General features: G+C 71.4%; 51 protein-coding genes (2 of these 51 running past the window's edge). 32 read left to right on the top strand and 19 right to left on the bottom strand.

Translation table 11 applies throughout. The features are described from left to right. The 12 genes from DSC45_RS21410 to DSC45_RS21465 form a co-directional block, all read left to right on the top strand. A protein-coding gene (locus tag DSC45_RS21410) for a serine hydrolase (protein ID WP_119293402.1) crosses the window boundary here: on the top strand, nt 1-1,293 show its 3' portion. It extends 2,049 nt beyond the left edge of the window; the window shows 1,293 of its 3,342 coding nt (coding positions 2,050-3,342); the start codon falls outside the window, past its left edge; its stop codon occupies nt 1,291-1,293. Nucleotide 1,294: 1 nt separating this feature from the next. Further along, entirely contained in the window at nt 1,295-2,500 is a 1,206-nt protein-coding gene (locus DSC45_RS21415; protein WP_205571388.1) for a M20 family metallopeptidase, read from the top strand. Further along, nucleotides 2,497-3,411: a GNAT family N-acetyltransferase gene (locus tag DSC45_RS21420; protein WP_119293404.1), complete on the top strand. Its 915-nt coding sequence runs from the start codon at nt 2,497-2,499 to the stop codon at nt 3,409-3,411. Before DSC45_RS21415 ends, DSC45_RS21420 begins: the two co-directional genes overlap by 4 nt. After that, a complete protein-coding gene (menC, locus tag DSC45_RS21425) occupies nt 3,408-4,514 on the top strand; it encodes an o-succinylbenzoate synthase (protein ID WP_119293406.1) in 1,107 nt (368 codons plus the stop codon). Before DSC45_RS21420 ends, menC begins: the two co-directional genes overlap by 4 nt. 126 nt (nt 4,515-4,640) lie before the next feature. Next, entirely contained in the window at nt 4,641-6,290 is a 1,650-nt protein-coding gene (locus DSC45_RS21430) for a PucR family transcriptional regulator (protein ID WP_119293712.1), read from the top strand. A gap of 438 nt (nt 6,291-6,728) precedes the next feature. Further along, nucleotides 6,729-8,156 carry an amidase gene (locus DSC45_RS21435; RefSeq protein ID WP_119293408.1) on the top strand — a complete coding sequence of 476 codons (1,428 nt, stop codon included), beginning with the start codon at nt 6,729-6,731 and terminating at the stop codon, nt 8,154-8,156. Nucleotides 8,157-8,500: 344 nt separating this feature from the next. Then, nucleotides 8,501-9,085 (top strand): alpha/beta fold hydrolase, encoded by a 585-nt coding sequence (locus tag DSC45_RS21440; RefSeq protein ID WP_119293410.1) that lies wholly within the window; start codon nt 8,501-8,503, stop codon nt 9,083-9,085. Between the two features lie 130 nt (nt 9,086-9,215). Continuing rightward, on the top strand, nt 9,216-10,754 hold the full coding sequence (locus tag DSC45_RS21445; protein WP_119293412.1) for an acyl-CoA synthetase: 1,539 nt from the start codon (nt 9,216-9,218) through the stop codon (nt 10,752-10,754). Between the two features lie 202 nt (nt 10,755-10,956). Then, nucleotides 10,957-11,475, top strand: coding sequence for a hypothetical protein (locus DSC45_RS21450; RefSeq protein WP_119293414.1), 519 nt, complete (start codon nt 10,957-10,959; stop codon nt 11,473-11,475). 80 nt (nt 11,476-11,555) lie between these two features. Then, entirely contained in the window at nt 11,556-12,398 is an 843-nt protein-coding gene (locus DSC45_RS21455; RefSeq protein ID WP_119293416.1) for a DUF4097 family beta strand repeat-containing protein, read from the top strand. 283 nt (nt 12,399-12,681) lie between these two features. Beyond that, the gene (locus DSC45_RS21460) at nt 12,682-13,728 is read left to right on the top strand and encodes an ATP-binding cassette domain-containing protein (protein ID WP_119293418.1); all 1,047 of its coding nucleotides are present in this window, start codon (nt 12,682-12,684) and stop codon (nt 13,726-13,728) included. Beyond that, nucleotides 13,725-14,513, top strand: a complete 789-nt coding sequence (locus DSC45_RS21465) for an ABC transporter permease (protein ID WP_119293420.1) — start codon at nt 13,725-13,727, stop codon at nt 14,511-14,513. Before DSC45_RS21460 ends, DSC45_RS21465 begins: the two co-directional genes overlap by 4 nt. A gap of 42 nt (nt 14,514-14,555) precedes the next feature. Here the strand turns inward: DSC45_RS21465 and DSC45_RS21470 are convergent, their stop codons facing one another. After that, nucleotides 14,556-15,419 carry an acyl-CoA thioester hydrolase/BAAT C-terminal domain-containing protein gene (locus tag DSC45_RS21470; RefSeq protein WP_119293422.1) on the bottom strand — a complete coding sequence of 288 codons (864 nt, stop codon included), beginning with the start codon at nt 15,417-15,419 and terminating at the stop codon, nt 14,556-14,558. 56 nt (nt 15,420-15,475) lie between these two features. Here DSC45_RS21470 and DSC45_RS21475 point away from each other — a divergent pair, with 56 nt between their 5' ends. From DSC45_RS21475 to DSC45_RS21485, 3 genes are all read left to right on the top strand, one after another. Continuing rightward, nucleotides 15,476-16,447, top strand: a complete 972-nt coding sequence (locus DSC45_RS21475) for an LLM class F420-dependent oxidoreductase (protein WP_119293424.1) — start codon at nt 15,476-15,478, stop codon at nt 16,445-16,447. Continuing rightward, complete coding sequence (locus DSC45_RS21480) at nt 16,444-17,058, top strand: cysteine hydrolase family protein (RefSeq protein WP_119293713.1); 615 nt, start codon at nt 16,444-16,446, stop codon at nt 17,056-17,058. The genes DSC45_RS21475 and DSC45_RS21480 overlap by 4 nt, the downstream gene beginning before the upstream one ends. Nucleotides 17,059-17,215: 157 nt before the next feature. Continuing rightward, nucleotides 17,216-18,121 carry a PrsW family glutamic-type intramembrane protease gene (locus DSC45_RS21485; protein WP_119293426.1) on the top strand — a complete coding sequence of 302 codons (906 nt, stop codon included), beginning with the start codon at nt 17,216-17,218 and terminating at the stop codon, nt 18,119-18,121. An 18-nt stretch (nt 18,122-18,139) separates the two neighbouring features. Here DSC45_RS21485 and DSC45_RS21490 read toward each other — a convergent pair whose 3' ends face one another. Both DSC45_RS21490 and DSC45_RS21495 read right to left on the bottom strand, forming a co-directional pair. Beyond that, the gene (locus DSC45_RS21490; RefSeq protein ID WP_119293428.1) at nt 18,140-19,336 is read right to left on the bottom strand and encodes an ABC transporter substrate-binding protein; all 1,197 of its coding nucleotides are present in this window, start codon (nt 19,334-19,336) and stop codon (nt 18,140-18,142) included. 116 nt (nt 19,337-19,452) lie between these two features. Then, nucleotides 19,453-20,658: a hypothetical protein gene (locus DSC45_RS21495; protein WP_119293430.1), complete on the bottom strand. Its 1,206-nt coding sequence runs from the start codon at nt 20,656-20,658 to the stop codon at nt 19,453-19,455. A 352-nt stretch (nt 20,659-21,010) separates the two neighbouring features. Between DSC45_RS21495 and DSC45_RS21500 the strand changes: the two genes are divergently transcribed. The 5 genes from DSC45_RS21500 (at nt 21,011) to DSC45_RS36470 (ending at nt 26,170) form a co-directional block, all read left to right on the top strand. Continuing rightward, the gene (locus tag DSC45_RS21500) at nt 21,011-22,096 is read left to right on the top strand and encodes an S-(hydroxymethyl)mycothiol dehydrogenase (protein WP_119293432.1); all 1,086 of its coding nucleotides are present in this window, start codon (nt 21,011-21,013) and stop codon (nt 22,094-22,096) included. Next, on the top strand, nt 22,093-22,743 hold the full coding sequence (locus tag DSC45_RS21505) for an MBL fold metallo-hydrolase (RefSeq protein ID WP_119293434.1): 651 nt from the start codon (nt 22,093-22,095) through the stop codon (nt 22,741-22,743). Before DSC45_RS21500 ends, DSC45_RS21505 begins: the two co-directional genes overlap by 4 nt. 215 nt (nt 22,744-22,958) lie before the next feature. Then, entirely contained in the window at nt 22,959-24,485 is a 1,527-nt protein-coding gene (locus tag DSC45_RS21510) for an MFS transporter (protein WP_119293436.1), read from the top strand. A 26-nt stretch (nt 24,486-24,511) separates the two neighbouring features. After that, nucleotides 24,512-25,144, top strand: coding sequence for a TetR/AcrR family transcriptional regulator (locus DSC45_RS21515; RefSeq protein ID WP_240434768.1), 633 nt, complete (start codon nt 24,512-24,514; stop codon nt 25,142-25,144). Between the two features lie 159 nt (nt 25,145-25,303). Beyond that, nucleotides 25,304-26,170, top strand: coding sequence for a PH domain-containing protein (locus DSC45_RS36470; protein WP_240434769.1), 867 nt, complete (start codon nt 25,304-25,306; stop codon nt 26,168-26,170). Nucleotides 26,171-26,189: 19 nt separating this feature from the next. Here the strand turns inward: DSC45_RS36470 and DSC45_RS21530 are convergent, their stop codons facing one another. Beyond that, nucleotides 26,190-27,176, bottom strand: a complete 987-nt coding sequence (locus DSC45_RS21530; protein WP_119293442.1) for an ArsR/SmtB family transcription factor — start codon at nt 27,174-27,176, stop codon at nt 26,190-26,192. Between the two features lie 217 nt (nt 27,177-27,393). Between DSC45_RS21530 and DSC45_RS21535 the strand changes: the two genes are divergently transcribed. Further along, nucleotides 27,394-28,380, top strand: a complete 987-nt coding sequence (locus DSC45_RS21535; RefSeq protein ID WP_119293444.1) for an alpha/beta hydrolase — start codon at nt 27,394-27,396, stop codon at nt 28,378-28,380. 318 nt (nt 28,381-28,698) lie between these two features. Beyond that, nucleotides 28,699-29,643, top strand: a complete 945-nt coding sequence (locus DSC45_RS21540) for a choice-of-anchor P family protein (protein WP_119293446.1) — start codon at nt 28,699-28,701, stop codon at nt 29,641-29,643. A gap of 84 nt (nt 29,644-29,727) precedes the next feature. Here DSC45_RS21540 and DSC45_RS21545 read toward each other — a convergent pair whose 3' ends face one another. Next, the gene (locus DSC45_RS21545; protein WP_119293448.1) at nt 29,728-30,552 is read right to left on the bottom strand and encodes a L,D-transpeptidase; all 825 of its coding nucleotides are present in this window, start codon (nt 30,550-30,552) and stop codon (nt 29,728-29,730) included. 195 nt (nt 30,553-30,747) lie between these two features. Beyond that, nucleotides 30,748-31,476: an HNH endonuclease family protein gene (locus DSC45_RS21550; protein WP_119293450.1), complete on the bottom strand. Its 729-nt coding sequence runs from the start codon at nt 31,474-31,476 to the stop codon at nt 30,748-30,750. Between the two features lie 134 nt (nt 31,477-31,610). On the opposite strand from DSC45_RS21550, the gene DSC45_RS21555 reads away from it, so the two are divergent. The 3 genes from DSC45_RS21555 to DSC45_RS21565 all read left to right on the top strand — a co-directional run bounded on the left by DSC45_RS21555 (nt 31,611) and on the right by DSC45_RS21565 (nt 33,836). Then, nucleotides 31,611-32,156 (top strand): GNAT family N-acetyltransferase, encoded by a 546-nt coding sequence (locus DSC45_RS21555; RefSeq protein WP_119293452.1) that lies wholly within the window; start codon nt 31,611-31,613, stop codon nt 32,154-32,156. Between the two features lie 128 nt (nt 32,157-32,284). Continuing rightward, complete coding sequence (locus DSC45_RS21560; protein WP_119293454.1) at nt 32,285-33,061, top strand: class I SAM-dependent methyltransferase; 777 nt, start codon at nt 32,285-32,287, stop codon at nt 33,059-33,061. A 76-nt stretch (nt 33,062-33,137) separates the two neighbouring features. After that, entirely contained in the window at nt 33,138-33,836 is a 699-nt protein-coding gene (locus DSC45_RS21565; protein WP_119293456.1) for a ribonuclease H family protein, read from the top strand. A gap of 44 nt (nt 33,837-33,880) precedes the next feature. Here DSC45_RS21565 and DSC45_RS21570 read toward each other — a convergent pair whose 3' ends face one another. The 3 genes from DSC45_RS21570 to DSC45_RS21580 form a co-directional block, all read right to left on the bottom strand. Continuing rightward, nucleotides 33,881-35,407, bottom strand: a complete 1,527-nt coding sequence (locus tag DSC45_RS21570; RefSeq protein ID WP_119293458.1) for a potassium/proton antiporter — start codon at nt 35,405-35,407, stop codon at nt 33,881-33,883. Between the two features lie 76 nt (nt 35,408-35,483). Then, on the bottom strand, nt 35,484-35,771 hold the full coding sequence (locus DSC45_RS21575) for a DUF3040 domain-containing protein (RefSeq protein ID WP_119293460.1): 288 nt from the start codon (nt 35,769-35,771) through the stop codon (nt 35,484-35,486). A 38-nt stretch (nt 35,772-35,809) separates the two neighbouring features. Next, the gene (locus DSC45_RS21580) at nt 35,810-37,108 is read right to left on the bottom strand and encodes an ArsB/NhaD family transporter (protein ID WP_119293461.1); all 1,299 of its coding nucleotides are present in this window, start codon (nt 37,106-37,108) and stop codon (nt 35,810-35,812) included. A 346-nt stretch (nt 37,109-37,454) separates the two neighbouring features. Here DSC45_RS21580 and DSC45_RS21585 point away from each other — a divergent pair, with 346 nt between their 5' ends. Next, nucleotides 37,455-38,408 (top strand): sensor histidine kinase, encoded by a 954-nt coding sequence (locus tag DSC45_RS21585; protein ID WP_119293463.1) that lies wholly within the window; start codon nt 37,455-37,457, stop codon nt 38,406-38,408. Nucleotides 38,409-38,410: 2 nt separating this feature from the next. Further along, entirely contained in the window at nt 38,411-39,070 is a 660-nt protein-coding gene (locus tag DSC45_RS21590) for a response regulator (RefSeq protein ID WP_119293465.1), read from the top strand. Here DSC45_RS21590 and DSC45_RS21595 read toward each other — a convergent pair. From DSC45_RS21595 to DSC45_RS21630, 8 genes are all read right to left on the bottom strand, one after another. Continuing rightward, entirely contained in the window at nt 39,057-39,536 is a 480-nt protein-coding gene (locus DSC45_RS21595) for a protein-tyrosine phosphatase family protein (protein ID WP_119293467.1), read from the bottom strand. The genes DSC45_RS21590 and DSC45_RS21595 overlap by 14 nt on opposite strands. A gap of 78 nt (nt 39,537-39,614) precedes the next feature. Further along, on the bottom strand, nt 39,615-40,670 hold the full coding sequence (locus tag DSC45_RS21600) for a FecCD family ABC transporter permease (protein WP_346426669.1): 1,056 nt from the start codon (nt 40,668-40,670) through the stop codon (nt 39,615-39,617). After that, a complete protein-coding gene (locus tag DSC45_RS21605; protein ID WP_240434770.1) occupies nt 40,667-41,716 on the bottom strand; it encodes a FecCD family ABC transporter permease in 1,050 nt (349 codons plus the stop codon). Before DSC45_RS21605 ends, DSC45_RS21600 begins: the two co-directional genes overlap by 4 nt. Further along, nucleotides 41,713-42,336 (bottom strand): dTDP-4-dehydrorhamnose 3,5-epimerase, encoded by a 624-nt coding sequence (rfbC, locus tag DSC45_RS21610; protein WP_119293469.1) that lies wholly within the window; start codon nt 42,334-42,336, stop codon nt 41,713-41,715. The genes DSC45_RS21605 and rfbC overlap by 4 nt, the downstream gene beginning before the upstream one ends. After that, entirely contained in the window at nt 42,324-43,223 is a 900-nt protein-coding gene (rfbD, locus tag DSC45_RS21615) for a dTDP-4-dehydrorhamnose reductase (RefSeq protein ID WP_119293471.1), read from the bottom strand. Before rfbD ends, rfbC begins: the two co-directional genes overlap by 13 nt. Further along, entirely contained in the window at nt 43,220-44,179 is a 960-nt protein-coding gene (rfbB, locus tag DSC45_RS21620) for a dTDP-glucose 4,6-dehydratase (RefSeq protein ID WP_119293473.1), read from the bottom strand. The genes rfbD and rfbB overlap by 4 nt, the downstream gene beginning before the upstream one ends. 65 nt (nt 44,180-44,244) lie before the next feature. After that, complete coding sequence (locus DSC45_RS21625; RefSeq protein WP_119293475.1) at nt 44,245-45,312, bottom strand: glucose-1-phosphate thymidylyltransferase; 1,068 nt, start codon at nt 45,310-45,312, stop codon at nt 44,245-44,247. 52 nt (nt 45,313-45,364) lie between these two features. Beyond that, the gene (locus DSC45_RS21630) at nt 45,365-49,102 is read right to left on the bottom strand and encodes an ABC transporter ATP-binding protein (RefSeq protein ID WP_119293477.1); all 3,738 of its coding nucleotides are present in this window, start codon (nt 49,100-49,102) and stop codon (nt 45,365-45,367) included. A gap of 186 nt (nt 49,103-49,288) precedes the next feature. Between DSC45_RS21630 and DSC45_RS21635 the strand changes: the two genes are divergently transcribed. From DSC45_RS21635 to DSC45_RS21645, 3 genes are all read left to right on the top strand, one after another. Next, the gene (locus tag DSC45_RS21635) at nt 49,289-50,437 is read left to right on the top strand and encodes a nucleotide disphospho-sugar-binding domain-containing protein (protein WP_119293479.1); all 1,149 of its coding nucleotides are present in this window, start codon (nt 49,289-49,291) and stop codon (nt 50,435-50,437) included. After that, nucleotides 50,434-51,747: an enterochelin esterase gene (fes, locus tag DSC45_RS21640; RefSeq protein ID WP_119293481.1), complete on the top strand. Its 1,314-nt coding sequence runs from the start codon at nt 50,434-50,436 to the stop codon at nt 51,745-51,747. Before DSC45_RS21635 ends, fes begins: the two co-directional genes overlap by 4 nt. Before the next feature lie 115 nt (nt 51,748-51,862). Further along, on the top strand, nt 51,863-52,837 hold the full coding sequence (locus DSC45_RS21645) for an ABC transporter substrate-binding protein (protein ID WP_119293483.1): 975 nt from the start codon (nt 51,863-51,865) through the stop codon (nt 52,835-52,837). Nucleotides 52,838-53,041: 204 nt separating this feature from the next. On the opposite strand, the gene DSC45_RS21650 is transcribed toward DSC45_RS21645, so the two are convergent. After that, nucleotides 53,042-53,584, bottom strand: coding sequence for a hypothetical protein (locus DSC45_RS21650; protein WP_119293485.1), 543 nt, complete (start codon nt 53,582-53,584; stop codon nt 53,042-53,044). A 226-nt stretch (nt 53,585-53,810) separates the two neighbouring features. On the opposite strand from DSC45_RS21650, the gene DSC45_RS21655 reads away from it, so the two are divergent. Beyond that, nucleotides 53,811-54,041, top strand: coding sequence for a hypothetical protein (locus DSC45_RS21655; RefSeq protein ID WP_119293487.1), 231 nt, complete (start codon nt 53,811-53,813; stop codon nt 54,039-54,041). Nucleotides 54,042-54,180: 139 nt separating this feature from the next. Here the strand turns inward: DSC45_RS21655 and DSC45_RS21660 are convergent, their stop codons facing one another. Next, complete coding sequence (locus tag DSC45_RS21660) at nt 54,181-56,415, bottom strand: MMPL family transporter (protein ID WP_119293489.1); 2,235 nt, start codon at nt 56,413-56,415, stop codon at nt 54,181-54,183. A 279-nt stretch (nt 56,416-56,694) separates the two neighbouring features. Here DSC45_RS21660 and DSC45_RS21665 point away from each other — a divergent pair, with 279 nt between their 5' ends. Beyond that, nucleotides 56,695-57,306, top strand: the 5' portion of a protein-coding gene (locus DSC45_RS21665) for a 2'-5' RNA ligase family protein (RefSeq protein ID WP_240434771.1). Its footprint extends 90 nt past the window's final position; 612 of the gene's 702 nt are visible here — the first part of the coding sequence; it begins with the start codon at nt 56,695-56,697; its stop codon lies off the right edge, out of view.

Genomic DNA, 57,306 nt, shown 5'->3' on the forward strand with positions numbered 1-57,306 from the left:
CTGGGCATCTCCCGCGGAGAGCACAGCGGCGTGGCCGCGCACGGAGTGCTCAACAGGGACACCGGAGTGACCACCACACCGGACTCCCTCTTCCAGATCGGGTCCATCACGAAGGTGTGGACGGCCACCCTGGCCATGCAACTCGTCGACGAGGGCAAGCTCGACCTGGACGCACCGGTCGCCGATGTTCTGCCGGAGCTGCGTCTGTCCGATCCAGAGGTCGCACGGCAGGTGACCATGCGGCATCTGCTGACGCACTCCAGCGGCATCGACGGGGACGTGTTCACGGACACCGGCCGCGGCGACGACTGCCTGGAACTGTTCACCGGCCGGCTGGACGAGGCCGCGCAGAATCATCCGCTGGGCGCCACCGTCTCGTACTGCAACTCCGGGTTCGTACTGGCCGGACGGGTCGTCGAGAAGCTGACCGGCATGAGCTGGGACCGTGCCCTGAGCGAGCGGCTGTGTGCACCGCTGGGGCTGGAGCGCACCGTCACACTGCCGGAGGAGGCGCTCCGTTTCCGCACCGCGATGGGCCATGCCTCCGAGGGCGATCAGCCGCCCCGTCCGGCTCCGGCCTGGGGTCTGCCGCGCTCCGCGGGGCCTGCGGGCCTGATCACCGCGACCGCCGGCGACGTCCTGGCCTTCGCGCGCCTGCATCTGGCCGGCGGCACCGCCCCGGACGGGACACGGCTGCTCTCCGAGCGCGCGGCGCGGGCGATGACGGCGAAGGAGGTGGACGTACCGGACGTCCACCTGCTCGGGGACTCCTGGGGCCTGGGCTGGATCCGCTTCGGCTGGGGCGGTGACCGGCTGATCGGCCACGACGGCAACACGATCGGCCAGTCGGCGTTCCTGCGTCTGCTGCCCGAGCAGGATCTCGCCGTCACCCTCCTGACCAACGGAGGAGCGGCGCAGGACCTGTACCGGGAGCTGTTCGGGGAGATCTTCGCGGAACTGGGCGGCGTGACCATGCCCGAGCCGCTGCGGCCGCCGGCCGTCCCGGTGCCGGTGGACGCCGGCCGCCTGGTCGGACACTACGAGCGGGCCGGGACGCGCATCGACGTCCTGGAGGGCGAGGACGGTCTGCTGCTGCGGTACACGACGACGGGCCCGCTCGCCGACCTCGTGCCGGACCCGGTCCGCGAGACCGCGCTGGTGCCCGTCTCGGACAGCCTGTTCCTCGTGCAGTACGCCGGCAGCCCGGCCTGGGTCCCGGTGACGTTCTACTCCCTGCCCACCGGCGAGCGCTATGTGCACCACGGTATGCGCGCGACCCCGAAGGTGTCCTGACATGCAGCCCTACGACAGTGACGGGTCCGGCGGTGCGGTGGAGGTCGCCCCGTTCGAGGCCGCACTGCCCGCCGTCGTCGAGGACATCGGGCGCCTGGTGCGCACCGAGTCGCCGTCGTCCGACCTGGAGTCGGTGGCGCGCAGCGCGGAAGTGGTCGCGGAGCTCGGGGCCCGCCATCTCGGCGTGCGGCCGGAGGTGATCGTCCTCGACGGCCGTACCCATCTGCGCTGGCGTCTGGGCGCGGGGCCGCGGCGGGTGCTGCTGCTCGGACACCACGACACGGTGTGGCCGCTCGGCTCGCTCGCCGCCCGGCCCTTCTCGGTGCGGGACGGTGTGCTGCGCGGGCCGGGCTGCTTCGACATGAAGACCGGCCTGGTGATGGCGTTCCACGCGCTGGGGGCGCTCGACTCGGTGGACGGGGTGACCCTGCTCGTCACCGGGGACGAGGAGCTCGGCTCGCCGTCCTCACGGGAGTTGATCGAGCGCGAAGCGGCCGGATGTGCTGCCGCGCTGGTCCTGGAGGCGGCCGCGGAGGGCGGGGCCCTCAAGACCGAGCGCAAGGGCGTCTCGCTGTACGAGGTACGGGTCGGCGGCCGGGCCGCGCACGCGGGCCTCGAACCGGAGGCCGGGGTGAACGCCGGTATCGAGACCGCCCACCAGCTCCTCGCCGTCGCCGCGCTCACCGACAGCACCTCGGGAACCACCGTCACCCCGACCGTCCTCTCCGCCGGTACGACCACCAACACCGTCCCCGCCGACGGCCGGTTCGCGGTGGACGTACGCGTACGGGAGGTTGCCGAACAGGCCCGGGTCGACGCGCAGTTGAGGGGGCTGCGGCCCGTCCTGGAAGGCGCGGGCGTGGAGGTGACCGGCGGCCCGAACCGCCCGCCGCTGTCGCGGGACGCGTCGGAGGAGCTGTACCGCACCGCCGGGCGTCTGGCGGACCGGCTCGGTCTGGCTCCGCCGGCTTCCGCCGCGGTGGGCGGGGCCTCGGACGGCAACTTCACCGCGGGCGTCGGGATCCGGACGCTCGACGGCCTCGGGGCGGTGGGAGGCGGCGCGCACGCCGAGCACGAGCATGTGCTCGTCGGTGAGATTCCGTCCCGTACCGCCTTGCTCGCGGCGCTGGTGCAGGACGTGCTCGAGGCCGACTCCGGTGCGGATCAAGGGAGTTCGGCGACAGCGATCGGGGAGAACACACGATGAGCGACATACCCGCCCCCGTGGCACTCGGCTCGCCGGCCGTCGACGAGCGGCTCGTGGCCGACGCGGAGGCCGCGGCGGACGCGGCGGCCCGCGCGGCGGGCTGCCGGGTGCGGCCGATCGGCGACCTGGCGGACCTGGAGGCGGCCTGCGGGCTCTTCGAGGGGATCTGGAAGCCGGACGGCGACAACGCCCTGGCAACGCCCGAGTTGCTTCGGGCGATGGACAAGGCCGGCAGTTATGTCGCGGCCGCCTTCGACGGGACCCGGGACGACGAACTGGTCGCCGCCTGCATCGGCTTCTTCGGTCCGCCGCCCGACGGCGCACTGCACAGCCACATCGCGGGGGTGTCGGCCCGGATCCGGGGCCGCAGCGTCGGATTCGCCCTCAAGGCGCACCAGCGCAGCTGGGCGCTGCGGCGCGGCACGACGCAGGTCTCCTGGACGTTCGATCCGCTGGTGCGGCGCAACGCCTACTTCAACATCGGCAAGCTGGCCGCGCTGCCGGCGCAGTATCTGCCGGACTTCTACGGCCGGATGAACGACGGCATCAACGGCGCCGACGCCACCGACCGGCTCCTGGTGGCGTGGGAGTTGGCGGCCCCTGACGTCGCCGCGGCCTGCCACGGCCTGCCGAGGAACGCCGAGCCCTGGGACCCCTCGGCCGGCGCCGCCCTGGACATCACGGCTGACGGACGGCCCGTCGTCGCGGGAGCCACCGGTGCGCGTACCCGCGTCGCCGTACCGGCCGACATCGAACAACTGCGCCGCACCGACCCGCATTGCGCCGCCGCGTGGCGGGCCGCGCTGCGGGACGCCCTCGGCGGACTGCTCGCGGACGGGTGGCAGGTGACGGGCTTCGACCGCACCGGCTGGTATCTGCTCGAACGACCCGACCGAAAGGACGCACAGTGAAGTTGACCGGGGTCGAGATCCGGGAGATCAGGCTGCCGCTGGTGGCCCCCTTCCGTACCTCCTTCGCCACCCAGACCGAGCGCTCCGCGCTGGTGCTGCGCGCGGTGAGCGACGAGGGCGAAGGGTGGGGCGAGTGCGTGGCGATGGCGGACCCGCTGTACTCGTCCGAGTACGTCGCCGCGTCCGCCGATGTGCTGCGCCGTTTCCTCGTCCCGGCTCTCGGCCGCCGCGAGCGTCTGGACGGTGCGGCGGTCGGCCGCGCCCTGGAGCCGTTCCGTGGCCACCGGATGGCGAAGGCCGCGCTCGAAATGGCGGTCCTCGACGCCGAGTTGCGGTCGAGGGGCGTGCCGCTGGCGCGTGAGCTGGGTGCCGTGCACGACCGGGTTCCGTGCGGGGTGTCGGTCGGCATCATGGACTCGGTGCCGCAACTCCTCGACGCGGTCGCCGGGTATCTCGACGAGGGCTACGTGCGTATCAAGCTCAAGATCGAGCCCGGCTGGGACGTGGAGCCCGTCCGGGCGGTACGCGAGCGGTTCGGCGACGACGTGCTGCTCCAGGTCGACGCCAACACCGCGTACACGCTCGCCGACACGCGGCATCTGGCCCGCCTCGATCCGTTCGACCTGCTGCTGATCGAGCAGCCGCTGGAGGAGGAGGACCTCCTCGGCCACGCGGAACTCTCCAAGGCCATCACCACGCCGGTCTGCCTGGACGAGTCGATCACCTCCGCGCGCTCCGCCGCGGCCGCGATCACGCTCGGCGCGTGCAGTGTCGTCAACGTCAAGCCCGGCCGGGTCGGCGGCTATCTGGAGGCACGTCGTATCCATGACGTGTGCGCGGCCCACGGAGTGCCCGTGTGGTGCGGCGGCATGCTGGAGACCGGGCTCGGGCGTGCGGCCAACGTCGCGCTGGCGGCGCTGCCCGGTTTCACGCTGCCGGGCGACACCTCGGCCTCGGACCGCTACTACCGGACCGACATCACCGCGCCGTTCGTCCTCGCCGACGGGCATCTGCCGGTTCCGGACGGTCCCGGGCTCGGTGTCACGCCCGACCCGGACGTCCTGAAGGAGGTCACGGTAGACACCCAGTGGGTGCCGGTGTGAACGGGCCTCTTGTCGCGGACGACGAACGGAGAACACAATTCCGGTACTGCCGACGAACGGTGGGCTGACCGCGCGCGGGCGGCTGGTGCGCAGGTCAGGGAGCGGAGGAGCCAGGTGACAGTGGGCTTGAACACCCAACCACGGGCCGGCCTGCGACGTGTCCTCGAGGACCTCGGCACCACGCTGCTCGACCTGGTCTGCGGGGATCCGGAGCGGGCGGACGCCATCGGCGGCGTGGTCATCCACGATCCGCTGGACGAACCCGCACTGCCGCGCCATGCCCTGGTCCTGGGAGTCAGTGTGCACGGGGCGTCGGACATCGCCGGACTGCTGACCTCGCTCGGCGAGGCCGGGGCGGCGGCGCTGGTGGTCCGCTCCCCCGCGCCGAGCGACGCGGCGGTCACTCAGGCCGCGGAGCGTTCCGGAGTCGCACTGCTCGCGCTCACCCGGGGTGCTTCCTGGGCGCAACTCGCCGCGTTGCTCCGCTCGTTGCTCGCGGACGGCGATGTGGGGGAAGCGGAGCCGCAGACGCTCGGCGGCACTCCGTCCGGCGATATGTTCGCCCTGGCCAACGCGGTCGCGGCGCTCCTCGACGCGCCCGTCACCATCGAGGACCGCAGCTCCCGGGTCCTGGCGTTCTCCGGCCGTCAGGACGAGGCCGACGCCTCCCGGGTGGAGACGGTCCTCGGCCGGCAGGTGCCCGAGCGTTTCACTCGGCTGCTCGAGGACCGCGGCGTCTTCCGCGACCTGTACCGCAGCGACCAGCCCGTCCTGGTCAGACCGGCGGACACGGAAGGGTTCGACATCCCCCGGGTCGCGATAGCGGTGCGCGCGGGGGACGAGATCCTCGGTTCCATCTGGGCCGTCGTGGACTCCGCACTGAGCCCGCAGCGCACCCAGGCCCTGCACGACGCGGCCAAACTGGTCGCTCTGCACATGCTGCGCCTGCGGGCCGGAGCGGACGTGGAACGCCGGCTCCGCGCCGACCTTTTGTCCACCGCGCTCGAGGGCGGGCCGGGCACGTCCGAGGCGCTCGGTCGCCTGGGGCTCTCCGACTACGCCGGGGTGGTCCTGGCCCTCGCCGTCCCCGATCCGCCCGCGCCGTCCGGCTCGACCGATCTGCATGCCCGGCACGCGGCGGAGCGCCAGCGTCTGACGGACGCGTTCGCGATGCACCTCTCCGCGCTCCATGCCCGCGCGGCCACGGCCCTGATCGGCGACGTGGCGTACGGCATCCTGCCGGTCCCGCAGCATCAGACGGACGCGGAGGAGAACGCGGTGCGGGTCGCCGCGGACTTCCTGACCCGGGTCGGCGACCGTATGACCCCGCTGATCGGTGTCGGCACCGTCGCCCGGGACCGCGGCGCTCTCGCCCGCTCCCGGGACGGCGCGGACCGGGCTCTGCGGGTGCTGCGGGCCGGCGGGAGCGCTCGTCGGCACGCCCATATCTCGGACGTCCACGTCGAGGCGCTGCTGCTCGACCTGGCGGACCTCGCGGCCGAGCGGGGCGACCCGCCGACCGGTCCTCTTGCGCGGCTGCTCGCCTACGACCGGCGGCACGACTCCACACTGGTGGAGACGTTGCGGAGTTGGCTGAACAGCTTCGGTGACGTCCCCGCCGCGGCCGAGGCGATGTACGTGCACCAGAACACCTTCCGGTACCGGCTGCGTCGCGTGACGGAGGTCGCCGAGACCGACCTGACCGACCCGGACACGCGTTTCGCGCTCATGCTGCAACTGCGCCTGTTGCAGCTGCCGGGCCCGTCCGGGCGATGACGTCGACGCCGCTTCGAAGGGCACCGTGGCCCGCCGCCGGGACCGGCCGGCGTGGCACCGTCCGCCGCCGGCCAGGCCGTGGTGGTCCACATGCCCGAGCGGTCCGGCAGCACGCAGGGGCGAGACGGCTCGTCGTCGCCACGGCCGCGGTCGTGAGTGTCGCCGCCGACTCCCATCGGCCCGATGTCCGCGGCCGGCCCGGCGGTCATCGGGCTGCCTCCGCACGGGACGCGGGCTGGTGCCCTCGCACGAACCACGCCATCCGGGTTCGGCGGGAGCGACGAAGCTGCGCCCGCGCCGCCTGCCCTACCTTGCGGACAGAACTGGTCCGGTGCCTCGGAGGGGGAATTCCCGTGTCGACATGTACGGAACTTCGAGGAGTGGATACGGGTGCGGTCGACCGCACCGATTCCTGCCGGCGGAAGAGGCGGTGCCCGGGTGAGTGACCTTCACGAGCTGTCCGCGGCACGGCAACTCGGCGCCCTGCGCACCGGCGAGGTCAGTTCCCGCGAACTGACCGAGCACTATCTGGCGCGTATCGACCGGCTCGACGCCGGGCTCGGCGCGTTCGTGACCGTGACACCCGATCTCGCGCGCGAGGACGCCGCCCGCGCGGACGAGCTGCTGGCCCGCGGCGAAGGCGGCCCCTTGTGCGGGCTCCCGCTCGGCATCAAGGATCTCTTCGCGACGGCCGGTACGCGGACGACGTTCGGCTCCGCCGCGCTCGCCGACTTCGTACCGACGCAGGACAGTTGGACCGTGGGACTGCTCCGGAAGGCCGGTTCCGTCTTCGTCGGCAAGACCAACTCCCCCGAGTTCGGGGCGACGTGCTACACCGAGAACGAGGTCACCGCGCGCCCGGCGGTGACGCCCTACGCACCGGGCCGCTACGCCAGCGGATCCAGTGGCGGGGCGGCCGCGGCCGTCGCCGCCGGACTGCTGCCCGCCGCGCACGGCAGCGACGGAGCAGGCTCGATCCGCACGCCCGCGTCGACCTGCCACCTCGTCGGGGTGAAGCCGAGCCGGGGCCGGGTGAGCCCGGCGCCGGGATCCTCGTTCTTCTCCACGACCACCGAGGGACCGATCGCCCGTACGGTCGAGGACGCCGCACTGCTCCTCGACGTGATGGCGCAGCCCTGGCCCGGCGACCTGTACGCCGCACCGGCCGAGGAGAGCTTCGCCGCCGCCGTGACGCGAGAGCCGGACCGTGCGCTGCGGATCGCGATGTGGACCGATACGGGGATCGGTTCCGCACCTGCCCACCCGGAGGCCGTCGCGGCGGCACAGCGCTCGGCGGCCCTGCTGCGCGAGCTCGGCCACGAGGTCCACGAGATCGCCGTCCCGGTGCCGTGCGGTGAGCAGGTGCAGCAGGCCGTCACGGCCTGGTTCGGCTTCTTGGTCCAGGCGGCGGCCGGCACGCTCGTACCGGCCGAACGGCAGGCGCTGCTCACGCCGTACACGCGCTATCTGCACTCCCTGGGCGAGCAGTTGACCGGCATCGACGTGGTGCGCACCCAGGCGGTGCTCGCCGGGTACGCGAGTGCGTTCCTCGCGGCGCTCGACGCCTTCGATGTCGCGCTGACACCGACCATCAACGGACCACCGGTTCCGATCGGCCACTATCTCACCGGGGGTGTCGAGGGTGTGCCCGGTCTGATGCTGGACTGGTCCTGCTACACGCCCTGGGTCAACCTCACCGGACAGCCCGCCGTCGCCGTACCGTCCCATCTCGACGAGGCCGGACTGCCGTACGGAGTACAGCTCGTGGGACGGCCGCGCGGTGACGCCGAGGTACTGACGCTCGCCGCGCAGCTCGAACGCGCGGCCCGGTGGGACCTGGACCGCCGCACCCTCACGCCCCAGTGAAAGGCCCACCTCGATGTCACGTGCCCGCACCTCACCGCCCGCACCGCCCGCCGGTCCAGGCTGGGGTTTGACGGAACGCCTCGTCGGCCTGCCCGACGGACGCGCGCTGCGTACCGTCGTCGCCGGCGAGGGCCCAGGGCCGCTGGTGGTGTTCGAGGCCGGCATGAGCGCACCGGCCGCCTGCTGGGTCCACACCCAACGCGAGATCAGTGAGCACGGCCGCACGTTGTCCTACGACCGTGCGGGCTACGGAGGCAGCGACGTCGATCCGGCCGGGCGCACCCTGGAACGCATCGTCGACGATCTGACCGCGCTGCTCGACGCGGTGGACGAGACCGCCCCCGGTGGTGCTCGTCGGTCACAGCTGGGGCGGGCCGATCATCCGGCTCTTCGCCGAACGCCACCCCGAGCGGGTGGCCGGGCTCGTGTTCGTCGACGCGTCGGTCGCGGAGACGATGCCGGCCAAGAACGCCTGGATGGTCGCCGGTTCGTTCCGGATCATGGCGCTCCTGGCACGGCTCGGCGGCGCCAGGATGCTCGAGCGACAGGCTCTGCCGCACGGCGCCTCGTCCGAGATCGACAGCACCGACATGGCGATCATGATGCGCGACTACGCGTGCGTCCGGGCGATGCGCGCGGGCACCCGCGAGGCCGAACACCTCGTCTCCTCAAGGCCGTTGGTGCGACGACTGCAGGAGGCCGGAACACCCGACGTGCCCACCGTCAGCCTGCAGGGCGGCCGCGTGGACCGCGGGATGGCCAAGGCACGGCCGTTGCTCAACGCGACGGCGGAGCGGCTGATGAAGGCCGCGCCGAACGGCCGCGCCGTCGTCGTCCCGGAGGCCGGCCACCTCGTCCCGCAGGAGTGCCCCGGGGTCGTTCGTGATGCCGTACTCGAAGTGGTCCTGGCGGCCCGCACGCCCGAGTGACGTCCCGTACGCCCGAGTGACGTCCCGGGTAGCGCACCTGAGCACCGGACCCCCGGCGGCCGCCCCGAGATCCGACCGCGGGCACTCCTCACCGCCGCTCTCACCCACATCCACCCGCGGAGACGTTTCCATGTACCTGACGCAAGCGTTGCACCGGCTCCTCCAGCGAAACCCGGACGTGCCCCTGACCGTCTGCGGCGACCGGGTGCGCACCGTGCGCGAGTCGGTCGAGCGGACCGCCCGGCTCGCCGGCGCACTGCGTGATCTCGGCATACGCCCCGGGGACCGGGTCGGGATCCTCGCGTTCAACTCCGACCGCTACCACGAGTATCTGATGGCCTGTTGGTGGATCGGCGCGGCGGTGAACCCGATCAACATCCGCTGGGCGCCGCCGGAGATCCGCTACTGCCTGGAACAGTCCGGCACTCGCTGCCTGTTCGTCGACGACGCCTTCCTGCCTGTGGTCGACGGGTTGCGGGACGTCCTGGACACCGTGGTGCACTGCGGCGAACAGCCCGCGCCCGACGGCCTGTTGCCGTACGAGACGCTGCTCGCCTCGACGGATCCGGTGGAGGACGGGCGCTTCGGCGGCGACACACTGGCCGGCGTCTTCTACACCGGCGGGACCACCGGCTTCCCCAAGGGAGTGATGCTCAGCCACGCCAACATGATGGTCTCCGCCCTCGGCAGCCAGGCCTGTGAGCCGATCGCGGTGGCGGGCGGCCGGATGCTGCACGCCGCACCCCTGTTCCACAGCGCGGCCCTGGTCGCCTGGAACATCCAGACGCTCGTCGGAGGCACTCATGTGTTCACTCCGTCGTTCGAGCCCGTAGCCGTGCTGAAGGCCGTCCAGGACCACGCGGTCTCCACCTCGATGCTGCCGCCGGTCATGATCCAGCTGCTGGTGGACCATCCGGACCGCGGCGCCTACGACCTGTCGAGCTTCCGCTCGTTCCTCTACGGCGCGTCCCCGATGCCGGAGGCACTGCTCAGGCGGGCCATGGCAGCCTTCCCCTCGGCGCGCTTCCTCCAGGCGTACGGCATGACCGAAGTGGCGCCCGTGGCCACACTCCTCACCGGCGCGGACCACATCGAAGGCACCCGGCTGCGTTCCGGTGGCCGGGCCGCGCCGCACAGCGAGATCAGGATCGTCGGCGCGGACGGTGCGGAGCTCCCCGCCGGCCAGGTCGGCGAGATCGCCGTCCGCGGTGGACATGTGATGAGCGGCTACTGGAACAAGCCGGACGAGACCGCCGAGGTGCTCCGCGACGGCTGGCTGCACACCGGTGACGGCGGATATCTGGACGCCGACGGCTACCTGTACATCGTCGACCGGATCAAGGACATGATCGTGACCGGCGGCGAGAACGTCTACTCGACCGAGGTCGAGAACGCCCTGGCCCAGCATCCCGCCGTGGCCTCCTGCGCCGTGATCGGCGTACCCGACGACATCTACGGGGAGCGGGTGCATGCCGTCGTCGTCCTGAAGCCCGGCGCGGACACCTCGGGCGGGGAGCTCAGGGACCACTGCAAGACGCTGATCGCCGGCTACAAGGCCCCGCGCACCACGGAGTTCGTCGCTCGACTCCCGCTCTCGCCCGCGGGCAAGATCCTCAAGCGTGAACTGCGCAAGCCGCACTGGAAGGGCAGGGAACGCTCCGTCGGCTGACCTGCGAGGTGACGCCCCGAGGCGGCACGGCACGGGGTAGCACGGCACGGGGTGGCACCTCCTGGCGCCATCTGTGGCGCCATCTTGGCCCACCTCAATATCGCCACATCAATGCAGCTCAGAGGCCTGAGATACGGGAGCACCTCGAGTGTGACGTCATTTTGGCTTGCCCGTGGCGCCACAATGGTGCCACTATTGCGCCATGGACCTCACGCCCTACGTCGACACCCTCCGCCGTGAACTCGCGGTGGCCGCCGAAGCCGGCGGAGAGGACGCCCGCGAGCTGGCCGAGCGGCTCACTGCGCCATTGGACTCCGCGGCCCGCCTGACGATGCTCAACGTCCTGTCCGCCGCGATGGCCGAGATCACCCGCGATCTCGCCCCCGGCTCCGTCGATGTACGGCTGCGGGGACTCGACCCCGACTTCGTGGTGACACCGCCCCCCACCGACACGGCGGACCGTGCGCAGACGGCTGCCGAACCCTTCACACCGGCCGCACCCGCCGACGGTGACGAGGGCGGCACCGCGCGCGTCAACCTCCGGCTGCCCGCCCACCTCAAGGCGCGCGCGGAGGACGCCGCGAGCCGCGAGGGGTTGTCGGTGAACGCCTGGCTGGTCCGGGCCGTATCGGCCGCGGTCGACGGCGGCGGCGGCGGCCGGCCACGGGCGCCCGAGAAGGCACACCACATCGGACAGAGCTTCACCGGCTGGGCGCGCTAGCCGCACCCGGCTCCGCGCACCACACACCCTTTACGTCCCACCAGCGGGGACGCCCGACGAGCCATGAGGACGGTACAGCCATGCCTGCTTTCGACAGCCCCGAACCGATCTCGGTGACCGCCCACGTGGACGCCGGATCGGTCCGCTTCTGCGCCGACGACCGCGACGACACCCATGTGGACGTGAGCCCGCGCGACCCCAAGAGGAACCAGGACGTGCGGGCCGCCGAGCAGACCCAAGTCACCTTCGCCAACGGTATGTTGACCGTCCGGATGCCTAGGCCGAGCCTGTTCGGCCGCAACGGCACCATCGACGTCACCGTCGAACTGCCCAGCGGCTCACAGGTCCACATGACCGGCGCCTGGGCCCAGGTCCTCGGCGAGGGCCGGCTCGGCGAGGTGCGCGTGAAGACCTCCGCGGGCGATGTGCGCCTCGACGCCACCGGACCCCTGCACATCGAGGCCGCACACGGCTCCATCTCCGTCGACCGGGTCGACGGCAAGGCCGAGATCTCCACCAGTTCGGGAAGCATCCGCGTCGGACACGTCGACGGACCCGCCGTCCTGAAGAACTCCCACGGCACCACGACCCTCGGCGTGGCGACCGGCGACCTGCGGGTGAACGGCTCCAACGGCGACATCGACATCACGCGCGCCGAGTCCTCGCTCGCCGCCACCACCGCCCACGGCACCCTGCGCGTCGCCGAAGTGGCCCGCGGCGCAGTCCAGTTGGAGACCGCGCACGGCGCCATCGAGGTCGGCATCCGCGAGGGTTCCGCCGCCTGGCTCGACGTCAGTTCGGGGCAGGGCCAAGTGCGTAACACCCTCGCCCCCGCCGAGGCTCCGGAGAAGCCGGCGGACACGGTCGAGGTCCGCGCCCGCACCCGCTTCGGCAACATCGACGTCCGCCGCGCCCGCGCCTGAGCCCGGACGCCCCGACCCACCTGTCGACACGGCCGCTTCAGGCGCACCGACCCAGCACCTAGCGGCGCGCCCCCTCCAGCTCCCGTGCCCCGATCCGCCAACTCGCCGATCCACTCGGCCGTTTCGGCCCCTCCGGCACCTCACCTCCCGCCGCGACGACACGTACGCCCGAGCGCGTCCGGTCACCGATCGGCTGTCGGCGCGGCCCCTTCACGTCGCCCACCGCGCGGCGCACTCCCACCCCTCAGCCTTCGAAACGGAGGACCCCATGCCTTCATCTGTCATGCCCACAACCAGTCCACACCGCGCCACTCGGCAACCCGCCGCCATCTCCGCGGTGGGCCTGCGCAAGGCGTACGGCGCCAAGGTCGTACTCGACGGCATCGATCTGCAGATCCCGGCCGGCTCCGTCTTCGCCCTGCTCGGACCGAACGGCGCCGGCAAGACCACCGCCGTGAAGATCCTCTCCACTCTCATCACCACCGACAGCGGCCAGGCACAGGTCGCGGGCCACGACCTCACCGCCGACCCGCAGGCCGTCCGCACCGCGATCGGCGTCACCGGCCAGTTCTCCGCGGTCGACGGCCTGATCACCGGCGAGGAGAACATGCTCCTGATGGCCGACCTGCACCACCTCCCCAAGACCGAGGGACGACGGGTCACAGCCGAACTGCTCGAGCGCTTCGACCTCGTGGACGCCGCGAAGAAACCCGCCTCCACCTACTCCGGCGGCATGAAACGACGCCTCGACATCGCCATGACCCTGGTCGGCGACCCCCGCATCATCTTCCTCGACGAACCCACCACCGGCCTCGACCCCCGCTCCCGCCACAGCATGTGGCAGATCATCCGCGACCTCGTCACCGACGGCGTCACCGTCTTCCTCACCACCCAGTACCTCGAGGAAGCAGACGAACTCGCCGACCGCATCGCAGTGTTGAACCACGGCCGCATCGCAGCCGAGGGCACCGCCGAGGAACTCAAGCGACTCGTCCCCGGCGGACACGTACGTCTCGGCTTCACCGACCCGGCGACGTACCGGCATGCCGCCTCCGCACTCCAGAAGGCGGGAATCCCGCACACGCTCGGCTCGGGCCGTGCGGGCGCCGGACCGGCCGACGAATCGCTCACCCTCCAGATCCCCAGCGACGGCAGCCAGCGCGCACTGCGCTCGATCCTCGATCTGCTGGACTCCACCCGGATCGAGGCAGACGAACTCACCGTGCACACCCCGGACCTGGACGACGTGTTCTTCGCTCTGACCGGCAGCAACGTGCCGGCGCCCACCCCGCCTGCCCACGCCTCCCGATCCGAGGAGACCGCCCGATGAGCACCCTCACCCTCGCCGCCCGCGACGCGCACACGATGCTGCGCCGCAACCTGCTGCACGCCCGGCGCTACCCCTCCCTCACCCTGAACCTCCTGCTCACCCCGGTCGTCCTCCTGCTGCTCTTCGTCTACGTCTTCGGTGACGTGATGAGCGCGGGCATGGGCGGCGGCGCCGACCGCTCGGCGTACATCGCCTACGTCGTACCCGGGATCCTGATGATGACGATCGGCGGCACCGTCGTCGGCACCGCGGTCTCCGTCTCCAACGACATGACCGAGGGCATCGTCGCCCGCTTCCGCACGATGGCCATCCACCGCGGATCCGTACTGATCGGACACGTCATCGGCAGCGTGCTGCAGGCGGTGACGAGCGTGGTCGTGGTGGGTGCCGTCGCCGTGGCCATCGGTTTCCGTTCCACGGACGCGACGGCCGTCGAATGGCTCGCAGCCCTCGGCCTCACCGCGCTCATCGCCCTCGCACTCACCTGGATCGCGGTAGGAATGGGCATGATCAGCCCGAACGCCGAGGCCGCCAGCAACAACGCGCTGCCGCTGATCGTCCTGCCGCTCATCTCGAGCGCCTTCGTGCCGGTCGACGCGATGCCGGGCTGGTTCCGCCCGATCGCCGAGTACCAGCCGTTCACCCCCGCCATCGAGACCCTGCGAGGCCTCCTCCTCGGCACCGAGATCGGCCACAACGGCTGGCTCGCCCTCGCCTGGTGCCTCGCCCTGGTGACCCTCGGCTACGTCTGGTCGAAGGCACTCTTCGACCGCGACCCGAACTGACCCGCGTACGACACCCGCCGGGCCGGCGGACTCGTGCGGCACTCAGGCCCCACGCACAGCGGCCAGCACCTCCGGCCACGCGACCGCACCGAGTGCGGCATCCGCCTCCGCCGTCCCACCGTGATCGAAGCGGGACGACGGAGGCGGGGGCACCTCTCCGGGAAAGACGATCCGGTGACCGGCGTCGGGGCTGGTGAGGAGTCGCACCCCGCGGCCGGCCGCTTCCCTCCGGTCCGCCAGTTCGCGCGCGAAGCGCACGGACGGCCACATGCGGTCCGCACCGCCCGCGATGACCACGAGATCCACGTCGGCACGCTCCACGGGGATGGCCGCGGCCGTCACCCCGTCCGGATCGGCCGCGAGGCTGCGCTCGTACCAGCCGACCAGGGCATGCGGCGAACCCGCGGGCTCCACGGGAACCCAGGAGGCGTCGTAGCCGACGAACGGCACCGCCCGGCCCCGCCAGGTCCAGCTGGACCTGAACGGACGGTCGCGGCCGTCGAGCCCGGGGCCCACACCGGCCCAGGCGACCGACGTCGGGGAGACGGCGATCACGGCATCGGCACAGGTGGAGAGCGCGGACACCAGCAGCGCCGCCTCCGCCCCCTTGGACACACCGAGCATGCTGACCCGCCGCGCGCCGCGCTCGCGCAACAGCCCGGCAGCGGCGACGAAGGTCTCCAGCGGGACCTCGCAGATGCCGGGCGCCATGCCCCGGCCGCCGAACCAGCGGACCGACGCCGCCATCACCCCGGCGCGGGCGAAGGCACGGCATCGTTCACGTTCGATCCGACCGCTCGAGCCGGACAGTACGAGGACACCCGCCCCGCCGTGGTCCGAGACGGGCTCGGCGATGAAGCCCTCCCACGGATCGGGGGCCGCGTGCTCGGCGATCGTGACAGCCATGGTGTCAATCTACGGAGACGCTGATTGGGCGGAGTGCGGTGGGGGACTCGGGAGCCATGGTGCAGATCGGGTACACGATGATGACCGAGCAGGCCGGGCCGCGGGAGTTGGTGCGGCATGTCGTGGGGGCGGAGGCGGTCGGGTTCGACTTCTCCGTGACCAGCGACCACTACTTCCCCTGGCTGCGCTCCCAAGGACATTCCCCGTACGCGTGGAGTGTGCTCGGGGCCGCAGCCCAGGCCACCTCGCGGATTCCGCTGATGACGTACGTCACCTGCCCCACCGTCCGCTACCACCCGGCGGTCGTCGCGCAGAAGGCGGCGACGCTGCAACTGCTGTCCGAGGGAAGGTTCCGCCTCGGGCTCGGGTCCGGAGAGAACCTCAACGAGCATGTGGTCGGCCGTGGTTGGCCCTCCGTGGCCGTACGGCTCGAGATGTTCGAGGAGGCGGTGACGATCATCCGGGAGCTCTTCGGCGGCGGGGACGTCACCCGGCACGGCAGGCACTACGACGTGGACGCGGCACGCCTGTGGGACCTGCCCGACCCGCTGCCGCCGGTCGGGATCGCCGTGTCGGGGCCGCGGTCCTGCGCCCTGGCGGGCAAGCTCGGCGACCTCGTGATCAGTACCGAGCCCAAGGCGGAACTGCTGACCGCCTTCGACCGGCACGGCGGCGCTGGAAAGCCGCGGGTGGGCCAGCTGCCAGTGTGCTTCGACACGGACCGCCGGGCCGCGGTGGAGCGTGCGCACGATCAGTTCCGGTGGTTCGCCGGCGGCTGGAAGGTGAACTCCGAACTGCCCGGTCCTGACTCCTTCGCCGGGGCCACCCAGTTCGTCACCCCCGAGGACGTCGCGGAATCCATCCCGTGCGGCGACGACCCGGACACCTTCGTGGAAGCCGTGCGCGCCTTCACGGACGCCGGTTTCACCGAGGTCGCGCTCGTGCAGATCGGCGGCGACACACAGGAGGCGTTCCTGGAGTGGTCGGCCCGCACGCTGCTGCCGGCTCTGCGTTCCGGCCTCGGATGACCGCGGGACAGCAGGCCGGCCGGGACACGGCCGGGCCCGCACACGGCCCGGGCGCGCTCGTCGTCATCGACATGATCAACACGTACGACCACGACGACGCGGAGCAGCTCGTGCCGTCCGCGCGGCCTGTCGTGCCGGTGGTCGCGGGGCTGATCCGCCGTGCGCGCGCGGCCGGAGCACCGGTGATCTACGTGAACGACAACTTCGGTCAATGGCGCTCGCACCACGGCGAGATCGTGGACAGCGCACTAGCGGGGCCGCACGCGGGCCTGGTGGAGCCGATCCTGCCGGACGACACCTCGCTGTTCGTGATCAAGGCGCGTCATTCGATCTTCTACGAGACCCCGCTGTCGTATCTGCTGTGGCAGCTGGGCGTACGGCATGTGGTCCTGTGCGGACAGGTCACCGAGCAGTGCGTGCTCTACTCCGCGCTCGATGCCCACATCCGGCACCTGCAGGTGTCCGTCCCGCGCGACGGCGTGGCACACATCCACCCCCGACTCGCGGACGCGGCCCTGGAGATGATGCGCCGCAACATGAACGCCGAGGTCGTGGACGCCGACCAGGTCTCATTCGGTGCGGGCGCGCGTCCGCCGTCGCCGGGGCCGTGACGTCAGGTGCGCGGGCCGTGGTGTGCACCGGCCGGGCGCCCTCGCCGTGCGGGGTCGCCCGATCCGAGATGGGATGGATGGTCGTAGCACGTAGCGCGGCCCACCGTGCAGACCGCGCCACAACCGCGGAGCGCACCCACCCGAAGGGGGCAAGGCCATGGCCCGCAAACCGGACGATCACCGATCCGAGTGGGAACCCCGACGGCCCCCGCGACCGGCATCCGCAGCACCGGACGAGTCACCTCGACGTCGCCGACCGTCCTTCCTGCGCAGTCGATGGTTCCACGTCTGGCTGCTCATGCTGCTGCTCTCCCTCGCGTTCGCCCTGGTGGCGAAGGGGACCGGGAACGTCGCGGTGGTCCCCGCGTCGTTCTTCTACGGGGCGGCGGCAGGGCCGGTCGCCCTTCTCGTCGCCACCCACCACCGCACCGGCATCGCCACCAGCGCCCCCGCCTTGACCCTGATGGGCGCAGGCCTGTTCGGCGGCGGCGTCGCCCTGCTGCTCGGCGGGTTCTACGACGCCCTGCTGATCGGTGTCGACGACAGCGTGGAGATCCTGCGGGTCGGCTTCATCGAGGAACCGGCGAAGCTCGTCCCCGTGCTCGTGATGGCCCTGACGGGCAAGGTGATCAGCAAGCGCGCCGGGGTCATGGCCGGCCTGATGGTGGCCACCGGCTTCGCCGTACTGGAATCCGTGTCGTACGCGTTCTCCAACATGCACCACGACAACGTCTTCGCCGCCGACGGCATCCTGCTGATGCGCGGTCTGACGACACCGTTCAGTCACCTGGTGTGGACCGGAGCGATCTGCGCGGCCGCGTTCGCGGTGTGGGAGCGCCGGGGCAAGGTGGTCGTGACGCCCGGGATCCTCGGCGTCTTCGTCCTCGTCTGCATCCTGCACTCGGCCAACGACGGCCTCCTGGTCATGCACGACGTCCCCGGGGTCGCACACCTGCTGTACCTGCTGGTGTCGGTGGTCAGTTACGTGCTCTACCGACGGCTCACCCGCGACCTGACACTCCCCGTCCTGCCGGCCGCGCCGCAGACGCGCACGCCGGCCTGACCGGACGGCCCGCGCCTCTCACACTCCGGCGATCCCGTTCCACCGCTCGGACAGTTCGGGACGTTCCTCGTCGGTGATGTCGCGGGCGATGGCGAGGCGGGCACGCATGGCGTCGTCGGGGAAGATCAGCGGGTCCTCCGCGAGGGCTGCGGTCTCCTCGTCCTTGCTGGAGGCGAGGACGTCGCGTGCGGCGGGTACCGGGCAGACGTAGTTGACCCAGGCGGCGAGGCCGGCTGCGACCTCGGGGTCGTAGTAGTGGTCCACGAGGCGCTCGGCGTTGCGCTTGTGGCTGGCGAGGTTGGGGATCATCAGGGATTCCGACCAGAGTTCGGCGCCCTCTTCGGGGACGAGGAACTCGATCTCGGGCTTGTCCGCCTGGAGTTGGATGACGTCGCCGCTGTAGGCCTGGCAGGCCAGTACGTCGCCGGTCTCCAGGTCCTTGATGTAGTCGTTGCCGGTGAAGCGGCGGATGTGCCGGGCGGCGACCAGCTTCTCCACGCGGTCGCAGATCCGGTGGAAGTCGTCGGTGTTCCAGCGGGTGATGTCCGCCCCTTCGCCCTGCATCAGGAGCGCGAAGGCTTCGTCGAGCCCGGAGAGCAGGGTGACCCGGCCGCGCAGGTCGTCGGCCCACAGGTCCGACACGCTGTGCAGTTCGCGGCCGATCTTCGCCTTGTTGTACGCGATGCCGGTGATCCCGGACTGCCAGGGCACGGTGGAGCGGCGTCCGCGGTCGAAGTGGGGTGAACGCAGCAGCGGGTCGAGGTACTTGGCGACGTTCGGCTGCCGGGACCGGTCCATCTCCTGGACCCACCCGAGGCGGACGAAGCGTGCGCACATCCAGTCGCTGACGACGATGAGGTCACGGCCGGTCGCCTGGCCGTTCATCAGGGCCGGGCTGATCTTCCCGAAGAACTCGTCGTTGTCGTTGATCTCCTCGGTGTACCGGACACCGATCCCGGTACGCCGGGTGAAGGCGTCCAGAGTCGGCCGGCGGGACGTGTCGTCGTCGTCCGTGTCGATGTACAACGGCCAGTTGGCGAAGGTGAGTTGCCGGTCGCGTGCGGAGAGGTCGGCGGCGGCCCGCTCGGATGCGGGGACGTACGCGGCGGGGACCCCGCATCCGGCGAGGGCGCCGAGCGCCGCTCCCCCGCCGAGTGCACGCAGCACGGATCGGCGGGACGGCGGGGACGGGCTGCTCCCGTGGTGGGCTCGCATCACCGCAGCATGCCCGGCCGGGCAACGCCGGACAATGGACGGTGCGTCGAGCCGCCGCGGGTTGCGCGGACACGTTGTCCAGCGCGGCCGCCGGAGTCGGGAGCGGCCGGCGCCGGTCAGCCGAGCGGCTCGAAGGGGGTCGGAGTCCTGCCGGTCCAGCGGTGCAGGCGGACCTCGCCGTGCTGCTTCTCGACGCCGTCCTCCTCGACGGCCCGGCCCTCGGCCACGTAGTAGCGGCCGTCACCCAGCGCGTCGAACCCGAGACTGCCGTGGAACTCCCAGCCGCGGATGCCGGTCGCCTCGTCGCGCAGACCTGCCTCGCGGAGCTCGAGCAGCTTGCCGGTCTCCGGCTCGGGCTGTCCGGTGATCTCGCCGCGCACCGGCCTCTCGGTCCCGTCGACGGTGAAGAACGAGTAGTTGGGGAAACCCTCCTTCTCGCCCTGGTAGACGGCCATGATCCAGTTCTCGGTGTACGGGTCGTACTGGAGGTTCTGCACGCCGTACGTGGTGTTGCCGGTGCGGACGAAGTACTTGCCGTCGTGGCGCTTCGGGCCGCTGTGATGCGGGGTGGACTGCGAGAGCGGCCGCTCGTACTTGCGCCAGTCGGCGGTGTCGTACGCCAGGATCACCTGGTGGTCGTTGTCGGTGCGGCCGGTGTGGGAGTAGACGCCGTAGGCGACCTTGAGCTGCTGCTCGCCGCCTCGCCTGCCGAACTCGGGGCCGAAGGAGACGCCGTCGATTCCGCTGCAGCCGTAGCGGTGGTCCGCGGTGTCCGCGACATCGCCGTCGAAGACCCCGTCGCCGTCCATGTCGGCGGTGAAGTCCTCGGCGACCTCGTTCAGATGGACCGCGGTCATCACACCGTCGGTCTCGGCGTTCATACCGACCCGGTCGATACGGTCGACGTCGAAGACGGCGATGTAGAACGATTCCTCGGCCTTGTACTCGAGCGAGCCGTAGACCCGGCCGTCGCGGTCGTTCCGGTCGATGTCGCCGAGGTGTCCGGTGAGTCCCTCGACCGTGCCGACGACTTTGCCGTCGAGATCCGTCTTGACCAGCATCTGCGTGAACGACCAGTACACGAAGCCGCGTTCCCTGTCGACGGTCACCCCCTGGACGTGGCTGGTGGGCCAGGCTCCGCCGTCGATACGAGCCGGGAGTTCGGGTCTCCCGCCCGCGCCGGCCGAGGCCGCGGCGGTGTCGGATGCCCCGGAATCGCCCGCGCCGGACGCGAGGCCGGGTGCGGAGGCGGCGGCGAGGAGTGCCAGGAGCGCGGTCCCGGCGACGGCGGTGGAGCGCAGCGAACGAAGTGTGGCGTGCACGCGGTGTCCTTTCCACGGTGACGATGTCGCGCGCCAGTGAACGCGTACGCGACGTGGACGGGATGAGCGGCGGGCGAACCGGCGGTGCCCGGACTGCGCGGATTCCTTCACAGGACGGCCAGACGGCGGGGCAGTTCACCGGCCGGCGCCGGCCGGGTGCAGGCACACGACGACAACCGGGCACGGAAGGGCGGAATCGGCCACGGCGTCAAGCGACTGACGTCGGCCATCGCGCGCCGACCGTCCCGCACGGAGTCGATGCGCCGCGCGCCGAGGTCAGGGAGGATGAAGCGGTACAACGGACACCCGGTGCGCGACGGTGCGTGCCGATCTAAGGGAAGGCCAGTACGCCATGGCACAGGAAGTACGCGGCGTCGTCTCGCGCGCGGTGAACGAACCGGTCCGGATCGAGACCATCGTGATCCCCGATCCGGGCCCGGGCGAGGCAGTGGTCAAGGTCCAGGCCTGCGGCGTCTGTCATACGGATCTGCACTACCGCGAGGGCGGGATCAACGACGAGTTCCCCTTCCTCCTCGGACACGAGGCCGCGGGCGTGGTGGAGTCCGTCGGCGAGGGTGTGGACGAGGTCGCGCCCGGTGACTACGTGATCCTCAACTGGCGTGCTGTGTGCGGCCAGTGCCGTGCCTGCAAGCGGGGCAGGCCGTGGTACTGCTTCGCCACTCACAACGCCTCGCAGCCGATGACGCTGGCGGACGGCACCAAGCTCTCCCCCGCGCTCGGCATCGGCGCGTTCGCGGAGAAGACGCTGGTGGCCGCGGGCCAGTGCACCAAGGTCGACCCCGAGGCCTCGCCGGCCGCCGCCGGACTGCTCGGCTGCGGCGTGATGGCCGGCCTCGGCGCCGCGATCAACACCGGCCATGTGGGCCGTGGCGACTCCGTCGCGGTCATCGGCTGCGGCGGCGTGGGCAACGCGGCGATCGCCGGCGCCCGCCTGGCCGGAGCCGCGAAGATCATCGCGGTCGACCTGGACGCGAAGAAGCTCACCCAGGCCGAGTCGCTCGGCGCCACCCACACGGTCGACGGCAGCAAGGCCGACGTGGTCGAGAGCATTCAGGCCCTCACCGACGGCTTCGGCGCCGATGTGGTGATCGACGCGGTCGGCCGCCCGGAGACGTACCGACAGGCCTTCTACGCCCGGGACTTGGCGGGCACGGTGGTCCTCGTCGGCGTGCCCACTCCGGAGATGAAGCTCGAACTTCCGCTCCTGGACGTGTTCGGCCGCGGCGGCTCGCTCAAGTCGTCCTGGTACGGCGACTGTCTGCCGTCGCGGGACTTCCCGATGCTCATCGACCTGTACCAGCAGGGACGGCTCGACCTGGACGCCTTCGTCTCGGAGACCATCGCCCTCGACGACGTCGAGGAGGCCTTCGCCCGTATGCAGCGCGGCGAGGTGCTGCGTTCGGTGGTGGTCCTGTGAGCACCGCACCGAACGCGGGCGGAGCCCGTGTCGACCATCTCGTCACCTCCGGCACCTTCTCGCTCGACGGCGGCACCTGGGAGGTGGACAACAACGTCTGGCTCGTCGGTGACGACCACGAGGTCTACGTGATCGACGCGGCGCACGACGCGGACGCGATCCTGCAGGCGGTGGGCGGACGCCGGCTGCTCGGCATCATCTCCACCCACGGGCACGACGACCACATCGACGCGGCACCCGACGTCGCCGAGCGCGCCGGTGCACCGGTCCTGCTGCACCCGGCGGACGACGACCTCTGGAAGCAGCGCCACCCGTCACTGCGGCCCGACGCGGCACTGACCGACGGCGAGTCGCTGCAGGTCGGGGGCGTCGAACTGCAGGTTCTGCACACCCCGGGCCACAGCCCGGGCGCGGTCTGCCTGTACGCGCCGGGGCTCGGCACGCTCTTCTCCGGCGACACCTTGTTCCAGGGCGGGCCGGGGGCGACGGGACGGTCCTTCTCCTCGTTCCCGACGATCATCGAGTCGATCCGGGAGCGGCTGCTGACTCTGCCGCCGGAGACCGTCGTCCGTACGGGCCACGGCGACTCGACGACGATCGGTGACGAGGCTCCGCACCTCGACGAGTGGATCGCACGCGGTCACTGAAGCGTTCACGAGGCAGCGTGTGACGAGGCTCGCACCGCGCGCTCGAGGCCGGGCTCAGCGGGACGAATTCCGAGGAGAGCCCGGCCTCCGGCGTGCGTGCGGCGGGGGGGGCGGTCCTGACAGGGCGGTCCGGTGGGACTATCTTGGACCGTTCAGCCTTGTCATCGTTCGATGACATCTGGCGATGACAAGATGCGATCGGAGGGCCCCGGCAGATGAGCGGCACAGGTGAGAGTCCGGCCACGGGCAAGAGCGGCCGCAGCCGCACACGTAGCCCCCGGACACTGCTCCCGTCGCTGATGTTCACGGCCCTTTCGGTGTCCGTGATCAGCACACTCGGCGCGCCGATGGTGCCGACCATCGCCCGCGAGCAGCACGTGCCCCTGGGCGCCTCCCAGTGGATCCTCACCGCCACGCTCCTGGCCGGCGCCATCTCCGGCCCCGTGCTCGGCCGGCTCGGCGACGGTCCGCGCAGACGTGGAGCCATCCAGGGTGCGCTGGCCGGCGTACTCCTCGGCAGTGTGCTGGCCGCCGTGGCGCCGGAGTTCTGGCTGCTGCTCGTCGGCCGTGCGCTGCAGGGGCTCGGCATGGGGCTGATGCCACTGGCCATCGCCGTCGCACGCGATCACCTGCCGGCCGACCGGATGCGTTCCGGGATCGCCTCCCTGTCCATCACCACCTCCGTGGGTGCCGGGCTCGGGTATCCGGTGACCGGCGTGATCGCCCAACACCTGGACTACCGGGCGGGGTTCTGGTTCGCGGCGCTGCTGACCGCGCTGGCGCTCGCCGTCGTGACGTGGGTGGTGCCGGCCGGATCGTCCGTCTCCGGGCGCCCGCTCGACACGACCGGCGCGGTCCTCCTGTGCACCGGGCTCGCCGCGATCCTGCTCGCGCTGAGCCAGGGCGCGGTCTGGGGCTGGTCGGCGCCGGCGACCCTCGGATGCCTGGCAGGCGGGGCCGCGGTGCTCGCGCTCTGGGTCGCCCAGGCGTTGCGCGCCAGGTATCCACTGGTCGACATCCGCCTCGTACGCAATCGCGCGGTCCTCGCCGCGAACGTGACAGCCCTGCTCATGGGCATAGGCATGTACGGGGTGCTGTCGCTCGTGAATCTGTACACGCAGGTGCCGAAGGAGGCCGGGTACGGCTTTCAGCTCTCCCTCACCGCCACCGGTCTGATCCTGATGCCGCTCTCCCTCGGCAGCATCACGGCGAATCGCGCCGCCTCCGCGCTGGTGTCCCGGATCGGGCTCAACCGTGTACTGCCGCTCGGCACTCTCCTGGTCTGTGTGGACCTCGTCGTGCTCTCCGTCTGGCGGGACCACCTGGGTGTCCTCGTCCTCGGCACCTTCCTGCTCGGCAACGGCGTGGGCGCTGCCTACGCCGTGATGCCGCTGCTCATCGTGCGTCACGTACCGCCGTCCGAGACGGGCAGTGCCACCAGCTTCAATCAGGTACTGCGGACGGTCGGCGGCTCGGTGGGCAGCGCCGCCATCTCGGCGATCATGCTGGCGCACACACCTGCGGGCGGCGAGATACCCAGCAGCAACGCGTACACCGTGGCGCTCCTGGTGACCGCCGGCGCCGCGTTCCTCGGGGTCGTCGCGGCCGTGGCGCTGCCACCGCGCCGCACCCGCACCACCGGACCGGAAGACCCGGAGGGCTTGGTCGCCGCATCGAGGCCGGTCACGGAGCCGTCACCGGTCGAATCGGGGTCGGGTATCGTCCGGCGTGACTCCACCTGATGATCTCTCAGGACGGCAGGCGGGTCATGAACGAGAAAGGACGGCCGATGGGTTCGGCTTCGGGAGCGGAACGCTCGCACCGCAGGAAGCGCGACGCGGACGCGACGCGCGCCGCGCTGCTCGCCGCCGCCCGCGACCTCTTCGGCCGGCACGGGTACGAGAAGGTGACGCTGCGGGAGATCGGCGAACGGGCCGGTGTAGACGCCTCGTTGATCGCCCGCTACTTCGGTAACAAGGCAGCCGTCTACCGTTCCGCGGTCGCCGAGGACAGCCGCGAGGTGGAGGCGCCGGTGCAGGCGGGTGACCTCGGCGCGTACACCGCGTACGCGCTGCACCGCACGGACCGCCGCGGCGCACCCGGACCGCTCGTCCAGGCACTCCTGTCGCAGAGCAGCGCCCCGGAGGTCCGCGCCTCAGCCGCCGGTGAACTGCGCACCCGTCTGATCACCCCGCTCGCCGAGCGGCTCGCGGACGAGGGGCACGAGGATCCGGTCGGCCGGGCCGAGGTGCTCATCTCCTGTCTCGTCGGTGTCATCGCGCTGCGCTCGAGCAACGTGTTCGAGGGCCTGGCGTCGATGAGCCCCGAGGCGATCGGCGCCGTACTCGAAGCGGCCGCGCAGGCCTCGGAGGAACGGCCGCCTTCCGGGTCCGGTACCTGACCGGCCGCCGTGCGCAGGATCGACGGCGGGCGGCCCTCTTGTCCGTGGGCGGGCAGCCGGTCCACGGCCCGGCCTTCCTCTCCCGTGCCGGGTCTGCGGCGGTGTGCTGGGTGCTGGGTGCTGGGTGCTGGGTGCTGGGTGCTGGGTGCTGGGTGCTGGGTGCTGGGTGCTGGGTGCTGGGTGCTGGTCACGGCGTACACGGTTCCGGCCGAACTGCCCGCCGCACAGGGCTTCGTGGCCGCGTACCGGATGCACTTCAGGGCCTGTGCCGTCCCGCCCCTCGCCGTGGAGGCGTACGACGCCGTGCACTTCGTCGCCCGCGGTATGCGGGAGACCGCCTCGACCGGCGCCGAGCAGGGCGGCACAGTGCGTTTCCTCGGGAAGTACGACGAGGTGGACGAGGACTCACCCGCGCGCGGCCGACCGGACCCAAGTGCAGCGGGGGGAACGGTGAACAGCGCCCCGCGATGTGCCAGGATCGGACCCATGCTGAACGCTGAGCGCTATCTGGCCGAGGACGAGCAGCTGGTGCATGCGACGCGCCAGCACTGGACCGAGATCGTGGGCGAGTTCGCCGTCCTGGTCGTCATCTGGGCGGTGGTGGGCGTCCTGTTGTGGGTCGTACCGTCCGACGACTGGGGCAGCACCGCGCGCAACATCGTCCTCGCACTCGGCGTGATCGCCTCCATCTGGTTCTGGCTGGTGCCCCTGCTGAAGTGGCGCAGCACGGTCTACGTGGTCAGTACGAAGCGGATCTACGTACGCAGCGGATTCCTCACCAAGACCGGCCACAGCATTCCGCTGGTGCGGGTGAACGACGTGGCGTTCCGCGCGACGCTGTGGGAGCGCATCCTGCGCGAGGGGACGCTGTCCATCCAGTCGGCCTCCGAGCAGGGGATGCTCACCCTCAAGCACGTGCCGGACCCCGAAGGCCTCAAGCAGCTGATCCACCGGGCGGTCGGCGAGGAGCAGCGGGGCCAGCAGCAGTGGGGCGGTCCCACGGGGCCCGTTCCGCCCGCCTACTGAAATCCTCCGCGCGGGCCGGTCAGCCGTCGAGGAGGTGGCGGCCCCGGGCCGTCACCCGGTGCACCACATGGACGCCGCTGCGCTCGCTGTGCACGAGACCGGAGTCGCGCAGCACGGTGAGATGGCCGCTGACGGTGGACGCGGACATGCCGAGGTGCAGGGCGAGCGCTCCGGTGGTGGACGCGGCGGGCAGGGCCCCGAGCACCCGGGAGCGTCCCGCTCCGAGCAACGCCGCGAGCGCCGCAGCCCGGCCGTCCGGTGCGGCGACGGATGCGCCGGTCGGACGGACCGGATAGACCACCACCGGGGGCAGCCGTGGATCGGCGATCGCGATCGGCGCGGTGTGGCAGAAGAACGACGGGATGAGCCGCACGCCGCGGCCTCGCAGCCACAGATCGGCGTCCACCGGGTAGGGCGCGCTCAGCACGGAGTCCCGCCGGACGAACGGGTCGAGGGTGTCGAGCACCGCGGTCATTCCGTCCTCGAGCCGTTCGAGCCGGCTCTCCCGGTCGGCGGCGACGGTGGCCTGCACCTCGCTCCAGTCGGGTGCGATGAGCTGGGTGTGGAAGTGCCGTACGGCATCGGCGATCCGGCCGAGCAGGTCCCGGTCCCCCGTGGCGAGCCGACGGGTCCAGCCCGGCAGCGGCCGGTACCTGGCCGCTTCCCGCAGTTCACGTTCGAGGCGGGAACCCGGGGTGGCACGCAGCGTCTGCAGCGCCGCGGTCATGCCCTCCGCCGACTCGGCAGGAGTCAGGAAGTCGGGGAAGTACGGGGTGTCCGCCGGTGCCAGGTCGTGCAGCAGGCGGCACGCGCCGCGCAGCTCCGGGTCCCGCAGACGCTCGGTGGCGCGCCGACGCCACGGGCGCAGGCGTACGGGGACCCTGGCCGGGGACGTGGTCAGCACGTGCAGCGCCAGGAACGCCTCCCACACCGGGTCCGCGGACCGCGCCAGTTGCAGGTGCCTGAAGTCCCGGTCGCTGAAGTGGATGCGTAGCACGCCGACCATGAAGGAAGCGTAACTGCCGCCGCCACAAGGGGAATTCGGCTGTGCCCGAACTCCTCGGCCCGCGCCCTCCGCGCGGCTCCCTAGCATCCGGTACGCGCACGCCGCACCCGGCCGTACCCGGCCCGCGGCGCGCGCGGACAGACCGGGATGCCCGGACACCGGCACATACCGACTCGCGCACCCGCGATCGACACAACCCCCCTACCTGGAGGTCGAGTTGAATCAGCCTCATGTCTCCCGCCGCCGCCTGCTCAGGACCGCGGGCGGTGCCACCGCGGCGCTCGCGCTCGGTGGCGCAGGCGCCCTCGCCTGGTCCCCGTCGGCCGCTGCGGCCGACGACGCCGCCGGTCTGCGGATCGTGGACAGCAACGAGAGCGATCCGCGGATGAAGTACTACCGCTTCGCCACCGACGCGATCGGCTGGGACCCCGCGGTCAACGTCCTGCTGCCCGACGACTACGGTTCCGGCCGCCGTTACCCCGTGGTCTACCTCTTCCACGGCGGCGGCCTCGACCAGGACTTCATGACGTTCGACAAGATGGGCATCCGCGAGCTGACGGCCGGACGTCCGGTCATCGTGGTGATGCCGGACGGCGGGCACGCCGGCTGGTACAGCAACCCGGTGTCGTCCAACTCCGGGCCGCGCGACTGGGAGACCTTCCACATCGAGCAGCTGGTGCCCTGGATCGACGCGAACTTCCGTACCTACGCCGAGTACGACGGTCGCGCCGTGGCGGGCTTCTCCATGGGCGGCTTCGGCGCACTGAAGTACGCGGCCAAGTACCACGGCGACTTCGCCTCGGTGAGTGCTCACTCGGGTCCGGCCAGCCTGCGCCGAGACGCGGGCCTGGTGGCGCACTGGGCGAACATCTCCGCCGGTGCGGCGGACCTGGCGGGCGGCACCGTCTACGGCGCTCCGCTGTGGGACGAGGCGCGGGTCAGTGCCGACAACCCGGTGGAGCGCATCCCGAGCTATCGCGACAAGCGCGTCTTCCTGGTGGCCGGCACCAGCCCCGATCCGGTGAACTGGGCCGACTGGGTCAATGAGACTCAAGTCCTCGCCGGACAGCGGGAGTTCCGAGCAAAGCTCGACGAGGCGGGCCTGCCGCACGAGTCGCACGAGGAGCCCGGCGGGCACGTGTTCCGTGCCGCGCTGTTCCGGCGCGACCTGGACGGGATCGTCGAACGGCTGCGCAAGGCGTAGGGCTTGCGGCGGTCGGTCGTATCGGCCGTACGAGTGCGGTGTCGTCCTGCGAGGGGGCGGCACCGCACGTCTGTGAGGGGACGTCACGCGCGTCCGATGCGACGGTCCCTGACGCGCGACCAGAACACAGGGCAGGTCCGGACGCAAGCGGTCCCACGGGCGCGTGGCCGCACAGGTGAACAAACCCTTCGTTCGGCTGCACATGTGTCCGAGTCCGACGTGTGCCGGGTACCTCTGGCCCAGGCCGGGCATGCCGCCCGGCTTTCAGGCAGGTGACCGGGCGACGGTGCCCGCGCTCCCCCTTCGGAAAGGAACCTCATGGCCTCAGTCAAGATGGGCGTGGCAGGTCGTGCCGCCCTCGGTGCCGTCTTCGCCGCGACCCTGGTCGCACAGGCAGCCGGCATGGCGCACGCTGCCGCTGGGTCGAGCTCGGCGTACGGAGTGAAGGCCACCCTCGGGCCGATCAACGTCGCGGAAGCAGCGCCCACCGCCTACCCCGGCGGGCCCGGGGAGGCCACCGTGGCAAACGTGAGCGTCGGCGGCGTCGGCTCCGTGCAGGGCGTCAGCACCACGTCGACCGGCAACGACCAGGCCGGCACCACCAAGTCCACGTCCAAGATCGCCGGCGCGGACCTCAACCTCACGGTCGCCCAACTGGCCACGGACGCCGTCACCACGACCTGCGATGCGAAGCCGGGCAGCACCCCGACCGGAGCGGTGAGCATCGTCAACGGCACGGCCAAGGCTGTCACGCCGGGCGCCGAGATCGCTCTCGACGCCAGCCCCGCGCCCAACACCAAGGTCACCCTGCCGGCCAACGCAGGCGAGGTCGTACTCAACGAGCAGACCAGGAACGCCGACGGCTCGCTCACCGTGAACGCCCTGCATGTGAAGGCCGCCGGGGGCCCGGTCACCGGCGACCTCGTCATCGGCTCCGCCACCTGCAAGGCCGGCACCGCCGACCAGCCGAAGACCGGCGCCATCACCGCCACCTCCGTGGACGAGGACGGCGACCGGGTCGCGGGCGTCGCCTACGACCTCAAGACGCTCAAGTCCCGCGCTGCCGCGCCGTCCTGCACCGGCAACAACACCGGCAGCTGTACCTTCGACGACCTGCAGCCCGGCTCGTACCAGGTCTGCGTGACCGACGTCCCCGACGGCTACAGCATGCCCGCGCAGCGCTGCTCGGCCACGGTTGCCGTCGACGGCAACCACCGTCACGTCCGGTTCGTGATCCCGGAGGAGCACGGCAAGAAGGACTGACGCCGGTTCTGGAACGGGGCGGGCGGAGCGGCTGGTGAGCCGCTCCGCCCGCCCCGTTCCGCATGGTCCGGGTGGACGCCTGCGTCACTCCCGCAGGGCCGCTGCCACCTCCTCGGCGGTAGGGGGTACGTCCGCCGTCGGGTCCTGGGCGATGCGGTCGGAGCCGAAGCCCTGGGCGATCAGGACGTCGTCGGGGATCCGGCCGCCGTCACGCTTTCCGGTGCCGGGCTTGGTGCCCCACACGTAGACCCGGTCGCCGACCTTCAGCAGATCGAAGAGCCGCTTGGCGTCCTTGGCGTACATGTTGACGCAGCCGTGCGAGCCGGACTTGAAAAGGTCGGAGTAGGTGCCGTGGAACGCCTGCCCGCCGTCGAAGAACTGCGAGTGCGGCATCGGGGCGTTGTTGTAGATGGTCGAGAAGTGACGTTCGCGCTTGAGGTAGATCTTGTGCCAGCCGAGCCGGGTCTCGTACCCGTCCTTGCCGCTGCGGATCGGCACCGGCGCGTAGACGACCTTCTTGCCGGTCTGCACCCACAGGATCTGGCGGTTCAGATCCACACAGGTCACCCGGTACTCCCGGACCGGGCACTTGCCCTGGGCGTTGGGGTTCTTCTTCACCTCGTCGACGAGGAGCAGACGGTAGGTCTTGAGGTCGGCCTTCCCGTCGGCCGGTTTGATGCCGAGGCGGTTCTGCAGCTTGCGGATGGCGAGGCAGTCCTCGGTGCTCTGGACTCCGTCCTCCTTGAGCCCGAGCTTCTTCTCCATCTGCCACTGGTAGGAACCGGAGCCTGCCTTGCAGGCCTCCTCGGCGGCACTCGGGGCCGGGCCCTGCTGCGCGAGGGCGGGCGAGGCGGCCAGCAGCTGGCCGGCCAGGGCCGCGGAGCAGGCAAGCAGCCCTGCGGTAGACATACGCGACTTCACGCGCGCACCGACCTTCCTCCCTGAGACAGGGGGGTGGGGAGTATGACTCAGGTTCGGTTCTAGGCGCGAGCGCGGGTGTACGCAGATCAACTGCTCCGCATGGCCGAGCAGATCGTCCGGAACGTGTTCCGGATCGGCGTGTCGCGGGGGTGCCGGGCCGCCGGTCCCCGCGGGAACGTCGGATCAGGACGAGCAGGTGTCCAGCATCTCGCCGAGTACGTCCTTCTCCTCCTGAGTGACGGTCAGCTCGTAGGTCGACTTCACCGAGGTCCAGGCGCGTCCGTACGGGCACCAGTAGGTCTTGGCCGGTGGCTGCCACTCGTCGGGGCCCTGGTCGGACTTGGAGCGGTTGGAGGCGGCGGAGACCGCGAGGAGCTGGGGGTGTGTCAGATCGTTGGCGAAGGCCTTGCGCTGCTCCTGCGACCAGCCGCGTGCTCCGGAACGCCAGGCGTTGGCGAGCGGCACCATGTGGTCGATGTCGAGGTCGCCGGAGTCGGTGAACGACTTGCCGTCGTAGGCACTGACCCAGGTTCCCGATTCGGCCCGGCACTGGTCGTTCTGCCGCACGTCCTCGCCGTCGCGTTCGAGGATCGTCTCGCGGGTGTCGCAGCGTTCGCCCTGCTCGGCCCAGTGCGGGAACTTGTCCCGGTTGTACCCGCTCATCGAGCCCTGTTCCGCGACCTTGAGAGCGTCGAGTTCGGACCGCGCCCGGTCGGCCGTCGGCATCCCGGGCAGCTTCGCGGTGCCCGTCGCCTCGCCGCCGCCCGCGCCCTCGGCCCCGGAGGACGAGGCCGACGGCTTGCCGTCGCTCGCCCCCGGCGAGACGCCTTCCTGACCGGCCGTGCATCCGGCGACCGACAGCACGGCCACCACCGCCAAAACCCACTGCCAACGGCCTTGCTGACGCGCCATGACCTGCTGATTCCCCTCGCCCTGCGCACTGTTGCGACCGCAGCGCACCCTATCCGCTCCGGACGCCTGGCACTGCGGCGCGTGGGTACGCAAAAGCGTTCGGCCGGTGGCCGTGCTCCCGCTACGGTGGCGCGATGGCCCGACTGCGCACCGAACGACTGCTGCTCCGCGAGTGGCAGGCCCACGACCTCGCCCCATGGGCCGCGTTGAACGCGGATCCCGAGGTCCGTGCTCACTTTCCCGGAGTGCTCAGCCGCGCGGAGAGCGACGCCTCCGCGGCGGGCTTCCAGGCCGATCTCGAGAGCCGCGGCTGGGGGTGGTGGGCCGTCGAGGTGCGCGGGACGGGCGAGTTCGTCGGGTTCGCCGGTCTCGATCCGGTGGAGGAGGAGATGCCGTTCAGCGGCGTCGAGGCCGGCTGGCGCCTCGCGCGGCGCGCCTGGGGGCACGGGTATGCGACGGAGGCGGCGCGCGCGGTGGCGGAGTTCGCCTTCACCGGACTCGACCTGCCCGAACTCCTCGCCGTGACCGCGGCGTCCAACCTCCGCTCACAGGCGGTGATGCGCCGCATCGGCATGACCCGCGACCCCGCCGACGACTTCGACGATCCGACGGTGCCGGCCGGACCGCTACGGCCCAGCGTGCTGTTCCGGCTGACGCGCGGGGCTGCCCCGACGGTCTGAGCGAAACGGTCCGGACGATCCGTGAGATCCGCCCTGACGATCTGTGAGATCCGTCCCCTTGAGCCGTGGCCGCTCCGCGTCCGATCATGGGCTGTCTCCGGCGACCGCCGGGGCCGAGGGGAGCAGCGATGGCTGAGCAGGTACGGCCCGATTTCGGTCTGACCGCCGACGACTACGCGCGCCATCGGGCCGGGTTTCCGCCCGAGTTGGTGACGCGCCTCGCCGAGCGTGGTGCCGGTGTGGACGGTCGCGATGTCGTGGACCTCGGCACCGGGACGGGCACTCTGGCGCGGCTGTTCGCCCGGGCCGGTGGGCGGGTGACCGGCGTGGACCCGGCGGCCCCGCTGCTGCGGGAGGCCGAACGGCTCGACCGCGAGGCGGGCGTGAATGTCACCCACCGGGTCGCCACGGCCGAGGAAACGGGCCTGCCGGACGGGGAGTTCGACGTGGTGTCCGCCGGCCAGTGCTGGCACTGGTTCGATCCCGGACGGGCGACGGCCGAGGTGCGGCGGCTGCTGCGTCCCGGCGGCCGCGTGGTCATCGCGCACTTCGACTGGCTTCCGCTGCCCGGCAATGTGGTGGCCGCCACCGAGGAGTTGATCACCGAGTACAACCCGGACTGGGCGTACGGCGGCGGTACGGGCCTGTACCCGCGGTGGCTGACAGATCTTGCGGTGGCGGGCTTCAGCGGGATCGAGACCTTCTCGTTCGACCTCGACATCCCGTACACACCGGCCGCCTGGACCGGTCGCATCAGGGCCAGTGCGGGTGTGGGCGCCAGCCTGTCCGGGCCGGAGGTGGCGCGTTTCACCGACGCCCTCGAGTCCGTGCTGCGCGGTCGGTTCCCGGAGGACGTTCTCGAGATTCCGCACCGGACGTGGGCGGTCACGGCGGTTCGTCCCTGAGCGGAGTCGCGGCGCCCGGGACCAGCCCGGGCCCACCGTGTCCCGACGGCCCTGCGGACCCTGGCATGATCGAGGGATGTCCGAACGCATCATCGCGGCCTGTGACGGCGCAGCGAAGAAGAATCCGGGACCGGCCGGCTGGGGCTGGGTCGTCGCCGACGCCGGGGGGCGGCCCGAGCGCTGGGAGGCCGGGCCGCTGGGCACGGCGACCAACAACATCGCCGAGCTGACGGCCCTCGCCGAACTCCTCGAGTCCACGGATCCCGCCACACCGCTCGAGATCCGTATGGACTCCCAGTACGCCATGAACGCGGTGACGAAGTGGCTCGCCGGCTGGAAGCGCAACGGCTGGCTGACCGCCTCCAAGAAGCCGGTCGCCAACCGCGAACTGGTCATCCGTATCGACGAACTGCTGACCGGCCGTGACGTCGAGTTCCGCTACGTGCCCGCGCACCAGGTGGACGGAGATCCGCTGAACGCGATCGCGGACGCCGCGGCGAGCGACGCGGCGAGCGAGCAGCAGGCGTTCGGGACCGCGCACGGCACGGCCGAGATCCCCGGTCCGCGCCACGACGCGATGACGGGCGGCGGCACCGGCGGGACGGCGACCCGGCGCAAGGCACCCCCGAAGAAGGCGGGTGCGCGCAAGGCCGGGTCCGGCGTGATCAAGGCCAAGTTCGCCGGACGTTGCTCCTGCGGCCGGTCGTACGCGGCCGGGGAGCAGATCGCGAAGGGCGCGAGCAGTTGGGGCCATCCCGAGTGCCGCGAGTCCTGAGTCTCGTGACACTGCGCCGGGGTTGAGGGACGCCTCGGCCCCGCTCAGCCCTCTCCGCGTCCCTCGTCGACCGACTCCGGCGCACCCGCTTCGCCGAGCCAGCGGGCGAGTTTTCCGCTGCGGCCCACGGCGCGCAGCCGGCGTTCCGTCGCCTCGCGGGTGGCGGGTGTGGTGATCAGGAGCAGTTCGTCCCCGGCCCGCAGTACGGTCGCAGCTTCGGGGACCAGCGTCGTACCGTCGCGGACGATGAGTGTCACCACCGTCGGCCGGGGCAGCCGCAGCTCGAAGACGGCCACGCCCGCGAGCCGTGACCCGGGCGGCACGGTGGCCGTGAGCAGATCGGCGTCGAGGACGTCCAGGGGCGCCGTCTCGACTTCCACGTCGCGGAGCCGGCCGCTGTGCGTGAGCCCGAGGAGCCGTGCGAGGGCGGCCAGGGTCGGGCCCTGGACCAGGGTGAAGATGACGACCAGTACGAAGACGATGTTCAGCAGGTCACGGGCGCCGTCCACGCCGGCCACGATGGGGAACGTGGCGAGCACGATGGGCACGGCCCCGCGCAGCCCCGCCCAGGAGATGAAGACCTGCTCCTGCCACGGCGTACGGAACGGCAGCAGGCAGAGCGCCACCGACACCGGCCGGGCGACGAGCAGCAGGATCAGGCCGACGCCGAGTGCGGGCAGGATCGCCGACGGCAGTTCGCTGGGCGTCACGAGCAGCCCGAGCATGACGAACAGACCGATCTGCGCCAGCCATCCCGCGCCCTCGGCGAAGGACCGCGTCGCGGCCCGGTGCGGCAGCTTGGAGTTGCCGAGCACGAGGCCGGAGAGATAGGCGGCGATGATGCCGCTCGCACCGGTCGCGCCGCCCGCCGCGAAGGCGAGGATGCCGAAGGCGACGGTGGCGAGCGGATACAGGCCGGTGGCGGGCAGGGCGATGTGCCGCAGCGCGATGACACCGAGCCAGCCGATGAGCAGGCCGAGCACGGCGCCGACGGACAGCTGGAAGAGGACGTTGCCGGCGACGGCGGCGGGGCTCGGCAGATCGGCGAGCGAAGTGCTGAACACCAGGACGAGGATGATCGTCGGGGCGTCGTTGAACCCCGATTCGGCTTCCAGGAGCGCGGTGACCTTCTGCGGGAGCGGCAGGGATCTCAGTACGGCGAAGACGGCCGCGGCGTCCGTGGACGAGACGATCGCGCCGAGCAGCAGCGCGAGATGCAGGTCCATGCCGAGCAGATAGTGCGCTCCGGCGGCGGTCACGCCGACGGAGATCCCCACCCCGGCGAGGGCGAGCACACCGGCGGGTGCCAGCAGACGGCGCAGGTCGGCCCAACGGGTGGTGAGACCGCCGTCGACGAGGATCACGGCGAGGGCGGAGGTGCCGAGGGCCTGGGCGAGTTGGGCGTCGTCGAAGGGAAGCCCGATGACGTCCTCGCCGACGATGACGCCGACGGCCAGGAACAGCAGCAGGCTGGGCAGTCCGAGCCGGTGTGCGGTGCGGGCGGCGGCGATGCTCGCGAGCAGCACGACGCCGCCGATGAGCAGCACCACGTACAGCTGCTGCAGAGTCATGTCCGTGCTCCGTCGGTGGCGTGGACACCGGCCCGCCGGCCGGGCCGGTGTCCAGTCTTTCGCGGCCTGGGCGATATCACCCGATATCGGGGCCGGGGCCTTGCGGCCGGCGGCGCTGCGGGTCGAAGAGGTGACCGGCGATTCCGGCGACGACGAGTCCGGTGGCGAGCAGGAGACCGTGTCCGATACCGATGCCGAATCCGAGGCAGCCGACCGCCACGGCCAGGACGAGCCAGGCTCGGCCCCGCCGGTACTCGCGGGGGCTGCGCGGCCGCCCGTCGGCCAGCGAACGTGCGAACTCGGGGTCCTCACGCTCCATCTGCGCCTCGAGGTCGCCGAGACGACGCTTCTCGGAGTCGGTCATGTCTCCTCCCGAAGGCCCTGTCATTCGCTGTGCCACCCTCAGGCCAGGGCGAAGTAGCGGAGCCATACGTACAGCCCCGCCACACTGAGGGTGACCGCTGTGACAACCAGCCCGATGCGGCTGAACTGCCAGAACGAAATGTGGTGGCCCTCCCGCTCGGCGATGCCGATGACCACGACGTTCGCGGAGGACGCGATGATCGTCGCGTTGCCGCCGAGGTCGGCGCCGAGGGCGAAGGACCACCACAGCATCCCGGCCTCGCCCTTGCCGCCGGCCGCCGCGACGATCTCGGAGACGATGGGGCTCACGGACGCCACGAACGGAATGTTGTCGATCACCGCCGACGGGACGGCCGAGCCGAAGATCAGCGCCATCGACGTACCGAGCAGCTGCCCCTCCGTCGCGCTCGCGGCGGCCTCGCCGAGCTTCCCGATCACTCCGGTCTGCACGAGGGCGCCGACCATGACGAACAGGCCGGTGAAGAACGCGAGCGTCTCCCACTCCACGTCCTTGGCCACGGCGGTCGCGTTCAGCCGGGAGGCGGCGAGCAGGACCAGACCGCCGGTGATCGCGACGACCGACGGCTCGATGTGCAGTGCCGTGTGGAGCACGAAGGCCGCCATCACGAGGATCACGATCGTTCCGCTGACGGCGAGGAGCTTGGTGTCCTTGATCTCGTCGCGCGGGCGGAGGTCGGCGACCGCGTCCGCCATCTCGGGGTCGAAGTGGAAGTGCTTGCGGAACAGCACGCGGCACATCAGCACGAAGATGACCATCAGGACGATGACGATCGGCGTCATGTGCACCAGGAAGTCGTTGAACGACAGGTCGGCACGGGAGCCGATCATGATGTTGGGCGGGTCGCCGATCAGGGTGGCCGCACCGCCGATATTGCAGGCCATCACCTCGGCGATGAGGTACGGGACCACGGGATAGCCGAGCCGGCGGCAGACCAGGATCGTGACGGGCGCGATCAGGAGCACCGTCGTCACGTTGTCCAGCCATGGCGACAGCACCGCGGTGGCCACCACGAGCAGCACCATGAGCCGGTACGGTCTGCCGCGGGCGAGTTTGGCCGCGGTCAGCGCGATGTACTCGAAGATGCCGGTGCGTTTGAGGACCGCGACGATCAGCATCATCCCGAGCAGCAGGAAGATGACGTTCCAGTCGATACCGGCGTGCTCGGAGAAGAAGGCGTGCTCGGGGTCGGTGGCGCCGATGACGAGCATCACCACGGCACCACCGAGGGCCGCCGCGACCCGGTGCACGATCTCGGTCGCGATGAGCACGTAGACCGCCGCGAACACCACGACGGTCATCCAGGCGGTCACACTCATACCCGCCTCCCTCCTGTAGTGGGCCGCCGTCCGCAGCACTCCGCAGAAGGGACTCCTCCCGGTCCAGTTGTCCGGGTTCTACCTTTGCGTGCCGGGACCTGCGGGACCATCGGGGCCGACACCCAAAACGAACGGGGGACGACGTGCAGAGCGGTGTCCGGATGGGTGCTGTACCGGATGGACAGCGGCTCCGGGACCGGCGCACGCTGAATGGCGTCCCGCGCGCGGGCAGGGCGGACCGTCGGTCGGCCCGGCTGTCCTCGACGGGCGGGACACAGGGGACACTGGGGGTCACCGCGCTCGTACGGTCCGCTCCCGACCCCTGACCTCTAGGAGGCCTTGCTCCGTGTCCCTGTTCTGGCGGATCTTCCTGCTCAACGCCACGGTTCTGTTCGCCGCGGCCGGACTGCTGCTGCTCGGTCCGGTGACCATCTCGACACCGGTGCTGCTCACCGAGGCCCTCATCCTCGCCGTCGGGCTCGTGGCGATGCTGACGGCGAACGCCGCGCTGCTTCGGGTGGGGCTCGCCCCGCTGCAGCGGCTCACCAAGGCGATGAGCACCACGGATCTGCTGCGTCCCGGACGCCGGCCCGTGGTGTCGGGCCACGCGGAGATCGCCGGGCTCATCGAGACGTTCAACACGATGCTGGACCGGCTCGAGGCGGAGCGGGCGGCGAGCAGTGGTCTGGCCCTGTCCGCACAGGAGGCGGAACGGCGGCGTATCGCCCAGGAGCTGCACGACGAGATCGGCCAGACGCTCACGGCCGTCCTGCTCGAGCTGAAGCGGGTCGCCGACCAGGCCCCCACCGAGCTGCGGCCGCAGCTGCACTCGGTGCAGGAGACGACCCGGGCCAGCCTGGACGAGATCCGGCGGATCGCCCGGCGGCTGCGGCCAGGGGTTCTGGAGGAGCTGGGCCTGATCAGTTCGCTCAAGGCCTTGGCCAACGAGATCGCGGAGCACACCGACCTCACGGTGAAACGCCACTTCGATTCGGACCTGCCGACCCTCGACCACGAGACCGAGCTGGTGCTGTACCGGGTCGCTCAGGAGGGCCTGACCAACGCCGTACGGCACTCGGAGGCCCGGCGGGCGGACCTGACGCTGCGCACCGTCCCCGGCGGTGTCGACCTGTCGGTCGTCGACGACGGGCTCGGCATCGGCGCGGCGGCCGAGGGCGCGGGCATCCGCGGCATGCGCGAGCGCGCACTGCTGATCGGCGCCGAGCTGGTCATCGGGCCGGCTCCGGGCGGCGGCACCCGGGTACGTCTGCACGTGCCCGCAAAGAACGGGGAAAACTGACCATGGCCGACGATTCCACGACCCGCATCCTGCTCGCGGACGACCACGCGCTCGTACGCCGCGGAGTGCGCCTCATCCTGGACGGCGAGGAGGATCTGGCGGTGGTGGCCGAGGCCGGGGACGGCGCGGAGGCCATCGAGAAGGCCCGTGAGTTCCAGCCCGACCTGGCCATTCTCGACATCGCCATGCCCCGTCTCACCGGCCTGCAGGCGGCCCGCGAGCTCTCCCGGCTCCAGCCCGGTCTGCGCATCCTGATCCTGACGATGTACGACAACGAGCAGTACTTCTTCGAGGCGTTGAAGGCGGGTGCCAGCGGCTACGTGCTCAAATCGGTGGCCGACCGGGATCTGCTCGAGGCCTGCCGGGCCGCCATGCGGGACGAGCCGTTCATCTATCCGGGCGCGGTGGCCGCGCTGATCCGCAACTATCTGGACCGTGCGCGGCAGGGCGGGTCGATGCCGGAGAAGGCGATCACGGACCGGGAGGAGGAGATCCTCAAGCTGGTCGCCGAGGGACACACCTCGCAGGAGATCGCCGACCTGCTGGTGATCAGCAGCAAGACCGTCGAACGGCACCGCGCGAATCTCCTGCAGAAGCTGGGCCTGCGTGACCGCCTCGAGCTGACCCGCTACGCGATCCGGGTGGGGCTCATCGAGCCTTAGGAGGCGTGCCGGGACCCGTGCTTCCGCCGGCGGGCTCCGGCCGGAAGTTCCGGACGAAGCGCCGCTGCCAGGGCGTTTCGACGGCGTGCCCGTGGTAGTGCCGTCGGACGTAGTCGACCGCTTCGGCGGGCGGGACGCCGTCCAGGACGACGAGGCACGCCAGGGCGGTGCCGGTGCGGCCGATGCCGCCGCCGCAGGCGAGTTCGACGCGTTCTTCCGGGGCGCGCCGGAGCACCTCGGCCAGGACGGTCCGGAAGTGCGCCGGGTCCGCGGGCAGCCGGAAGTCCGGCCAGCGGATCCAGCGCGTCTCCCAGTCGGCGGGCGGCGGCTCCTTGCCGAGCAGCGCGACCGCGAAGGTCGGTCCCGGCCCGGACGGCACGGGGTGGCGCAGACCGCGGCCACGTACCAGCGCCCCGGAGGGCAGCTCCATCACACCGGGTGCGTCACGGTCCCAGGACTTCGTCATCGCGCCATCGTAGTAAGCCGTTCCGCCGCCGGGTGCCCCTCTGCACGAGATCGTCACCGGTGCCGCCCGGCGTACGGCTCAGAGCCTGCCCGACTTGCGCTCGCGCAGCAGCAGCCAGGCGAGGTACACGCCGCCTCCGACCCCGGAGACCACTCCGACCGGAAGCAGCGCCGAGCTGGAGATGCGCTGGGTCAGCAGATCGGCGGCACCGACCAGTACCGCCCCCATCCAGGCCGCCGGCAGCACGCCCGGCCCGGCGGAGCGCGTCACCCGGCGGGCCAGCTGCGGTGCCGCGAGGGCGATGAAGGGGATGGGTCCGGCGGCGGCGACGGCCATGGCGGTGAGGCCGGTGCCGGCCGCGAGCAGCGTGACCCGGCTGTGCTCGGGGCGTACGCCGAGGGCCGCGGCCGTGTCGTCGCCCATCTCCAGGAGGGTGAGGCGGCGGGCGTTGGCGAGAATCACCGGGACGAGGACGACGAGACCGATGGCGGCGATGATCACATCGCTCCAGCCGCGGCCGTTGAGTGAGCCCACCATCCAGGTGGCCGCCTGGGCTGCCTTGCCGATCTCGGCACGGACGTACAGGAAGCTCGTCGCGGCGCCGAGGACGGCGGAGGCGCCGATGCCGACGAGGACCAGGCGGTATCCGTGCACGCCGCGTTTCCAGGCGAGCAGGTAGACGGCGGCCGCCGTCAGACAGCCGCCGACGACTGCGCCGAGCGCGGTCTGCGCGGTGCCGAGGTCGAAGATGATGATGGCCATGAGCGCCCCGGCGGAGGCGCCGTTGCCGAAGCCGATGACGTCCGGGCTGCCCAGCGGATTGCGCGAGAGCGACTGGAACACGGCGCCGGACATTCCCATGGCGAAGCCGACGAGGACCGCGTCGAGCGCCCTCGGCAGCCGCAGGTCGAGGACGATGAACTCGGCTCCGGGCGGCCCGCCGCCGCCCAGTGTCTCGACCACCTCGACGGGTGTCAGCGCGTAGCGGCCGGTGCCGATGGCGAACACCGTCGCCAGCGCGCCGATCACCAGGAGCGCCGCGCAGACCAGCACGGCGCGGCGGTCGTAACGCATCGACCAGGCGCGGGTCCGCAGATGGCTGCGCCGCACCTCGAGGCCTTGGACGGGGGTCACAGCTTGGCCACCTTCCGCTGCCGTACCAGATGGATGAAGATCAGTCCGCCGATGAAGGCCGTCACGATGCCGACCTCGATCTCGGACGGCGGCACCAGGACCCGGCCCACCACGTCCGAGAACAGCAGGAGCGAGGGTGCGAAGAGGGCCGAGTACGGGAACAGCCAGCGCGGGTCCGTGCCGCAGAACGGCCGGACCGCGTGCGGGATCATCAGGCCGACGAAGCCGATCGGGCCGCACACCGCGGTCGCTCCGCCGCAGAGCAGGGTGATGGCCACGATGGACAGCACCCGGGTGCGCCCCGTGTGGGCGCCGAGCGCCTTGGCGGTGTCGTCGCCGAGAGACAGCGCGCCGAGCGGTCCCGAGAGTGCGAACGCGAGCAGGGCGCCGATGACGAGCAACGGCAGGGCGTTGACGAGGAGTTGGATGTCGCGGCCGGAGAGGGAGCCGACCGACCAGTGCCTCATGGTCTCCAGGGCGCCGAGGTCGACCAGTTGCAGTCCGTTCACGTAGCCGAAGAGCGCCGCGTTGACGGCGGTTCCGGCCAGGGCGAGCCGGACCGGTGTGGCCGCCCGGCTGCCGCCGAGCGCATTGACCAGGGTGGCGGCCACGGCGGCGCCGGCGAGGGAGAACCAGAGGTACCCGGAGAAGGAGCCGACGCCGAACACGCTGATCGCGGTGACCACGGCGGCCGACGCACCCGCGTTGACTCCGAGCAGTCCCGGATCGGCGAGCGGGTTGCGGGTCAGCGTCTGCATCAGGGCGCCGGCCAGGCCGAGGGCGGCGCCCGCGGCCACGCCGATCAGGGTGCGGGGCAGCCGCAGTTCGCGCACGATCCGATCACGCGGGGTGTCGGAGTGGTCGAAGACGGCCGACCAGACGTCCGACAGCGGGATGCGCTGGGTGCCGACGGCGAGTCCCGCGGCCAGCGCGACGACCAGCAGGGCCAGGCCGAGCACCAGACCCGCGATCCGTACCGACCGCCGGGTGCGGCGCTGCGGCTCGGGCTCGACCTCGGTCGGTCGCAGGGCAGTTGCGGTGGTCAACGGGACGCCTCCGGCACCGGGCGCACCGCGGCCGCGGTCTCGCGGCGATGCTGGAGGCAGTCCGCGTACGTCGGCAGCAGGCCCGCTGCGGACGCCTCCGCGAGGGTGGGCGCCGCGGCGTCGCGGGGTGAGAGCACGGGGGTGATGTCGGCGGGCCAGTCGATGCCGAGTTCGGGGTCCAGCGGGTGCACGCCGTGCTCGCGGCCCGGTGCGTAACCGGTGGAGCAGAGGTAGACCACGGTGGCCTCGTCACTCAGGGCGAGAAACGCGTGGCCGATCCCCTCCGAGAGATACACCGCGCTGCCTTCGCGCGCCTCGAGGAGGACGGTAGCTGACCTGCCGTACGTCGGCGATCCGGTACGCAGGTCGACCACCACGTCGAGCACGGAACCGGCCACGCAGGTCACATACTTGGCCTGCCCTGGCGGTACGTCGGCGAAGTGGATGCCCCGCAGGGCGCCTCGACGGGACACCGAGCAGTTGGCCTGGGCGAGCTGTACGGGATGGCCGACCGCCTCGCGGAAGGCGTCGTCGCGGAACCACTCGTGGAAACTTCCCCGTTCGTCGCGGTGCACGGGCGGGGTGCGGACCCATGCCCCTTCGATGCTCAGCGGGCGCACTCGGCTGCTCCTTCTCGGTCGGTGGGGTGGGCGGGGTCGGTGAGGGTCGGCATGGCCTCGGCCAGTGCGTCGGCCCAGGGTCGGGGTGGTGCGAGGCCGGCTGCCGCCCAGCGGTCGTGCGACAGGACGCTGAACTCGGGGCGTACTGCGGCCCGTTGGAGGTCGGCGCTGGATTGCGGCGAGACGAGCTCGGGGTCGGCGCCGACGCGCCGGTAGACCTCGCGGGCGAGTCCGTACCAGGTGGTGCGGCCCGCGGCGGTGGCGTGGAAGACGCCGGGATGCACGCCGGCCGCGAGGGCGAGCAGCCGGTCGGCCACGTCCCTGGCCCAGGTCGGCTGTCCGTGCTGGTCGTCGACGACGCGGACGGCGCCGCCGGCACGCGCCTTGGCGATCATGGTCGTGACGAAGTTGCGGCCTCCGCTGCCGTACATCCAGGCGGTGCGTACGACGGTGCCGGAGCGGGGCAGTTCGTCGAGTACGGCCAGCTCGCCGGCGAGTTTGGAGCGGCCGTAGGCGGTGCGGGGCGCGGCGGGGGCGTCTTCGGCGCGTGGGCTCGGGTCGTCGCCCGCGAAGACGTAGTCGGTGGAGACGTGCAGGAGGCGCGCTCCGCTGTCGGCGCAGGCGCGGGCCAGTGCGCGTACCGCGTCGCCGTTCGCCCGGGTCGCCTCGGCCTCGGCGGACTCGGCTCCGTCGACGTCGGTCCAGGCGGCGCAGTTGATGACGACGTCCGGGGTGAGGGCGCGGACGGCCGCGCGCACGGACCGTTCGTCGGTGAGGTCGAGGTCGGCCCGGGCCGGCGCGGCGTACGACTCCCCCGAGGCGGCGAGCCGGTCGCACAGTTCGCTGCCGAGCATGCCGGTGGCGCCGGTGACCAGATGGCGGATCATCCGGCTGCCTCCTGCCACAGGTCGCGGTGGTCGCGGTACCAGGCGACGGTCTCGGCGAGGCCGGAGGCCAGGTCGTGCCTCGGCCGGTAGCCGAGCTCGTCGCGGGCCTTGGACCAGTCGACGCTGTACCGCAGGTCGTGTCCGGGGCGGTCCGCGACGTGTTCGACGCTGTCCCAGGTGCGGCCGCAGGCCTCGAGGAGCCGTTCGGTCAGCTCGCGGTTGGTCAGTTCGGTACCGCCACCGATGTGGTAGACCTCGCCGGCCCTGCCCGAGTCGAGGACGAGGCGCACGGCGCGGCAGTGGTCGTCGACGTGCAGCCAGTCGCGGGAGTTCTTCCCGTCGCCGTAGAGCGGCACCCGGTGGCCGTCGAGCAGGCGGGTGGTGAACAGCGGGACGACCTTCTCGGGGTGCTGGTGGGACCCGTAGTTGTTCGAGCAGCGGGTGATCCGCACATCCAGGCCGTGGGTGCGGTGGTAGGCGAGGGCGAGCAGGTCGGAGCCCGCTTTGGAGGCGGAGTAAGGGGAGTTGGGGGCGAGTGGCTGGTCCTCGGTCCAGGAGCCGGACTCGATGGATCCGTAGACCTCGTCGGTGGAGATGTGCACGAAGCGGTCGATGCCGTTGCGCAGGGCCGATTCGAGGAGCGTCTGGGTTCCGAGGACGTTGGTGGACACGAAGTCGGTGCCGGAGGCGATGGAACGGTCCACGTGGGATTCGGCGGCGAAGTGCACGACCGCGTCGTGTTCGGCGAGCAGTGAGTCGACGAGCGGACGGTCACGGATGTCCCCGTGCACGAAGGTCAGACGCGGATCGTCCGCGACGGAGGCCAGGTTGGCACGGTTGCCGGCGTAGGTGAGCAGGTCGAGGACGGTGACGGTGCGGGGGGCGTCGTCGGCCAGCAGCGAGCGGACGAAGTGGGAGCCGATGAAGCCGGCTCCCCCGGTGACGAGCAGACGCATGGGGGACTCTCGGTTCGGGCTCCGGTGCCACGGCGGGATGCGCGGGCCGGAGCGGTGGTGTGGCGTCAGGCGGTGAGCTGGGCGAGGCTGTGGTCACCGAGAACCAACCGGTGGGCGCGCGGGGCCCGTTGCACCCCGGTGACCTGGACGCCGCGGCCGATCAGGGAACCGTCGATACGTCCGGCGTGCTCGATGCGGGAGCCGCCGAGGACGATCGAGAACTCCAGCTCGCTGCCGGTGATCGCACAGTCGCTGTCGACGGAGGTGGACGGGCCGACGTACGAGTCGGTGATCACGCTGTTCCTCCCGATCACGGCGGGGCCGACGATCCGTGAGCGGACGACGCGGGCGCCCGCCTCGATTCTGACCCGTCCGACGAGTTCGCTCGACTCGTCGACCGTGCCGAGCCGGGCCGGTTCGACGCGCTCGAGGACGGACCGGTTGACCTCGAGCATGTCGGTGACGTTCCCGGTGTCCTTCCAGTAGCCGCTGATCATGGTGGGGGTGACGGTACGTCCCTCGTCGACCAGCCACTGGATGGCGTCGGTGATCTCCAGTTCGCCGCGTGCCGAGGGTTTGATGGACCGTACGGCCTCGTGCACGGCGGGCGAGAACAAGTAGACGCCGACCAGGGCCAGGTCGCTGCGCGGCGCGGCGGGCTTCTCCTCGAGGCCCACCACTCGTCCGTCGGCGTCGAGTTCGGCGACTCCGAAGGCGGTCGGGTCGGTGACCTCGGTGAGGAGGATCTGGGCGTCGGGGCGTCTGGTGCGGAAGCCGTCGACGAGTTCGGTGATGCCGCCGACCACGAAGTTGTCGCCGAGGTACATGACGAAGTCGTCCTCGCCGAGCCAGTCGCGGGCGATGAGCACGGCGTGGGCGAGGCCGAGGGGCTGTTCCTGGGCGAGGTAGGTGACGCGGGCGCCGAAGGCCGAGCCGTCGCCGACGGCCGCCTCGATCTCCGGCGCGGTGTCACCGGTGACGATGCCGATGTCGGTGATGCCGGCGGCGACCAGGGATTCGATGCCGTAGAAGAGGACGGGTTTGTTGGCGACGGGGACGAGCTGCTTGGCGGAGGTGTGCGTGATCGGCCGCAGGCGGCTTCCGGTGCCGCCTGCGAGGACGAGTGCCTTCACGGTCGGGTCTCCTGAATCGTTCGGGTGTGGGGGGTGCGGGCTCGGGTGGTGGTCAGCTGCGGGCCGGGACGGCGTCGTCGCGGGACGGCACGTCCCCGGAGCCGCTGCGGCGCCAGAGTTCGGCGTAGCGGCCGTCGGCGGCCAGGAGTTCCTCGTGGGTTCCGTGCTCGGCGACCCGGCCGTCGTCGAGCACGATGATCCGGTCGGCGCGGGCGGCGGTGGACATGCGGTGGGCCACGAGGACGGTGGTGCGCCGGCCGGTGGCCAGGCGTTCGCCGGCCGCGGCGACGGCGCGTTCGGTGGCCGGGTCGAGGGCGGCGGTCGCCTCGTCGAGCAACAGCAGCCCGGGGTCGACGAGTTCGGCCCTGGCGAGGGCGATCAGCTGACGTTCGCCGGCGGAGAGCGAGCGCCCGCCCTCGGCCACCGGCTGGTGGAAGCCGTACGGCCGCGCGGCCACCACCTCGTGGGCGCCGACCGCGCGGGCGGCGGCCTCCACCTCGTGGTCGCCCGCGTCGGGACGCCCGTAGCGGATGTTGTCCGCGATGGTCCCGGTGAACAGGTGGGCCTCCTGCGGCACGTAGCCGATCAGCCGCCGGTACGCGGAGGGGTCCCAGCGCCGTATGTCGGTGCCGTCCACGGTGACCGAGCCGGCGTCCGGGTCGTAGAACCGGGCGAGCAGCTTGACCACGGTCGACTTGCCGGCGCCGGTCTCGCCGACCAGGGCGACCGTCTCGCCCGGTTCGACGCGCAGCGAGACCTCGGCGAGCGCGGGCCGGCCGGCGTCCGGGTAGCGGTGCTCGACGGCGGTCAGTTCGACGGCGCCGGTGAGACGGGCGGGCAGCGGCGCCGGGTCCTCGGTCTGCAGGACGGCCGGCTCGATGCGCAGCAACTGCACGATGCGCCGCAGGCCGACCGAGGCCTGCTGGTAGCTGTCGAAGGCGAGGGACAGCTGCTGGATCGGCGAGAAGAACATCCCGAGGTAGAGCATGAACGCGACCAGGACGCCGGAGCTGAGATCGCCGGACGCGACTTGGTGGGCGCCGACCAACAGCACCAGGGCTTTGGAGAGTTCGGCGCAGAGGTTGATCGCGGGGAAGTAGACGGAGGCGTAGCGCTGGGCCTTGAGCCGGGCGGCTCGGTAGGCGTCGGAGAGCTTGTCGAAGTCCGCCGCTGCTGACATTTCGCGACCTTGGGACTGGGCCGTGCGCAGTCCACTGACGTTCTCCTGGAGGCTGGAGTTGACCTCGCCGATGCGTCGTCTGGCATCGTCGTAGGCGGCGGAGGACAGTCGCCAGAAGACGGCGGTGGCGACGGCGACGAGCGGGAGCAGGGCGAGGGCGGCCAGGGCGAGCGGTGGGTGGACGATCACCATGGCGCAGACGGCGCCGGTGAGGGTGGCCGCGGAGGCGGCCGAGGTGACGAGGTTGGCCTGCAGGAACTGGGCGAGGGCGTCGATGTCGTTGACGATCCTGGTCATCACCTGGCCGCCGCGCTCGCGCTCGTAGAAGTCGAGGCCGAGGCGCTGCAGGTGGGCGAAGGTGCGCACACGCAAGCCGTACAGGACGCGCTCGCCGGCGCGGCGGGTCACCCGGGCCTGCAGGTTGAAGGCGCACCAGGCGACGGCGACGGTGACGGCGGCGAGCAGGACGTACCGGGCGAGGGTGGATCCGTCGCCGCGGCCGACTCCGTCGTCGAGTCCGTGGCGCACCAGGAGCGGCAGTGCGGTGCCGGCCACGGTGTCGACGGCGAGCAGGGCGAGGCCTACGAGCAGGGCGGCGCGGACCGGGCGGAGGAGTTTCCCGAGGCCGAACTTGCTGACCGGGGTGCGCAGTTCGCGCTCGTCCAGGCCCGGATCGCTGTCCTCGACGCGGGCCGGTCCGCCGGTGTCGTGGGGTGGCTCGGTGGGCTTGCTAGCAGATGCGGCGGATGCGGCGGCCGGCTTCTCGGGCACGACGGCCGGCTTCTCGGCATCGGCCGGCTGCGGCCACAGTTCGGGGGTCAGCCGGTCCGCGTCGGCGGCGGGCGCGGTGCGCTCGTCGACGGATCCGCTGGCGCCTGCGAGCAGTTCGCGGAACAGCGGGCAGCGTTCGGTGAGTTCGGCCTCGGTGCCGATGTCGACGAGCCGGCCTTCGTCGAGGACGGCGATCCGGTCGGCGAGCGAGAGGGTCGAGCGGCGGTGGGCGATCAGGACGGTGGTGCGGCCCTCGGTGGCGACGCGCAGGGCTTCGTGGATCTCGCTCTCGGTGGCCGGGTCGACCGCGGAGGTGGCGTCGTCGAGCACCAGGAGGCGGGGCCGGGCGACGAGGGCGCGGGCCAGGGCGATGCGCTGGCGCTGGCCGCCGGAGAGGCGGTTGCCGCGCTCGCCGGCCTCCGTGTCGTAGCCGTCGGGCAGTTCGGTGATGAATCCGTGCGCGTGGGCCGCTTCGGCTGCCGCGCGCACCTCGTCGTCGGTGGCGTCGGGGCGTCCATGGGCGATGTTCTCGCGCAGCGAGCAGGAGAAGAGGAACGGGTCCTCGAAGACGCTGTCCACCGTGCTGCGCAGCGAGGCCAGACGCAGCGCCTTGAGGTCGGCCGCGGCGCCGGGCGGGCCGAGGCGCACGCTGCCGGACTGGGGGTCGTAGAACCTGCTGACCAGCAGCGAGACGGTGGACTTGCCGGATCCGGAAGGTCCGACGACGGCGAGGGTCTCGCCGGCCGGCACGGTCAGGCTGAGGTCGCGGAGTACGGGGTCGCTGGGCGCGTAGCCGAAGGTGACGCCGCGGAGTTCGAGTTCGAGCGGTCCCTCGGCCACGTCGACGGCGTCGGGGGCATCGGTGATGTCCGGTGTGGCGTCGATGAGTTCGTGGACCCGCTCGAGGGCGGCGCGGGCCTGCTGGGCGGTGACGGTGAAGTTGGCGAGGAGGCGGGCGGGGCCGGCCAGCAGGGTCAGATATCCGGCGAAGGCGAGGAAGGTGCCGACGTCGAGGTTGCCGCGCAGCGCGAGCCAGCCACCGAGGGCGAGCACACCGACCTGGCCCGCGGCGGGCATCGCGGCCATGGTCGCGGTGGCGCCGGCCTGCAGCCGTGCGACCAGGACGCGGCGGGTGAAGAGCCCGCGCGCGGTGTGCGCGAGCCGGTCGGTCTCCCGGTCCTCCTGACCGAAGCCCTTGACGACGCGTACGCCGGTGACGGTCTCCTCGACGTGTTCGGCGACGGCTGCGGCCTGTGCCTGGGCGGCCCGCGTGGCCGGCACCAGACGCTTCCTGCTGCGGGCGGCGACGAAGGCGAGTGAGGGTACGACGGTCAGGGCGACGAGGGTCAGCGGGGCGGAGAGCCACAGCATCGCGGTGACCGAGGCGACGAAGAGGGTGATCACGCCGATCGGGATGGGGAGCATCCCGAGCATGACCTGAATCTGCTGCAGATCACTGTTGGCGCGGGACACCACCTGGCCGGTGCGCAGGACGTCCTGCTTGACTCCGTCGTAGCGCTGTACGGAGTCGAAGACCTGGGTACGCAGTTGGTGCTGGACGGCGAGCGCGAGTTTCCCGGCGTAGAAGCGGCGGGTGAACTCGGCGCCGAACTGCACCAGGGCGAGGACGACGAGCAGGACGGCCAGTTCCACCGCCCGGTGGGTGCGTCCGGCGACCGCGTCGTTCACGGCTGTCCCCGCGATCAGCGGTCCGAAGGCCTCGAGCCCGGTGCCGAAGACGGAACTGAGCACCACGGCGCTCAGCAGTCGGGGCTTACTGCGGCAGGCGGCCATGAGCCTGCGCAGACCTCTGGTCCGGAGTGGGGATCCATTCACCATGGAAGTTAGCTTAGGCTAAGCTAACTTCTAGTTGTCACACCGGATCCGGAATCGGCCACTGTTCGGGCCCGATTCCGCCTCCCGGGTGGGGGATTGACCCCACGAGTGCGCGGCTGCCCGACGGACGGACCCGCCCCGGACGTCGCCCGACCCCCCACCGCCATCCGATCGAGAAAGCGGGAAACGATGCGCGTCCTCTTCGCCGGCCCTCCCTTCTTCGGGCTCCTGTATCCGTTGGTTCCGCTCGCTCACGCGCTGCAGGCCGCCGGGCACGATGTGCTGCTCGGCACGTGCGGAGCAGCGGTCCGGCGTACCGCCGAAGCCGGCCTCCTCGCCGTCGACTGCGCACCCGGAATCGACCCCGGTGCCCTCTATGCCCAGATGGAACGGGACCGCCGCGGGAAGAAGCCGCCCTCGCCGGGCGAGCGCGGCGTTCCGGCCAAGGGCAAGGGTTTCTCGTTCTTCAGCGAGGAGATGGCCGACCGGATGGTCGCCACGGCCGAGTCCTTCGCGCCCGACCTGGTCGTGCACACCCCGAACGGTGTCGTGGGCCAGCTGGTCGCCGCCCGGCTGAAGGTGCCGTCCGTACTGCACGCGGTCGGCTTCGGGCACACCTCCGCGCACGTCGGCATGATGAACAACGCGCTCGCACCGGCCTACGAACGCCACGGCCTGTCCGGCCCCGACCCCATCGCCGCCTGGCTCGACGTGGCACCGCCGAGCATGTCCACCACGCAGGAGCCGCGCCGCTGGTTCCAGCGTTTCGTGCCGTTCAACGGCGGCGCGAGCCTGCCGCACTGGCTCTACGAGCAGCGGTCGCGGCCCCGCATCACGGTCACCCTCGGCACGGTGCGCCCGGTGGTCGACGGGGTCTCGCCGATGAAGTGGGTGGTGGACGCGGCACGCGAGACCAACGCCGAGTTCGTCCTCGCGCTCGGCGGCGCCGACCTCACCGATCTCGGCGAACTCCCCGAGAACGTAAGGGCGGTGGACTGGCTGCCGCTCACCTCGCTGCTGGCCGCGAGCGATGCGGTGATCCACCACGGCGGCGCCGGCACCACCCTGACCGCACTCGACTCGGGACTGCCGCAGATCGTGCTCGGCGAGGGCGCCGACCGTCCCGCCAACGCCGCTGCGGTGCGAGCCCGTGGCTGCGGCCTCGTCCCGGACGATCCGGACGACCTCACCCCGGAGCTGGTCGACCGCCTCCTGTCCGACCCCGGCCTGCGCCAGGCGGCCCGCAGCGTGGCCCAGGAGATGGCTGCGACCCCGAGTCCGGGCGAGACCGTGCCTCGCCTGGTCGAACTGGCGCGTACAGGAGGTGAGTTGCGATGACGAGCCCCGCTCCCCCGCAGGACGGAACCGGCCTGGCGGCCGACGTCCCGATCCCTGTCGTCAGCCCGGCCGTCGAGCGCCTGACCGCCCGCATCGAGCACGCGTCGCCCGCCGAACGGGCGGCCGCGGTGGCGGAGTTCACCCGCACCGCACACGAACACGGCACCCCGCTGGTGGAATCGCTGCCCGACGATGCGGACCACTGCGCCGTCACATTCCTCTGGTTCGGCCATCGCGCCACGCGTCGCGTCCTCCTGCTCGCGAACCGGCTGATCGACCGCGACCACCTGGCCGGCTCGCTGCTGCACCGGATCCCGGACACCGACATCTGGCATTTGTGCCTGCGGCTGCCCCGCGACCACCGCGGCTCGTACCAGCTGGTCGCCGACATCTCGCCCGGATCGCCGCCCGCCTCGGCCGACGAGGTGCAGAACCGGCTGCGCGCACTGTCCCGCTACGGCGAGGCGGATCCCCTCAACCCCCATAGGATTCCCTCGCGTTGGCGGGACGCCGCGAGCTCGGTGTTCGCCCTGCCGGACGCTCCGCCGCAGCCCTGGGCCGACCGGCGCCCGGGCATCGAACGGGGGCGTCTCGAGCGCCACCGCCAGCACAGCACCGCACTCGGCGCCGAACGCGACGTGTGGGTGTACCTGCCGGCCGGCGCGCCACCGCCCGGCGGCCTGCCCGTACTCGCCCTGTGCGACGGCGACATGTGGTTCGGCGAACTGGGGCTGCAGGACACCCTGGACGCACTGATCGCCGACGGCGCCGTACCGCCGTTCGCCGTACTGGCACCCGACGCGGTGGACAACCGCACCCGCTGGAGCGAGTTGGGCGGCCGGGACAGCTATGTCGCCTTCCTCGCCGACGAGTTGCTGCCGTGGGCGGCCGGGCGCTGGGGCATCACCACCGACCCCTCCCGCACGCTCGTCTCGGGTCAGAGCCTCGGCGGCATGACCGCCCTGTACGCGGGACATGTACGGCCCGACCGGTTCGGTCACGTACTGGCACAGTCGGCCTCGCTGTGGTGGCGGCCCGGGCTCGCCCCCGGCGTTCCGAAGACGTCCTCGGGCGCCGTCCCGTGGCTGGTCGGACTCGTCACGGACGGAGAACCGCGGCCCGTGACCGTGCGCCTGGACGTCGGCAGACACGAGGGCGAGATGGTCCGGCAGAGCCGCGCCCTGCGCGACGCCCTGCACGCCAAGGGCCAGCGCGTCCGGCTCACCGAGTACAACGGCGGCCACGACTACGCCTGTTGGCGCGGCTCACTCGCCGACGGTCTCGTCGCAGTCCTGGCGGACGGCGGCTGACCTGCCCGCCGTGAGCCCTGCCCCGAGCCACCCCCTGGGGCTATGCCCCTCCGTCCCCCGACAAGAACACCCCCGCCCTCACGGGGATCGACACATCACCTAGGAGCCGAACTTCATGTTCACCCCTCGTGCCCGTCGCGGTACCGCCCTTCTCGCCGCCGTGGCGGCCGGCGCGCTCGTTCTCGCCGGCTGCGGCAGTGACGACGACTCCGGTTCCGACAAGGCAGGTGCAGCCTCGGACACCCGTAAGGTCAAGGACGCCGACGGCAAGACCGTCGAGGTGCCCAAGGCACCCAAGAAGGTCGTGACGCTGAGCGAGCCCACGCTCGACGCCGCGCTCGCTCTCGGCATCGAGCCGATCGGCGCCACCGCGGGCCGCGGCCAGCAGGGGGTGTCGACGTATCTGGCGGACAAGGCCTCCAAGGCTGACGTGGTGGCCACTGTCGCGGAACCCGATCTCGAGAAGCTCGCCACCCTGCAGCCGGACCTGATCGTCCTGGACGAGACGGTCGGCTCCAAGCGGGTGCTGGACAAGCTCCGGGCGATCGCACCGACCGTACTGACGGCCAAGCTGAACGAGGACTGGAAGGTCGCGTTCAAGGCCACCGCGGACGCCCTGAACAAGTCCTCGGCCGCCGACGACCTGCTGAAGACCTTCGACGCGGACGTCACGAAGGCGAAGGACGCTCTCGGCAAGAACGCCAAGGCCGTGACCAGTGTCATCCGTTGGCAGGACGGCGCACCCTCGGTCGTCGGCAAGGGAGAGGGCCACGTCGGTTCCACGCTCGCCACGCTCGGCCTCGAACGGCCGAAGGACCAGCAGGGCGAGAGTGCGGGGCGCAGCGAGCCGGTGAGTCTGGAGAAGCTCGACACCATCGACGGCGACTGGCTGTTCCTGGGCGCTCTCGGCGACAAGGCGGCCGGTGAGAAGGCCTACAAGGAGGCGAAGAAGGTCCCCAACTTCTCCGCACTGAAGGCGGAGAAGGAGGGCCACGTGGTGGTCATCGAAGGCTCCGCCTGGAACAGTTCGGGCGGCCCGATCGCGGCCCGCACGGTCCTGGACGACGTGGAGAGCGCGCTGGCCGGCTGATCCGCGGCACGGGAAGGGCTCACCTCGGTCAAGGACATCGGGCAGAGCGCTGACGGGCGACGACGGTTGGGACTCGGCGGACACCGCCGGGCCGTCCCGTCATCGCCCGTCTTGCCGTCATGCACCGTCTTGTCGTCACGCACCGTCTCTTGCCGTCATGCCCCGTCTTGCCATCGTCGCCCGTCCTCGCCCGTTCGCGCACCGTCAGGCCGTCTCGGCTTCCGTGGCCGGTGCGCGGGTCTCTGCGACGACAGTCCAGGCCGCCGTGCCCCACAACGTCAGGGCCGCGAGCCCTCCGACCACCAGACGCATCGTCTCGGGTGATCCGTCGGCGAGCCGAATCCCGCATCCCGCAGCGCCCGCGAGCATCAACATGCCGCCCGGCACGCGTAGTTGAGGCTGCCCGAACACGGCCGCCAACGGCACGAAGTGCAATCCGACGACGACCGCGATCAGCGCCGGGATGTACTCCGGCACTCCCGCCCGGCCGCACACCACCGCGACGACGGCGATCACGGCCCACTGCGCGAGGTTGATCCACCCGAAGGCGCGCCGCTGTTCCTTCGGCGGCGGCCCGCCCATGGACTCCGGCAGCAGCCGCTTGGCGGCGAGCATCAGCGCCACGCTGACCGCCACGCCGGCCACCGACGCCGTGAGGACCACCGCCGTCGCCTCGAACGTACCGACTGCGGCTGCCCACCAGGCCAGTCCGAACAGCGCGAAGAACCCCACCCCTGCTTTGAACATGATCGAACCATAAGCAGCCTGGCCCCCTCGGAGCGACCCTTCGGCGGCACTGCTCGGGACGGGTACCGCGCTCCCGAGCGGCGACCGCAGCGGGACAACGTCGCACCAGCAGTCGCGGAACGCCCCAACTCCCCCTGCCGCCCCGCTCGCAGACGCTGCCGGGCTCGATTGTCAGACCCTCGCGCAAGACTGTCCGTAACGACAACGACACGAGGGAGCACCCGCGATGAACGACCTCGAAGTGGCCGCCGCACAGGCGTACGTGAGGCTTCTGCAGACCGCCCGTTCCGCGCTCGTCGCCCCGGACCGGGTTCCCGAGTCCTGGCCCCTGCTCGACGCCCCGATCGCGGAGGTCGACGCGGCACTCGACCGCGCCGGCCTCTCGGGGAACGAGGCGCATCTGTTCGACCTCGTCACCGCGCTGTACCCCCGGGTTCCCGCGGGGGTCGATACATGAGCGGCGCCGGCCGCGGTCCCGGGGTGAGGCTTGCGCCCACCATCGACGCGGCCCCGGCAGTGACTGCCGGGGCCGCGTCGATGGTGGCGTGGGCCGGGGAGGTTCCGTCGGTCGCCTCCCCGGCCGGTGCGGTTCCCGGTCAGACGCCCGCGCCCGCGGGCTCACGCTCCTGCGGTGCGGTGGGCGGGTTCTCGCCGTCGAGTTCCTGATGGAGCTTCTCGCCCTCGACGTCGACGTTGGGCAGCGCGCGGTCGAGCCACTTGGGCAGCCACCAGGCCTTGCTGCCGAGCAGGGCCAGCACGGCGGGCACGATGGCCATCCGGACGACGAAGGCGTCGAAGAGGACGGCAATCGCCAGGCCGAAGCCCATCATCTTGATCATGTCGTCGTTCTCCATGATGAAGCCGGAGAAGACGCTGATCATGATGATCGCGGCCGCGGCCACCACCCGTCCGCCGTGTGTGAAGCCGGTGATCACCGACTGCGCCGGACTCTGGCCCTGGACGTGCGCCTCGCGCATCCGGGTCACCAGGAAGACCTCGTAGTCCATCGCCAGGCCGAACACCACACCGATCATGAAGATCGGCATCATGCTCATGATCGGGCCGGGCTGGTCGACCCCGACGAGGTCCGCCAGCCAGCCCCACTGGAAGACGGCCACGACTGCACCGAGCGCGGCCAGGACCGAGAGCAGGAAGCCGAGGGCGGCCTTGAGCGGCACGAGGATCGAGCGGAAGACGAGCATCAGGAGGAGGAAGGCCAGTCCGACGACGAGCGCCAGATAGGGGATCAGCGCGTCGTCCAGGGTCTGCGAGAAGTCGATGGTCATGGCCGTTGCGCCGGTGACCAGCATCTCGGCGCCGGTGTCCGACTCGATGCCGTCAGCGAGCGAGCGGATCGACTTGACCAGGTCCTCGGTCGCCGCGTCGCTGGGACCGCTCTTGGGCACGACGGTGAGTGTGGCGGTGTCCTTCGCCTCGTTGAACGTCGCCGGGGTGACCGCGGCGGCCTCGCCGAGATCGGTGATCGCCTTGCCGACGGCGTCCGCGGCACCCTGGGCGTTGTCCGCGCCCTGGGCGTCGACGGTGATCATCAGCGGGCCGTTGAAGCCGGCCCCGAAGGACTCCGACAGCATGTCGTAGGCCTTGCGCTGCGTGGAGTCCGGCGCTGAACTGCCCTCGTCGGGCAGGCCGAGCTCCATGCTCGCCGCAGGTACGGCGATCACACCGAGGCCGAGTACGGCGGTGAGGAGCACGGTCACCGGGCGGCGCAGGACGAATCCGGCCCAGCGGGTGCCGAGCTTCGGACGGCCCTCGGCGGGCTTGTTGCCCTCGGCCACCGCAGCAGCCGCCTTGCGGTCCTTGCGACTGAGCGCCTTGCGTCCGGCGAAGCCGAGCAGTGCGGGTGTCATCGTCAGTGCGATGAGGACGGCGATCGCGACGGTCGCGGCCGCGGCCATACCCATCTTCGTGAGGATCGGGATGTTCACGACGGCCAGACCGGCGAGCGCCACGATCACGGTGAGTCCGGCGAAGACGACGGCCGATCCCGCGGTGCCGACGGCGCGGCCCGCCGCATCCTCGGGTTCCCGGCCGTCGGCGATCTCCGCCCGATAGCGGGAGACGATGAACAGGGCGTAGTCGATCGCGACCGCCAGGCCGATCATCATGGCCAGTGTGGAGGTGGTCGCGGACAGGTCGAGCACACTGCCGAGGGCCCCGATGCCGGACACCCCGATACCGACACCGATGATCGCGGACAGCAGGGGCATTCCGGCCGCTACCAGCGACCCGAAGGTCAGCACGAGGACGACAGCGGCCACCCCGATGCCGATGAGCTCGGCGCTGCCGCCGATCTCCTGTTCCGCCATCACCGCGTCCCCGCCGGTCTCGACGGTGAATCCGGCCTGGCGGGCGTCGTCGGTGGCCCGGGTGAGGGCGTCCCTCGCCTCGTCGGTCAGCTCCATCGCGTTGACCTTGTAGGTCACCGACGCGTAGGCGGTCGTACCGTCCTTGCTGACCGCATCGGCCTTGAACGGATCGGCGACCCCGGCGACCTGCGGACTGTCGCCGAGCGCGGTCACCAGACCGTCGACCTCGGCCTTGCCGTCGGCGCCGGATATCTTCTCGCCGTCCGGCGCCCGGATCACGACGCGAGCCTGAGCGCCCTCGGCACTCGCCGCGGGGAAGCGCTCGTCGAGGAGGTCGAAGGCCTTCTGGGACTCGGTTCCCGGCATGGCGAACGAGTCGTCGGGAGGCGCGGGGGCGGTCGATGCCGCGGCACCTGCGCCCACGAGCAGCGCCACCCAGAGCAGCGCGACGAGGCCACGGCGGCGAAATGCACGACGGCCCAGTCGATAAAGGAACGTAGCCACGGGAACCAAGCTTCCTGGGGGAAGGGATACGGGCAGGAGGAACCCGACGACCACGTAGCACCGGCAGTCATCGAGGTGACGTTTTCCATGGTCGTGGCGGAACTGGGCCTTCTGATCCGCCCCAATGACCGGACTGCTGTACTGCAATCGCGGTATGTCCGACATCGCGCCGCCACCGAGAGGTGTACTCGGCCCTCATACGTGTACACCGCACACCGATCGCCGACCGCTCCCCGCCGGTGGCCGCCCCGCACCCGCACCGTGCCACCATGGCGCCCCGTGACGCACATCGACCCGGCAGACCGCCCGCAGCCCGCGCACCCGCATTCCGCGCACCCGGCGCCCGAGGAGCCGACGCCACCCGTCACGGACTCGGGCTGGCCCGACGTGCCGGGCGAGACCTCGCTCACCATCCGGGTGCCCGAGGCAGACGCCCTGGTGCACGCCGGACTGCCGCCCGCGCACGTCACCGTCCTGTACCCGTTCCTGCACCTCGGCCGGATCGACACCGCCGTGGACCGCGAACTACGTGAACTCTTCGGCGCCCACGCCCCGTTCGAGCTCTCCTTGGCACAGTTCCTGCGTTACCCCGGGGTCCTCTGCCTCGACCCCCGCCCGCGCGAACCGGTGCGGGCCCTCACCTCCGCCCTCACCTCCCGCTGGCCCGAAGCCCGCCCGTACCGGGGGATCTTCGGGGACGGCCTCGACCCGCACCTGACGCTCGCCAACCACGAGGGACCGGCTACCTGGCGCGCGGCGTACGACGCGCTCGAGTCCCGTCTCGCGCCGGCGCTCCCCCTGTCCTCCCGCGTCACCGAGATCCACCTGGGTGTCTTCGGCGCCGACGGCTGGAGTTACGCCCGGTCGTACCGCCTGGGGACAACCCCGGCG

The organism is Streptomyces sp. YIM 130001 (assembly GCF_003574445.1).
In the GTDB taxonomy this organism is placed as follows: domain Bacteria; phylum Actinomycetota; class Actinomycetes; order Streptomycetales; family Streptomycetaceae; genus Streptomyces.

Excerpts from the sequence above, each read along its gene's own strand:
- DSC45_RS21595 (WP_119293467.1), bottom strand. The coding sequence starts at position 39,536 with ATGACGAAGTCCTGGGACCGTGACGCACCCGGTGTGATGGAGCTGCCC.
- DSC45_RS21545 (WP_119293448.1), bottom strand. The coding sequence starts at position 30,552 with ATGTCTACCGCAGGGCTGCTTGCCTGCTCCGCGGCCCTGGCCGGCCAG.
- DSC45_RS21635 (WP_119293479.1), top strand. The coding sequence starts at position 49,289 with ATGCGCGTCCTCTTCGCCGGCCCTCCCTTCTTCGGGCTCCTGTATCCG.
- DSC45_RS21655 (WP_119293487.1), top strand. The coding sequence starts at position 53,811 with ATGAACGACCTCGAAGTGGCCGCCGCACAGGCGTACGTGAGGCTTCTG.
- DSC45_RS21450 (WP_119293414.1), top strand. The coding sequence starts at position 10,957 with ATGGACCTCACGCCCTACGTCGACACCCTCCGCCGTGAACTCGCGGTG.
- DSC45_RS21465 (WP_119293420.1), top strand. The coding sequence starts at position 13,725 with ATGAGCACCCTCACCCTCGCCGCCCGCGACGCGCACACGATGCTGCGC.
- DSC45_RS21560 (WP_119293454.1), top strand. The coding sequence starts at position 32,285 with ATGGCTGAGCAGGTACGGCCCGATTTCGGTCTGACCGCCGACGACTAC.
- DSC45_RS21485 (WP_119293426.1), top strand. The coding sequence starts at position 17,216 with ATGGCCCGCAAACCGGACGATCACCGATCCGAGTGGGAACCCCGACGG.
- DSC45_RS21555 (WP_119293452.1), top strand. The coding sequence starts at position 31,611 with ATGGCCCGACTGCGCACCGAACGACTGCTGCTCCGCGAGTGGCAGGCC.
- DSC45_RS21550 (WP_119293450.1), bottom strand. The coding sequence starts at position 31,476 with ATGGCGCGTCAGCAAGGCCGTTGGCAGTGGGTTTTGGCGGTGGTGGCC.
- DSC45_RS21455 (WP_119293416.1), top strand. The coding sequence starts at position 11,556 with ATGCCTGCTTTCGACAGCCCCGAACCGATCTCGGTGACCGCCCACGTG.
- DSC45_RS21510 (WP_119293436.1), top strand. The coding sequence starts at position 22,959 with ATGAGCGGCACAGGTGAGAGTCCGGCCACGGGCAAGAGCGGCCGCAGC.
- DSC45_RS21530 (WP_119293442.1), bottom strand. The coding sequence starts at position 27,176 with ATGGTCGGCGTGCTACGCATCCACTTCAGCGACCGGGACTTCAGGCAC.
- DSC45_RS21420 (WP_119293404.1), top strand. The coding sequence starts at position 2,497 with ATGAGCGACATACCCGCCCCCGTGGCACTCGGCTCGCCGGCCGTCGAC.
- DSC45_RS21590 (WP_119293465.1), top strand. The coding sequence starts at position 38,411 with ATGGCCGACGATTCCACGACCCGCATCCTGCTCGCGGACGACCACGCG.
- DSC45_RS21650 (WP_119293485.1), bottom strand. The coding sequence starts at position 53,584 with ATGTTCAAAGCAGGGGTGGGGTTCTTCGCGCTGTTCGGACTGGCCTGG.
- DSC45_RS21475 (WP_119293424.1), top strand. The coding sequence starts at position 15,476 with ATGGTGCAGATCGGGTACACGATGATGACCGAGCAGGCCGGGCCGCGG.
- DSC45_RS21415 (WP_205571388.1), top strand. The coding sequence starts at position 1,295 with ATGCAGCCCTACGACAGTGACGGGTCCGGCGGTGCGGTGGAGGTCGCC.
- DSC45_RS21445 (WP_119293412.1), top strand. The coding sequence starts at position 9,216 with ATGTACCTGACGCAAGCGTTGCACCGGCTCCTCCAGCGAAACCCGGAC.
- DSC45_RS21645 (WP_119293483.1), top strand. The coding sequence starts at position 51,863 with ATGTTCACCCCTCGTGCCCGTCGCGGTACCGCCCTTCTCGCCGCCGTG.
- DSC45_RS21490 (WP_119293428.1), bottom strand. The coding sequence starts at position 19,336 with ATGCGAGCCCACCACGGGAGCAGCCCGTCCCCGCCGTCCCGCCGATCC.
- DSC45_RS21540 (WP_119293446.1), top strand. The coding sequence starts at position 28,699 with ATGGCCTCAGTCAAGATGGGCGTGGCAGGTCGTGCCGCCCTCGGTGCC.
- DSC45_RS21500 (WP_119293432.1), top strand. The coding sequence starts at position 21,011 with ATGGCACAGGAAGTACGCGGCGTCGTCTCGCGCGCGGTGAACGAACCG.
- DSC45_RS21470 (WP_119293422.1), bottom strand. The coding sequence starts at position 15,419 with ATGGCTGTCACGATCGCCGAGCACGCGGCCCCCGATCCGTGGGAGGGC.
- DSC45_RS21630 (WP_119293477.1), bottom strand. The coding sequence starts at position 49,102 with ATGGTGAATGGATCCCCACTCCGGACCAGAGGTCTGCGCAGGCTCATG.
- DSC45_RS21570 (WP_119293458.1), bottom strand. The coding sequence starts at position 35,407 with ATGACTCTGCAGCAGCTGTACGTGGTGCTGCTCATCGGCGGCGTCGTG.
- DSC45_RS21480 (WP_119293713.1), top strand. The coding sequence starts at position 16,444 with ATGACCGCGGGACAGCAGGCCGGCCGGGACACGGCCGGGCCCGCACAC.
- DSC45_RS21515 (WP_240434768.1), top strand. The coding sequence starts at position 24,512 with ATGAACGAGAAAGGACGGCCGATGGGTTCGGCTTCGGGAGCGGAACGC.
- DSC45_RS21565 (WP_119293456.1), top strand. The coding sequence starts at position 33,138 with ATGTCCGAACGCATCATCGCGGCCTGTGACGGCGCAGCGAAGAAGAAT.
- fes (WP_119293481.1), top strand. The coding sequence starts at position 50,434 with ATGACGAGCCCCGCTCCCCCGCAGGACGGAACCGGCCTGGCGGCCGAC.
- rfbB (WP_119293473.1), bottom strand. The coding sequence starts at position 44,179 with ATGCGTCTGCTCGTCACCGGGGGAGCCGGCTTCATCGGCTCCCACTTC.
- DSC45_RS21575 (WP_119293460.1), bottom strand. The coding sequence starts at position 35,771 with ATGACCGACTCCGAGAAGCGTCGTCTCGGCGACCTCGAGGCGCAGATG.
- rfbD (WP_119293471.1), bottom strand. The coding sequence starts at position 43,223 with ATGATCCGCCATCTGGTCACCGGCGCCACCGGCATGCTCGGCAGCGAA.
- DSC45_RS21580 (WP_119293461.1), bottom strand. The coding sequence starts at position 37,108 with ATGAGTGTGACCGCCTGGATGACCGTCGTGGTGTTCGCGGCGGTCTAC.
- DSC45_RS21460 (WP_119293418.1), top strand. The coding sequence starts at position 12,682 with ATGCCCACAACCAGTCCACACCGCGCCACTCGGCAACCCGCCGCCATC.